The 57,132-nt window shown below is 72.3% G+C and carries 47 protein-coding genes and 2 pseudogenes (2 of these 49 running past the window's edge); 28 read left to right on the top strand and 21 right to left on the bottom strand.

Features of this window, described 5'->3' with window-relative positions:
- On the bottom strand, positions 1–261 hold the beginning of the coding sequence (locus tag IF54_RS0126990; RefSeq protein WP_030323196.1) for a cellulase family glycosylhydrolase. The gene continues 1,599 nt to the left of window position 1, outside the view; 261 of the gene's 1,860 nt are visible here — the first part of the coding sequence; it begins with the start codon at positions 259–261; its stop codon lies beyond the left edge, outside the window.
- A 53-nt stretch (positions 262–314) separates the two neighbouring features.
- Positions 315–2,231, bottom strand: coding sequence for an elongation factor G (locus IF54_RS0126985; RefSeq protein ID WP_030323194.1), 1,917 nt, complete (start codon positions 2,229–2,231; stop codon positions 315–317).
- Positions 2,232–2,464: 233 nt separating this feature from the next.
- Here IF54_RS0126985 and IF54_RS0126980 point away from each other — a divergent pair, with 233 nt between their 5' ends.
- The gene (locus tag IF54_RS0126980) at positions 2,465–3,577 is read left to right on the top strand and encodes an XdhC family protein (protein ID WP_030323192.1); all 1,113 of its coding nucleotides are present in this window, start codon (positions 2,465–2,467) and stop codon (positions 3,575–3,577) included.
- Between the two features lie 64 nt (positions 3,578–3,641).
- Here the strand turns inward: IF54_RS0126980 and IF54_RS0126975 are convergent, their stop codons facing one another.
- Both IF54_RS0126975 and IF54_RS0126970 read right to left on the bottom strand, forming a co-directional pair.
- Positions 3,642–4,154 (bottom strand): metallophosphoesterase family protein, encoded by a 513-nt coding sequence (locus IF54_RS0126975; RefSeq protein ID WP_030323191.1) that lies wholly within the window; start codon positions 4,152–4,154, stop codon positions 3,642–3,644.
- Positions 4,139–4,366 carry a hypothetical protein gene (locus IF54_RS0126970; RefSeq protein ID WP_159002210.1) on the bottom strand — a complete coding sequence of 76 codons (228 nt, stop codon included), beginning with the start codon at positions 4,364–4,366 and terminating at the stop codon, positions 4,139–4,141. Before IF54_RS0126970 ends, IF54_RS0126975 begins: the two co-directional genes overlap by 16 nt.
- A 102-nt stretch (positions 4,367–4,468) precedes the next feature.
- Between IF54_RS0126970 and IF54_RS0126965 the strand changes: the two genes are divergently transcribed.
- Positions 4,469–6,421: a glycosyltransferase family 2 protein gene (locus IF54_RS0126965; protein ID WP_030323189.1), complete on the top strand. Its 1,953-nt coding sequence runs from the start codon at positions 4,469–4,471 to the stop codon at positions 6,419–6,421.
- A gap of 76 nt (positions 6,422–6,497) precedes the next feature.
- On the opposite strand, the gene IF54_RS0126960 is transcribed toward IF54_RS0126965, so the two are convergent.
- From IF54_RS0126960 to IF54_RS0126945, 4 genes are all read right to left on the bottom strand, one after another.
- Positions 6,498–7,301 (bottom strand): class I SAM-dependent methyltransferase, encoded by an 804-nt coding sequence (locus tag IF54_RS0126960; RefSeq protein ID WP_020134766.1) that lies wholly within the window; start codon positions 7,299–7,301, stop codon positions 6,498–6,500.
- A gap of 496 nt (positions 7,302–7,797) precedes the next feature.
- Positions 7,798–7,974 carry a hypothetical protein gene (locus IF54_RS43080; RefSeq protein ID WP_199821250.1) on the bottom strand — a complete coding sequence of 59 codons (177 nt, stop codon included), beginning with the start codon at positions 7,972–7,974 and terminating at the stop codon, positions 7,798–7,800.
- Positions 7,975–8,131: 157 nt separating this feature from the next.
- Positions 8,132–8,551 (bottom strand): CBS domain-containing protein, encoded by a 420-nt coding sequence (locus IF54_RS0126950; protein ID WP_030323188.1) that lies wholly within the window; start codon positions 8,549–8,551, stop codon positions 8,132–8,134.
- Between the two features lie 46 nt (positions 8,552–8,597).
- Entirely contained in the window at positions 8,598–11,045 is a 2,448-nt protein-coding gene (locus IF54_RS0126945; RefSeq protein ID WP_030323187.1) for a SpoIIE family protein phosphatase, read from the bottom strand.
- Between the two features lie 195 nt (positions 11,046–11,240).
- Here IF54_RS0126945 and lanKC point away from each other — a divergent pair, with 195 nt between their 5' ends.
- The 4 genes from lanKC to IF54_RS43555 all read left to right on the top strand — a co-directional run bounded on the left by lanKC (position 11,241) and on the right by IF54_RS43555 (position 18,108).
- Positions 11,241–13,931: a class III lanthionine synthetase LanKC gene (gene lanKC / locus IF54_RS0126940; RefSeq protein ID WP_030323186.1), complete on the top strand. Its 2,691-nt coding sequence runs from the start codon at positions 11,241–11,243 to the stop codon at positions 13,929–13,931.
- A 59-nt stretch (positions 13,932–13,990) separates the two neighbouring features.
- Positions 13,991–14,107: a SapB/AmfS family lanthipeptide gene (locus IF54_RS0126935; RefSeq protein ID WP_020134771.1), complete on the top strand. Its 117-nt coding sequence runs from the start codon at positions 13,991–13,993 to the stop codon at positions 14,105–14,107.
- Between the two features lie 87 nt (positions 14,108–14,194).
- Positions 14,195–16,021: an ABC transporter ATP-binding protein gene (locus IF54_RS0126930; protein ID WP_234439067.1), complete on the top strand. Its 1,827-nt coding sequence runs from the start codon at positions 14,195–14,197 to the stop codon at positions 16,019–16,021.
- Positions 16,018–18,108, top strand: coding sequence for an ABC transporter ATP-binding protein (locus IF54_RS43555; RefSeq protein WP_030323182.1), 2,091 nt, complete (start codon positions 16,018–16,020; stop codon positions 18,106–18,108). The genes IF54_RS0126930 and IF54_RS43555 overlap by 4 nt, the downstream gene beginning before the upstream one ends.
- Here the strand turns inward: IF54_RS43555 and IF54_RS44220 are convergent.
- Positions 18,031–18,315, bottom strand: a pseudogene (locus tag IF54_RS44220) (LuxR C-terminal-related transcriptional regulator); the annotation flags it as partial. The gene IF54_RS43555 and the pseudogene IF54_RS44220 sit on opposite strands and share 78 nt — an antisense overlap.
- Positions 18,316–18,894: 579 nt before the next feature.
- On the opposite strand from IF54_RS44220, the gene IF54_RS0126915 reads away from it, so the two are divergent.
- The gene (locus tag IF54_RS0126915; protein WP_030323177.1) at positions 18,895–21,042 is read left to right on the top strand and encodes a SpoIIE family protein phosphatase; all 2,148 of its coding nucleotides are present in this window, start codon (positions 18,895–18,897) and stop codon (positions 21,040–21,042) included.
- 261 nt (positions 21,043–21,303) lie between these two features.
- Here IF54_RS0126915 and IF54_RS0126910 read toward each other — a convergent pair whose 3' ends face one another.
- Positions 21,304–22,731: a S1 family peptidase gene (locus tag IF54_RS0126910; RefSeq protein WP_030323175.1), complete on the bottom strand. Its 1,428-nt coding sequence runs from the start codon at positions 22,729–22,731 to the stop codon at positions 21,304–21,306.
- Positions 22,732–22,932: 201 nt separating this feature from the next.
- Here IF54_RS0126910 and IF54_RS0126905 point away from each other — a divergent pair, with 201 nt between their 5' ends.
- The 5 genes from IF54_RS0126905 to IF54_RS0126885 all read left to right on the top strand — a co-directional run bounded on the left by IF54_RS0126905 (position 22,933) and on the right by IF54_RS0126885 (position 29,967).
- Positions 22,933–23,346 (top strand): PaaI family thioesterase, encoded by a 414-nt coding sequence (locus IF54_RS0126905; protein WP_030323173.1) that lies wholly within the window; start codon positions 22,933–22,935, stop codon positions 23,344–23,346.
- Between the two features lie 451 nt (positions 23,347–23,797).
- Positions 23,798–24,013 (top strand): hypothetical protein, encoded by a 216-nt coding sequence (locus IF54_RS0126900; RefSeq protein ID WP_020134776.1) that lies wholly within the window; start codon positions 23,798–23,800, stop codon positions 24,011–24,013.
- Positions 24,014–24,126: 113 nt separating this feature from the next.
- Positions 24,127–24,933, top strand: a complete 807-nt coding sequence (locus tag IF54_RS0126895) for an HlyD family efflux transporter periplasmic adaptor subunit (protein ID WP_030323165.1) — start codon at positions 24,127–24,129, stop codon at positions 24,931–24,933.
- Positions 24,930–27,152, top strand: a complete 2,223-nt coding sequence (locus IF54_RS0126890) for an NHLP family bacteriocin export ABC transporter peptidase/permease/ATPase subunit (protein WP_030323163.1) — start codon at positions 24,930–24,932, stop codon at positions 27,150–27,152. Before IF54_RS0126895 ends, IF54_RS0126890 begins: the two co-directional genes overlap by 4 nt.
- Position 27,153: 1 nt before the next feature.
- Positions 27,154–29,967: an NHLP bacteriocin export ABC transporter permease/ATPase subunit gene (locus IF54_RS0126885; protein ID WP_030323161.1), complete on the top strand. Its 2,814-nt coding sequence runs from the start codon at positions 27,154–27,156 to the stop codon at positions 29,965–29,967.
- Positions 29,968–29,971: 4 nt separating this feature from the next.
- Here the strand turns inward: IF54_RS0126885 and IF54_RS0126880 are convergent, their stop codons facing one another.
- Together IF54_RS0126880 and IF54_RS0126875 are read right to left on the bottom strand one after the other, a co-directional pair.
- Positions 29,972–30,481, bottom strand: coding sequence for an SRPBCC family protein (locus IF54_RS0126880; RefSeq protein WP_030323158.1), 510 nt, complete (start codon positions 30,479–30,481; stop codon positions 29,972–29,974).
- Between the two features lie 6 nt (positions 30,482–30,487).
- Complete coding sequence (locus IF54_RS0126875) at positions 30,488–30,832, bottom strand: ArsR/SmtB family transcription factor (protein WP_030323156.1); 345 nt, start codon at positions 30,830–30,832, stop codon at positions 30,488–30,490.
- Positions 30,833–31,002: 170 nt separating this feature from the next.
- Here IF54_RS0126875 and IF54_RS0126870 point away from each other — a divergent pair, with 170 nt between their 5' ends.
- The 3 genes from IF54_RS0126870 (at position 31,003) to IF54_RS43075 (ending at position 33,899) form a co-directional block, all read left to right on the top strand.
- Positions 31,003–32,505: an MFS transporter gene (locus IF54_RS0126870; RefSeq protein ID WP_030323151.1), complete on the top strand. Its 1,503-nt coding sequence runs from the start codon at positions 31,003–31,005 to the stop codon at positions 32,503–32,505.
- Positions 32,506–32,694: 189 nt separating this feature from the next.
- Positions 32,695–33,702, top strand: a complete 1,008-nt coding sequence (locus IF54_RS0126865) for a hypothetical protein (RefSeq protein ID WP_030323150.1) — start codon at positions 32,695–32,697, stop codon at positions 33,700–33,702.
- 26 nt (positions 33,703–33,728) lie between these two features.
- Entirely contained in the window at positions 33,729–33,899 is a 171-nt protein-coding gene (locus tag IF54_RS43075) for a hypothetical protein (RefSeq protein WP_199821249.1), read from the top strand.
- A 7-nt stretch (positions 33,900–33,906) separates the two neighbouring features.
- Here the strand turns inward: IF54_RS43075 and IF54_RS43550 are convergent.
- Positions 33,907–34,115, bottom strand: a pseudogene (locus IF54_RS43550) (flavodoxin family protein); the annotation flags it as partial.
- Between the two features lie 103 nt (positions 34,116–34,218).
- Between IF54_RS43550 and IF54_RS0126850 the strand changes: the two are divergent.
- The 4 genes from IF54_RS0126850 (at position 34,219) to IF54_RS0126835 (ending at position 36,597) form a co-directional block, all read left to right on the top strand.
- On the top strand, positions 34,219–35,235 hold the full coding sequence (locus tag IF54_RS0126850; RefSeq protein WP_030323148.1) for an iron-containing redox enzyme family protein: 1,017 nt from the start codon (positions 34,219–34,221) through the stop codon (positions 35,233–35,235).
- A complete protein-coding gene (locus tag IF54_RS0126845; protein ID WP_030323146.1) occupies positions 35,236–35,940 on the top strand; it encodes a HemK2/MTQ2 family protein methyltransferase in 705 nt (234 codons plus the stop codon).
- Complete coding sequence (locus IF54_RS0126840; RefSeq protein WP_030323143.1) at positions 35,921–36,130, top strand: CDGSH iron-sulfur domain-containing protein; 210 nt, start codon at positions 35,921–35,923, stop codon at positions 36,128–36,130. The genes IF54_RS0126845 and IF54_RS0126840 overlap by 20 nt, the downstream gene beginning before the upstream one ends.
- Positions 36,131–36,198: 68 nt before the next feature.
- Complete coding sequence (locus tag IF54_RS0126835; protein ID WP_030323140.1) at positions 36,199–36,597, top strand: STAS domain-containing protein; 399 nt, start codon at positions 36,199–36,201, stop codon at positions 36,595–36,597.
- 134 nt (positions 36,598–36,731) lie between these two features.
- Here the strand turns inward: IF54_RS0126835 and IF54_RS0126830 are convergent, their stop codons facing one another.
- Positions 36,732–37,166: a protease inhibitor gene (locus IF54_RS0126830; RefSeq protein ID WP_030323138.1), complete on the bottom strand. Its 435-nt coding sequence runs from the start codon at positions 37,164–37,166 to the stop codon at positions 36,732–36,734.
- 323 nt (positions 37,167–37,489) lie between these two features.
- On the opposite strand from IF54_RS0126830, the gene IF54_RS0126825 reads away from it, so the two are divergent.
- The 3 genes from IF54_RS0126825 (at position 37,490) to IF54_RS0126815 (ending at position 40,018) form a co-directional block, all read left to right on the top strand.
- Positions 37,490–38,053, top strand: coding sequence for a hypothetical protein (locus IF54_RS0126825; protein ID WP_030323136.1), 564 nt, complete (start codon positions 37,490–37,492; stop codon positions 38,051–38,053).
- Between the two features lie 78 nt (positions 38,054–38,131).
- Positions 38,132–38,830 (top strand): alpha/beta fold hydrolase, encoded by a 699-nt coding sequence (locus IF54_RS0126820; RefSeq protein ID WP_030323133.1) that lies wholly within the window; start codon positions 38,132–38,134, stop codon positions 38,828–38,830.
- Positions 38,831–38,923: 93 nt separating this feature from the next.
- Positions 38,924–40,018, top strand: a complete 1,095-nt coding sequence (locus tag IF54_RS0126815) for a lactate 2-monooxygenase (RefSeq protein ID WP_030323132.1) — start codon at positions 38,924–38,926, stop codon at positions 40,016–40,018.
- 113 nt (positions 40,019–40,131) lie between these two features.
- On the opposite strand, the gene IF54_RS0126810 is transcribed toward IF54_RS0126815, so the two are convergent.
- From IF54_RS0126810 to IF54_RS0126800, 3 genes are all read right to left on the bottom strand, one after another.
- Positions 40,132–41,748, bottom strand: coding sequence for an RICIN domain-containing protein (locus IF54_RS0126810; protein WP_030323131.1), 1,617 nt, complete (start codon positions 41,746–41,748; stop codon positions 40,132–40,134).
- Between the two features lie 591 nt (positions 41,749–42,339).
- Positions 42,340–42,717: a hypothetical protein gene (locus IF54_RS0126805; protein ID WP_020134791.1), complete on the bottom strand. Its 378-nt coding sequence runs from the start codon at positions 42,715–42,717 to the stop codon at positions 42,340–42,342.
- Between the two features lie 3 nt (positions 42,718–42,720).
- Entirely contained in the window at positions 42,721–42,966 is a 246-nt protein-coding gene (locus IF54_RS0126800; RefSeq protein ID WP_030323130.1) for a hypothetical protein, read from the bottom strand.
- Between the two features lie 202 nt (positions 42,967–43,168).
- On the opposite strand from IF54_RS0126800, the gene sigJ reads away from it, so the two are divergent.
- Entirely contained in the window at positions 43,169–44,080 is a 912-nt protein-coding gene (gene sigJ, locus IF54_RS0126795; RefSeq protein WP_030323129.1) for an RNA polymerase sigma factor SigJ, read from the top strand.
- A complete protein-coding gene (locus IF54_RS0126790; RefSeq protein WP_030323128.1) occupies positions 44,077–45,606 on the top strand; it encodes a cytochrome b in 1,530 nt (509 codons plus the stop codon). The genes sigJ and IF54_RS0126790 overlap by 4 nt, the downstream gene beginning before the upstream one ends.
- On the opposite strand, the gene IF54_RS0126785 is transcribed toward IF54_RS0126790, so the two are convergent.
- Positions 45,551–47,794, bottom strand: coding sequence for a glycoside hydrolase family 9 protein (locus IF54_RS0126785; RefSeq protein WP_030323127.1), 2,244 nt, complete (start codon positions 47,792–47,794; stop codon positions 45,551–45,553). The genes IF54_RS0126790 and IF54_RS0126785 overlap by 56 nt on opposite strands.
- A 389-nt stretch (positions 47,795–48,183) precedes the next feature.
- Between IF54_RS0126785 and IF54_RS0126780 the strand changes: the two genes are divergently transcribed.
- From IF54_RS0126780 to IF54_RS0126770, 3 genes are all read left to right on the top strand, one after another.
- Positions 48,184–50,565 (top strand): SpoIIE family protein phosphatase, encoded by a 2,382-nt coding sequence (locus tag IF54_RS0126780; protein WP_030323125.1) that lies wholly within the window; start codon positions 48,184–48,186, stop codon positions 50,563–50,565.
- A 118-nt stretch (positions 50,566–50,683) separates the two neighbouring features.
- Positions 50,684–51,343 (top strand): DUF4232 domain-containing protein, encoded by a 660-nt coding sequence (locus tag IF54_RS0126775; RefSeq protein WP_030323122.1) that lies wholly within the window; start codon positions 50,684–50,686, stop codon positions 51,341–51,343.
- Positions 51,344–51,491: 148 nt separating this feature from the next.
- The gene (locus tag IF54_RS0126770; RefSeq protein WP_078852117.1) at positions 51,492–52,748 is read left to right on the top strand and encodes an arsenic transporter; all 1,257 of its coding nucleotides are present in this window, start codon (positions 51,492–51,494) and stop codon (positions 52,746–52,748) included.
- A gap of 60 nt (positions 52,749–52,808) precedes the next feature.
- Here the strand turns inward: IF54_RS0126770 and IF54_RS0126765 are convergent, their stop codons facing one another.
- On the bottom strand, positions 52,809–54,710 hold the full coding sequence (locus tag IF54_RS0126765) for an RICIN domain-containing protein (RefSeq protein ID WP_037820594.1): 1,902 nt from the start codon (positions 54,708–54,710) through the stop codon (positions 52,809–52,811).
- 334 nt (positions 54,711–55,044) lie between these two features.
- Positions 55,045–55,977, bottom strand: coding sequence for a helix-turn-helix domain-containing protein (locus IF54_RS0126760; RefSeq protein WP_037820591.1), 933 nt, complete (start codon positions 55,975–55,977; stop codon positions 55,045–55,047).
- A gap of 69 nt (positions 55,978–56,046) precedes the next feature.
- Here IF54_RS0126760 and IF54_RS0126755 point away from each other — a divergent pair, with 69 nt between their 5' ends.
- The gene (locus tag IF54_RS0126755) at positions 56,047–56,838 is read left to right on the top strand and encodes a phytanoyl-CoA dioxygenase family protein (RefSeq protein WP_030323113.1); all 792 of its coding nucleotides are present in this window, start codon (positions 56,047–56,049) and stop codon (positions 56,836–56,838) included.
- Positions 56,839–56,998: 160 nt separating this feature from the next.
- On the opposite strand, the gene IF54_RS0126750 is transcribed toward IF54_RS0126755, so the two are convergent.
- Positions 56,999–57,132 carry the end of an aldo/keto reductase gene (locus tag IF54_RS0126750; protein WP_030323111.1) on the bottom strand. The gene runs 838 nt beyond the window's last position, so 134 of the gene's 972 nt are visible here — the last part of the coding sequence; its start codon lies off the right edge, out of view — the gene reads right to left on this strand; its stop codon occupies positions 56,999–57,001.

Below are 57,132 nucleotides of genomic sequence, written 5' to 3'. Positions count from 1 at the left end.
GGCGTCGGCCACCGAGGCGAAGGGCAGGCCCTTGTTCTCGGCGAGCTTGGTCTCACCGGAGACGTTGTAGCCGCGCAGGACGACCTCGCGGCCGCTGCCGTCGACGAACCGGCCGTTGGCCACGGTGAGGGCGGTGCCGTCGAAGGCGAGGGAGTCGGCGATGGGGGCGGCGGTGGCGGACGGAGTGCCCGCGACCGTCAGGAATCCGCAGAGGACAACCAGAACAACGAGCAGACGCGCACGCATATTCGGCATGTCCATAACAGTCCGACTCATCCGGCACACCGTCAACACTTATGACTGATGAGTAAGTTTCAGCTTTTTCGGGTAGGGGTCGCCCGATACGGGACCGGCCCCTGCGTGACCGCCGCATAGTGCCCGAAGGCGCTCTCCATCTCGCCCTCGCCACGGGTGAGTCCGGGCAGCCGCTGCTCCAGCTCGTGCAGCCGGGCCGCGGGGACCACGCCCTCCACCCGGCAGGTCTCCCCACGGACCACGGTGTTCTCCGGTACCGCCCGCAGCGCGGCCAGTACCGGCAGCAGGGCGCCCAGGGTGTCGGCCGGAGCCTGGATGCGGAACCGGTGCAGGGGTTCGTGGACCCGGGTGCCCGCCCTGCGCAACGCCTCGGCGAGGACCACCGGGGTGACGCCCCGGAAGTCGGCGCCGGTACTGGACATGGCCTTGTTGAAGCCCTGGTGCGCGTGACTCTGCCGGGGTGAGTAACCGGAGTGGGTCATGGTGACCGCGCAGTCCGGGACAGGCCAGCCGTAGAGGCCCTCCCCGAGCGTCTCGCGCACGGTGTCCTCGACGGCCCGGAAGAAGGCGTACGGCATGGCGCCCAGCTCCACCTCCAGCCGGAACTCCACCCCGGAGCCGACCGGGGCGGGTTCGACGCGCAGTCCGACGGTGGCGAGGAACGGGTTGCCGCCCTGCTTGTTGAACCGGACCGCCGAGCCGGTGCCGACCAGCCGCTCCACGCACAGCGGGGTGGTCTCGCGGAAGGTGACGTCGAGCCCGAACTCCTCGGCGAGGGTGGCCTGGAGGACCTCCTTCTGCACCTCGCCGTAGAGCGAGACGGAGGTTTCCTGGCGGCTCTCGTCGTGCCGCAGGCCGATCAACGGGTCCTGCTCGGCGAGGTGGGTGAGGGCGAGGTGGAGGGACCTGGTGTCGGTGCCCGGGCCCGGCACGACGACCGTTTCGAGCGTGGGCGGGGCGAAGAACTGACCGTGCGTCTTCCGGGGTTCGCCGAGGGTGTCGCCGATGCGCACGCCGGACAGACCCCACAGCCGGGCGATCCGGCCCGCGGGGACCGTGTCCCGGCGGGTCTCGGAACCGCCGTCGAAGACACTGATCGCGGTGACGAGGCCCTCCGCGCGGGCCTCGCCGAACGGGACGCGGTCGCGCGTGCGGAGCGTCCCCGAGAACATCCGCGTGTAGGCGATCTTCTCCCCCGCCGGTCCCCGCTCGACCTTGAACACCGTGCCGGAGACCGGCCCTTCGGGATCCGCGTCGGCGGCGGGCAGCAACTCCTGGATGCCGGTGACCAGTTCGGGCACGCCCGCGCCGGTGGCCGCGGATCCGAAGTACACCGGGTGCACCAGGGACCGCCGGGTCTGCTCGACGAGAGCCCGGTGCAGCAGTCCTTCGTCGACCCGCTCCTCGACGTAGGCGGACAGCAGGTCGTCGTCGTGGTCCGCGAGGACGTCGTAGGGGCCGATCCCGGGGTTGAAGCGGGCCTGGCGCGTGCCGAGTCCGGCGACGGTTCCCATCGGCACGATCGCCGGGGTGAGCCGCTCGGCGAGGGAGCTCAGGAGGCCGTCGTACCGGGCACCCCGTCGGTCGATCTTGTTGACGAAGACGAGGGTCGGGATGCGCAGCCGCTGGAGGGTCCGCAGCAGGACCCGGGTCTGCGCCTGGACGCCCTCGACGGCCGAGACGACCAGGACCACCCCGTCGAGCACGCCGAGGACGCGCTCCACCTCGGCGATGAAGTCCGGGTGACCGGGGGTGTCGATGAGGTTGACGGTGACGTCGTCGACGGTGAAGGAGACGACGGCGGACTTGATGGTGATGCCGCGCCGGCGCTCCAGCGCGAGGGTGTCGGTCCGCGTACTGCCGGCATCGACGCTGCCGATCTCGTCGATGACTCCGACCGAGTGCAGCAGCCGCTCGGTCAGGCTGGTCTTACCGGCGTCGACGTGGGCGAGGATCCCGAGGTTGAGCAGGTGCACGAGGCGTCATGTCCTTGGAGAGAGGGGTCGTTCCTTCCTGGGGGGACATGGACGCAGTGCGCATTGCGGCTCCTGGATCGTGCGACGTCGAGTACGACGAGTACAGGGAGAGTCCAGCAGGTGCACGCCGGCGACGGCAACGGATTAACGCCCGACGCGTCGCCGAGCGGGGGTACCCGGGGTCGGTGGGCCGCCGTGGCAGTGTGGGGCGGTGGTGGTGAAAGGAGCCGACGATGCGTGACATCCTCCCGGTCCTGGCCGGCTGGTACCGGGCCGGCGTGCCGTTCGGGCTGGCCACCGTCGTCTCGACCAGTCGCAGCGCGCCGCGTGACCCCGGCGCGGCCATGGCCGTGGGCCCGGACGACGAGGTCGTCGGCAGTGTGTCCGGCGGCTGCGTCGAGGGGGCCGTCTTCGACCTGGCCCAGGAGGTCGTGGCGAGCGGCGAGGCCCGCCTGACGACCTTCGGCTACAGCGACGAGGACGCGTTCGCGGTGGGGCTGACCTGCGGTGGGGAGATCACCGTGCTGGTACGGCCCGTGACGGCCGCCCTCGATCCCGTGTTCGGCGAGCTCGCGCAGGCCGTCACGGAGGACCGCCCGGTGACCTTGGCGACCGTGACCGAGGGCCCCGCACCGCTCGGCGCCACCCTCGCGGTGTGGCCGGACCGGGTCGCGGGGACCCTGGGCGCAAGCGGCCTGGACGCGGCGGTCACCGCCGACGCGCGCGGCGAACTGGCCCAGGGCGCGACGGGGACGAGGCGCTACGGCCCGCACGGCGAGCGGCGCGAGGACGCGGTCGGCGTCTTCCTGCACTCCTTCGCCCCGCCGCCGCGCATGCTGGTCTTCGGCGCGATCGACTACGCGGCCTCCGTCGCCCGGATCGGCGCCTTCCTCGGCTACCGGGTCACCGTGTGCGACGCCCGCCCGGTCTTCGCCACCCCGAAGCGCTTCCCGGAGGGCGTCGAGGTCGTCGTGGACTGGCCGCACCGCTATCTGCGCGGCACCGACACCGACGAGCGCACGGTGATCTGCGTCCTGACCCACGACCCGAAGTTCGACGTACCGCTGCTGGAGGAGGCGCTGCGCCGGCCGGCGGCGTACATCGGGGCGATGGGCAGCCGCCGAACGCACGACGACCGGATGAAACGGCTCACCGAGTCGGGACTGACCGAGGCCGAGCTGGCCCGGCTGCGCTCGCCGGTCGGCCTGGACCTCGGGGCCCGCACCCCGGAGGAGGTCGCGGTGTCCGTGGCCGCCGAGATCGTCGCGCTGCGCTGGGGCGGCAGCGGGGTCCCGCTGACGGCGACGGCGGGGGCGATCCACCCGCCCGGGAAGCCAGACGTGTGAGGCCCGTCCGGGGCCCGCACCGAACCAGCCGAGCGGTCCGAAGCCCGCACCCGGGCCCGCAGGCTCAGCGCGCGGCCGGGCGGGGCGGCAGGCGGTGCAGGCGTACGTCCGTGAGGCGGGCGTCGGTCACGGTCGCGGTCATGTAGGTGCAGTGCGGCTGACGGCGGCGGTCGGTGGGCGAGCCGGGGTTGAGAAGTCGCAGTCCGCCCGGGGCCGTGGTGTCCCACGGGATGTGACTGTGGCCGAAGACCAGGACGTCGGTGCCGGGATAGCGCGCGGCGCAGCGGGCCTCGCGGCCCTGGGCGGCGCCGGTCTCGTGGACGACGGCGAAGCGCAGGCCGCCGAGTTCGGCGTACGCCACCTCGGGCAGCCGCGCGCGCAGCTCCGGCCCGTCGTTGTTGCCGTACACGGCGACGAGGCGGGCGCTGCGGCTCTCCAGCAGGTCGAGGGTGGCCGTGTCGACCCAGTCCCCGGCGTGGAACACGACGTCGGCGCGCGGGAGTTCGTCGAGCAGCGGGCCGGGGAGCTGCTTGGCACGCCTGGGGAGGTGGGTGTCGGACATCAGCAGCAGGCGCACGGGGTCAGCCTAGAGGGCTCGGCCCGCAGGAAGGCCGCGCCCGTGCCGGCCTCGAAGTTGATGTCGATATCGAGGAACCGACGACGCCCTCGGGTCATCTTCATCCACGCGGTACGACGATCGCGGCGTCGCCCGATGCCGACGTCGGCCGTCGGCGTCGCCGCCGCGGGTCCGCCGCACGCCTCACCGTCGCCGAAGGCACCGACGGCCAAGACCGCCTGCTGCCCCGGCACTTGCCCGGCGGCGTTAACATCGGCGCACAACGCGTCGATCCGTGACGCAAGCCACAAGCCACTCAAGGAGTCCGGACACCGATGCCGGTCAAGGTCAGCGTCGTCATCCCCGTCTACAACCCGGGGGCCTACATCGAGGACTGCATCGCCTCGCTGCGCAGGCAGTCCCTGCCCCCGGACGAGTTCGAGGCGATCTTCGTCGACGACGGTTCGACCGACGACACGCCGGCCCGGCTGGACGCGGTGGCCGCCGAGGTCGAGAACATCAAGGTCATCCACCAGGAGGCCTCGGGCTGGTCCGGCAAGCCCCGCAACGTCGGGATCGCCGCCTCCGAGGGCGAGTTCGTCATGTTCGTCGACAACGACGACTACCTCGGCGACGAGGCCCTGGAGCGGATGTACGACTACGCGGTCGCCAACGGCGCCGACGTGGTCGTGGGCAAGATGGCCGGCAAGGGCCGGGGCGTGCCGGTGGAGCTGTTCCGCCGCAACCACCCCCGCGCCACCGTCGACAACGCCCCGCTGATCGACAGCCTGACCCCGCACAAGATGTTCCGGCGGGCCTTCCTCGACCGGATCGGTCTGCGCTTCCCCGAGGGCAGGCGCCGGCTGGAGGACCACGTCTTCGTCACGGAGGCGTATCTGCGCGCGGACAACGTCTCCGTGCTCAGCGACTACGTCTGCTACTACCACCTCAAGCGCGACGACGCCTCCAACGCGGGCTTCCAGCGCTTCGACCCGGTGGGCTACTTCGCGAACCTGCGCGAGGCGCTCGACGTCGTCGAGAAGTACACCGAGCCGGGGAAGACCCGCGACCGGCTGTTCCGTCGCTGGCTGCGCAACGAGATGGTCGAGCGGATGCGCGGCAAGCGGCTGCTCTCCGCTCCCGAGGACTACCGCCAGGAGCTCTTCAACGAGATCCGCTCCGTCGTCGTCGAACGCTTCGGGCCGGGTGTCGCGGCCGGTCTCCAGCCCACCCAGCAGGTCGTCGCGGCGCTGATCGCCGACGGCCGGCTCGACGACCTGGTGGCGTTCGCCGAGTGGGAGGTCTCCGTCACGCCCACGGCGGTGCCCGACGGCGTCGAGTGGGACGGCGGGGTGCTGCGGATCGGGCTCTCCGCCGAACTCGCGTCGGACGGCGCGCCGATGACGTTCCCCGCCCAGGGCAGCAAGGAGCCGCTCGCGGGGCCGCCGGCCTCCGTGCGGGAGGCGGTGGACTGGGTGGGTGCCCACAGCGTCGCCGGCTTCGGCCGCGCCACCGTCGAAGTGCTGCTGACCGAACGCACCAGCTCCGCGCAGTTCTTCCAGCCGGTGGAGTTCACCCGGGAGACCGTCCCGGCGGACGGGGACGACCGGGTGCGGCTCGTGCTGCGGGGCACCACGACCGTGGACCCGGCCACCGCCGCCGACGGCGGTCCGCTGGACGCCGGGCTGTACGACGTGTTCGTGCGCGTCAAGCTCGGCGGCTGGACCAAGCAGAGCCGGCTGGGTCCGGTCGCGCTCAAGGGCCGTACCGCGGCGGACGCCGGGGTCGCCGGCGGCCGGGTGGTGCTGCCGTACTGGACCGCGAAGCAGGGCACGCTCGCCCTGGACGTCGACACCGCGGGCAAGCGCCTGGAGCTCGGCCGTCTGACGCCCGGCGAGGTCACCGTCTCCGGCGACCGGGTCGAGGTGCCGGTGCCGTTCCACGTGCCCGGTGACACGCCGGTCCTGCTGAAGCTCACGGCGGGCTCCGGCACCTCGCCCAGGCAGGTGCCCGGCACTCTGCGCCCCAAGGGCTCCGCCGCCCTCCTGGAGGCCGTGCTGCCGCTCGGCGACCTCGGGGGGACGCCCTGGCAGGTGGCGCTGAGCCCGGCGCCCGACGCCCCGGAGCCGCGCTTCCACCCCCTGCCGTTCGCCCTGCGGGTGAAGGACGGCCGGGTCCAGGTCACGGCCGTACGTCCGCCCCGGCCCGGTGTCGGACAGCGACTGGTCCGCAGGGCCAGGCCGCTCGCCCGGAAGGTGCTCGCCCGGATCAGGGCCCGGCGCAAGTAGCGCCAAGGGCACACCACAGCAGTGAGGGGAGGACGCCGGAAGCGTCCTCCCCTTGCTCATGCCATGGGTGCAGCGGTCAGCCCGCGTTGTTGAGCTGCGTGAGGCTCGTGCGCAGGTGCTCCCAGCTGCGGTCCCGCTTGCTGCCCCGGTTGCGGGCGTTGACCAGCGCCTTCCAGAAGGGCGCCTCGATCAGCGCCTCCGGCTTGATCGCCGAGGTACGCTCCAGGACCGTCTCGGGCACCTTCTGCGGGTCCGGGACCACGTACTCCGCGATGATCTCGTCGTACTTGTCCTTGAGGACGGTGTTGGTCGGGTCCGCGCCGAACACCACGAGCTGGCCGGTGGGCTCGGTGTCGACCAGGACCGTCACCAGGTCGGGCCGGTAGCGGTTCAGGACCTCGATCACCTTGTAGACGTCGCCCGTCCACGCGTTGGTGTGGCGGTCGCGGGCCGCCTCGTCCACGTTGCGCGGGAGCATGTCGTCGAAGACGATCACGCTGGCCCAGTCCGCGTACTTCTCCACGTTGATGAAGTCGCGCAGCGCGAACTCGAACAGGTGCATGCCGTCGATGAACGCCAGGTCGAGCGTGACGTCCTTCCAGTACCCGAACGGGCTGCGGTTGCGGATGATGTTCCGCAGCGGGTGGCGGCCGCCCTTGAGGTGCTGGAGCGGGTTCTCGCGCGCGAAGAAGTCGTCGCTGGTGGCCTTCGCCAGGTGGACGTCGCAGCGGATCTCGGAGACCACCTTGAACGCCGGGTCGATCGCGATGCTCGGTACCCGGGAGAACGTCAGGCTGCGGCCGTCGTTGACGCCGATCTCCAGGTAGTTGCGGTTCGCGCTGGCTTGGTGGAGCCCCCGCAGGAACTCGTGACGTTTCACTGGGAAATCTCCTTGCGGATGTGTGGCAGTGCTTCGTGCAGGGCGGACCGCCGGTCCCGGTGCGAGTCCGGCGCGGCCCCCGTCCTCCGGCCGCACCCGAGGGCGCCGGCGGCAGGGCGTCGTGCGGGCCCGGCTGCCCCGGCCAAGACCGGTTCCGTGGAACATACCTGCTGTGAGCTTCCCATGACAGGACTTCGCGGCGAGGAGCACGAACCCGAGGGAAAGGGCTTGGTAAGGACGGGAAGCCGGAAGGTGAACCTCCGGGCGGACGAACTCATGACGCGGTCCGCACCTTGCCGTCGATCAGGTGCGGGAGAACACGCGATGAGGTGGCCGACGGGGGCATGCACGGCCATGACCGGGTGCCGGCTCCGTCGGACAGCACGAGAGCCTTCATCTGCGTCACCCTAGCCCGCATCCGGAAGGACCGGCCGAGTCAGGGGGTGACGTGATGGTGGAGCGTCGGTGACGGGGACGAGGAGGGCTCGGGGAGCGCTCAGTCCTCGCCGCGGACGATGTGGTCCTCCGCGGTGTGCGCGGTGGTGGATCCGCCCTGCTCCTCGACCGCGGGCAGGCACGTCCGCAGGTCTCCCTTGCCGTGCAGGCGGCGGGCCCTGGACCAGCCCGTCTCGGGCCGGCGTACGACGGATATCTGTGCGGTCTGCGGGGTCACGGCGGTTCACCGTCCTTCCATGCTGCTCCTCCGGGTCCCCGGGGCCGGCCGTGTCAAACGGGTCCGGTCCGGCCGTCAGGGCACCGGTGCCGCACACCTGTTCACCGGTGAGCGGCCACCCGGCCGCTTGACGGCCGGTCGAACTCTCCTTCCCGGCTCAGGTGTTGGGGCGGGCCACGCTGATGTCGCCCAGGGCCGACTCCGGGTCGCGTTCCATGGCCGCGTCGCCGAGGGCGACGACGCCGACGGGGTGGCCGCCCTCGACGACCGGGATCCGGCGTACGGCGTGTTCGCGCATGAGCTCGATGGCGTGGTCAAGGTCGTCCGCGGGGGCCACGGTCACCAGGTCCGCGCTGCACGCGCCGGCCACGGTGACCTGTTCGGGGTCGCCGCCGTCGGCGAGACACCGCACGACGAGGTCACGGTCGGTGACCAAGCCGCGCAGCTCGTCGCCGTCGGTGACGAGGACGGCCCCGAGGTCCTGGTCGCGCATGATCCGGGCGACGGCGGTCACGGAGGTCTGCGGTTCCACGGTGACCGGAGCGCTGGTCATGATGTCGCTGACGTGCTGGGTCATGACGTACCCCTCTGTTCGCGGGTTGGTGCGCCCCGGGTACCCCTCCTCAGGAGTCCACCGCGATCTCGCTCCACACCTGCTTGCCGCCGCTGACGGGGAGTGTGCCCCAGGTCGCGGAGACGTTCTCGACGAGGAGGAGGCCGCGGCCCCCGGTGGCCTCCCAGCCGATGCTGGTGGGCTTGGCGGGGGTACGGGGCGAGGCGTCGGTGACGGAGATCCGCAGCCGGTGGCCGACCAGGGTCAGGTCGAGGCGGACCCGGCCGTCGGTGTGCACGAGGGCGTTGGTGACGAGTTCGGAGACGACCAGCAGGGCGGTCTCCAGGGGCTCGCCGCGCACTCCCCAGCCGCGCAGCACGCGCCGGGTGAAGCGGCGGGCGTGCCCGGCGGCCTGGGGGACGCGCCACACCGTCCAGCCGTCCCGCAGCGGGATGGTGGCCATGCCGTCGTAGCGCAGCAGGAGCAGGGCGACGTCGTCGCTGCGGCGGGCTCCGCCGAGCAGGGCGTCGGCGACGAGTCCGAGGTCGGTGGGGTCGGCGAGGGACAGTTCGCGGGCGAAGCGTTCCATGCCCTCGTCGATGTCGGCCTCGGTGGACTCCACGAGTCCGTCGGTGGTCAGGGCCATCAGGGTGCCGGGCCGCAGCCGCAGCGGGGTCATCGGGAAGTCGGCCTGGGCGATCACGCCCAGCGGGGGGCCGCCGTCGGACTCCGCGATGTCGGTGCTCGCGTCGGGGTGGCGCAGGACCGGCGGGAGGTGGCCGGCGCGGACGCACCAGGCGGTGCCCTCCTCCATGTCGAGGTCGACGTAGGTGCAGGTGGCGAAGAGGTCGGTCTCCAGGTCCATGAGGAGCCGGTTGGCGTGGGCGACGACGACGTCGGGCGGGTGGCCCTCGACGGCGTAGGCGCGCAGGGCCGTGCGCATCTGACCCATGAGGGTGGCGGCGGCCGCGCTGTGCCCCTGGACGTCGCCGATGACCAGGGCGACGTGGTTGTCGGGCAGCGGGATCACGTCGTACCAGTCGCCGCCCAGCTCAAGACCGGCGGTGCTGGGCAGATAGCGGGCGACGGCGGTCGCTCCGGGCAGGTCCGGCAGCCTGCGGGGCAGCAGCTGGCGCTGGAGCATGCCGACGAGTTCGTGCTCGGCGTCCAGGGCGTGGGCGCGCATCAGGGCCTGTCCGGCGAGGCCCGCGGAGGCGGTCAGCAGGGCGCGCTCGTCGGGGCCGAAGTGGTGGGGGGTGTCCCAGCCGATGAGGCAGGCGCCCGCCATGCGGCCCGCGGCGGGCAGCGGCAGCACGGCGAGGCCGCCTGGCCCGACGTCGGCGAGGGCGGGTTCGAGGAGGGTGCCGGCGGGCCAGATCTGCGCGCGGCCCTCGCGCAGGGCGCCGGCCAGGGTGGGCATGGCCCGTACGGGCGCCTCGGGCCACTCGCCGCGCCACTCCAGGCGCCACAGCTCGGGCCAGGACTCCGCCTCGGGCGGGTCGAGGACGGTGACGACGAGCCGGTCGTTCTCCAGCTCGGCGAGGGCGATGCGGTCGGCCCGGAGCGGGGCCCGCAGGGCGGAGACGACGGCCTGGCTGACGTCGCGTACGGTGCCGGCGGTGGAGAGGGCGGCGGCCAGCCGCTGGACCCGGGCCACGTCGGTGACGTCGGAGCGCAGGGTGGAGGCGTCGGCGACGGTGCCCACGAGCAGGGCGGGCCGGCCCTCGCCGCCGGGCAGCATGCGGCCTCGCAGCCTCAGCCACCTGGGCGGTCCCGAGGGCTGGAGGACCCGGAACTCCAGCTCGCGGTCGCCGAGGGACATGTGACCGGCCTCGAACAGGGACATCAACGAGGGCAGGTCCTCGGGGACCGTACGCCCGAGCAGGGTCTCGACCTTGCCGTCGAAGTCGGCCCGGTTCATGCCGAAGAGGTCCAGGATCTCGTCGCCGACCTCGATGTGGCCGGTGTCCATGGCGAGGCTGAACGCGTCTGCGAGCGGTTCGCCGCCCTCGGGGGCTGCGGCGGGGGGTGGGCAGACCATCGCGTCGGCGATGAGTTCGAGGCACTTGCGGTCCTCGTCGTCGAAGCCGCGCGGGGCCTCGCTGACGGCGAGCAGACAGGCCCGGCCGTCGCTGCCGTGCGCGGGCAGCACGGCCAGGTGGACCTCCCGTGCCGGAACTCCGCCGGACTCGGCGCCCGCGGCGAGCTCCTCGGGGCCGAGGAAGAGGGGCCGCCCGGAGCGGTGCGCCTCGGCGAGCGGTGAGCCGCCGGAGCCGTCGTAACTGTCGCGCAGCCCGTAGACCGTCCGGGGGACGCCCGCCGACTCCACGAGGAACAACAGGTCCGGGTCGTCGCCGGGCGTGTACGCGGCGGCGAAGGACGCCCCGGCGAAGACCAGCGCCTGTTCGAGGACACGGTGCAGGCGTTCGGGCGCGCCGGGACTGTGCGTGAGGGAGGCCAGGGCGTTCTCGGCACGCAGCGTTCTCGCTCCGCGTCCCGCAGCGCCCTCACTCACCACTTCGCCATTACAGCGCTAATACGGCACGTGCGCAGCCCCTGTGGGCGTTCCGAGGGGCATCCGGCGGGGGTCGCGCCGGTACCCCTCCTGACACTTCCAAACCCGTGCGTTCCGCACGGCGATCTCGTGACAGCCGTGACTGTCCGTGGCCGTGCCGCGCTGGAAAGCTCTGTGGCGGGCCAAGGAGGGGGACACATGGACAAGCGCTACGAGGTGTACGCGCTCGCCGACAGACACTTCTACGAGACGCCCGACCGGATCTCGGCGGGCACGGCGGGCGAGGCCGGCACGGCGCCCGTCCACGAGACGGCGCGCCGAGCGGTGCCCGACGGCTGGGACGCGGCACGGATCGGTGACTGGCTGACGCTGACGCCGCTCGGTCCGGACGGAAGGCCGGCGCCCGGCCCCTCGCAGGGCTGGAAGATCCACGCCTCGGCCACCCGGGAGAACGCGGACCGGATCGCCGCGATCGTGTGGGACTACTGCGTGCCCCGGCGCATCTCGTTCAAGTTCGTCCCGGCCCCCCACCTGCTGCACCTGCGCAACACCAAGTACGCGGCCCGCGACACCAGCGGCAAGTTCGTGACGATCTACCCGGCCGACGAGGAGCAGCTGCACGAGGTGCTCCGCGAGCTCGGCAAACTCCTGGAGGGCTTCGAGGGGCCGTACATCCTCACCGACCTGCGCTGGCACGAGGGCCCGCTGTACGTCCGCTACGGCGCGTTCGCGCGGACCTTCGTCGTCGACGAGCGGGGCTCGCTGGTGCCGGCGGTGCGGAACGGCGAGGGCGCTCTGGTGCCGGACCGGCGGGAGCCGTCCTTCCAGGTGCCCGAGTGGGTGACGCTGCCGGACTTCCTGGCGCCGCATCTGGAGGCCCGCAACACCACGACGGTCGGCGAGCTGCCGTACCGGATCGAGAAGGCACTGCACTTCTCCAACGGCGGCGGGGTCTACAGCGGCACCGACACCCGCGACGGGCGCAAGGTCGTCCTCAAGGAGGGCCGGCCGCACGCCGGGCTCGCCGCGGACGGGGCGGACGCGATCGCCCGGCTGGTGCGGGAGAAGGACGCCCTGGAGCGGGTGGCGGGCACCGGCGTGGTGCCCGAGGTGCGGGACTGGTTCACTCTCGGCGACCACCGCTTCCTGGTCATGGACTTCCTGGAGGGGCGCCCCCTCAACTCGTTCTTCGCCGAGCGGCATCCGCTGCTCGGTCCGGACCCCGATCCGAAGGCCGTGGCCGACTACACGGCGTGGGCGGTGCGCATCCACGGGGCGGTGGAGCGGGCCGTGGACGCGGTGCACGCCCGTGGGATCGTCTTCAACGACCTGCACGTCTTCAACATCATGGTCGGCCCCGACGAGGAGTCGGTGTCCCTGCTCGACTTCGAGGCGGCGGCGCCGGTCGAGGAGAACGGCCGCCAGGTCGTCGCCCACCCCGGGTTCTTCGCCCCGCCGGACCGCAAGGGCGTGGACGTCGACCGCTACGCGCTGGCCTGTCTCAGGATCGCCCTGTTCCTGCCGGTCACCACGCTGTTCGTGGTGGACCGGGGCAAGGCGGCCCACCTGGCCGAGGTGATTCTGCGTCAGTTCCCGGACGTGCCGAAGGAGTTCCTCGACGAGGCGGTCGCGGAGATCACCCGGGACATCGCTCCCCCGGACCCTGCGAGGACCGGAACCTCCCTGGCCGCGACGGCCTTCGTCGAGCCGGGCGACTGGCCCCACAGCCGCGACTCCATGGTCAAGGCGATCCTCGCCTCGGCGACCCCCGAGCGCACGGACCGGCTCTTCCCCGGCGACATCACCCAGTTCAACGACGGCGGCGGCCTCGGACTCGCGCACGGCGCGGCCGGCGTGCTGTACACGCTGGAGGCGATCGGCGCCGAGCGGTACGAGGAGGGCGAGCGCTGGCTCCTGGAGCGCACCGCGCCCCCGCCCACGGGCACGCCGCTCGGGCTCTACGACGGCCTCGCGGGCGTGGCCCACGTCCTGGACCGGCTCGGCCACCGGCAGCGTGCCCTCGATCTGGTCGGGCGGATCCTCGCGGAACGCTGGCAGAACCTCTCCGCCGACCTGCACGGCGGCCTCGCGGGCCTCGGCCTGGTCCTCGGCGAACTCGCCGACACCACGGGCGAGTCGGAGCTGCGGGACCGCGCGACCGAGGCGGCAGACGTCCTCGTACGGCGGCTCACGCAGCCCCTGCCGGACTCGCCCAGGAAGCGCCGGGCGGGGCTGCTGCGGGGCTGGACCGGGCCCGCGCTGTTCCTGCTGCGGCAGTACGAACGCACCGGTGAGCCGCTGCTGCTGAGGGCGGCGGAGGTGGCGCTGCGCCGGGACCTGGAGTGCTGTGTGACGCATCCGAGCGGCTCGCTCGAGGTCGACGAGGGCTGGCGGACGCTGCCCTACCTCGGGGAGGGGAGCGCGGGCATCGGGATGGTGCTGGACGACTTCCTCGCCCACGGGGCCGACACCGAGGGGGAGTTCGAGAGGGCGCGGGCCGGGATCCTGACCGCCGCCACCAGCCGCTTCTATGTGCAGCCCGGTCTCTTCCAGGGCCGCGCCGGGATGATCCTGCATCTCGCGCGCACGGACACGCCGGGCGCGAGCCCGGAGCGGCTCGCCGAACAGATCGACGGTCTCGGCTGGCTCGCCATGGACTACCAGGGCCAACTGGCCTTCCCCGGCCACCAGATGATGCGTCTGTCGATGGACCTGGGCACCGGAACGGCAGGGTGCCTGCTCGCGCTCGGCGCGGCCCAGGAGGTCCAAAGGGTCCATGGAGTCCAAGGGAGCCGACAGGATCCCGCGGCCCCCGGTGCCCCCACCACCGCACACCTGCCGTTCCTGCCGCCGCTCGGGCGGCCCCCGATACGCGGTTCCGCGACCTGACGGAGCCGTGACCCAACCCCGTCCCCACGGGTGGACGACACCGAGGAAAGGAAACCGAGATGGCACTTCTCGACCTGCAGACGATGGAGTCCGACGAGCACACCGGCGGCGGCGCCAACAGCACGCTGAGCCTGCTGTCCTGCGTCAGCGCCGCGAGCGTCACGCTCTGTCTCTGACAGACACCGTGCGCCCATGACTCCGGGCGGTCACTCCCACGTGGGAGGGGCCGCCCGGGGTCCTGCCCACCTCGGGAAGGCCGCCGTATGACGACCAGCACCGCGCCCCCGGCCCCGCACGGCCGCCTGGCTCAGCACGGCCGCGTGGGCCCGCACGGCCTCCTGGGTCCGGCACCCGCCCGCTGCCTGGCCCTGTGTCTGGTGAGCACGGCCTCCACGGGCGCCGCGCTGCTGCTGCCCACCGCACTCGGCCGCACCCTCGACCTGCTGCTCGCCCGGGAACCGGCGACCCGCTGGGTGCTGGCCTGCGCCGCCCTCGTCCTGCTGCTCGCCCTGCTCGACGCGGCGGAGACCGTCCTCGGCGGCACCGTCACCGCCCGCACCACCTCCTGGCTGCGCCGCCGTCTCACCGGCCACGTCCTCGCCGTCGGCCCGCGCGCCACAGCCCGCTTCGGGCCCGGGGACCTCGTCGCGCGTCTCGTCGGCAACGCGGCCCAGGCCGGCACGGCACCGGCCGCGCGCGCCGCGCTGCTGGCCGCACTCGCCGGCCCGGTCGGCGCCGTGGTGGCCCTGGGACTCATCTCCCCCTGGCTCGCGGCCGTGTTCCTGACCGGAGCACCGGTCCTCGCCCTGCTGCTGCGCGCCTTCGCCCGCGACACCCGGGAGTGCGTGACGCGCTACCAGGAGGTGCAGGGGCGGATCGCGCAGGCGCTGTCGGAGGCCGTCGGCGGACACCGCACGATCCGGGCCGCCGGGACGGAGGACCGCGAGACCGCGCGCGTCCTGCGCCCGCTGCCCGAGCTGTCCGCGACCGGTCACCGCATGTGGAGGGTGCAGGGCCGGGCCTCGGGGCAGTCCGTGGCGATCGCCCCGCTGCTCCAGCTCGGCGTCGTGGCCGTCGCCGGCGTCCTGCTCGCCCGGCACCGGGTCACCGTGGGCGAGGTCCTCGCCGCCTCCCGGTACGCCGTCCTCGCGAGCGGCGTCGGCGTCCTGGTGGGACAGCTCGCGGGTCTCGCCCGGGCCCGGGCCGCGACCGGCCGTCTGGACGAGGTCCTCGCCGAACCACCCGTCGGCTACGGCGCCCGCAGGCTGCCGCCGGGCCCGGGACGGCTGGAACTGCGGGGCGTCACAGCCGTGCGCGGCGGACGGGCCGTGCTCGACGGCGTCGACCTCGTCGTGCCCGGCGGCACCAGCCTCGCCGTGGTGGGCCGGTCCGGGGCGGGCAAGTCGCTGCTCGCCGCGATCGCCGGGCGGCTCGCCGACCCCGACTCCGGCGAAGTCCTGCTGGACGGGGTGCCGTTGCGCGAGCTCACCCACGACGAGGTGCGCGGTGCGATCGGCTACGCCTTCGAGCGGCCCGCCCTGCTCGGCGGCACCCTGGAGGAGGAGATCGGGCTCGGCCTGCCCTCCCCCTCCCCCGCCCGGGTCCGCCGGGCGGCCCGCACGGCCCGTGCGGACGACTTCGTCCGCCGCCTGCCGCACGGTTACGACACCCTCGTCGCCGACGCCCCGCGCTCGGGCGGGGAGTCCCAACGGCTCGGTCTCGCCCGGGCGTTCGCCCACGGCGGCCGCCTGCTCGTGCTCGACGACGCCCTCTCCAGCCTCGACACGGTGACCGAGGCCCGCATCGCCGAGGCCCTCGTGGGCGACGGGACGCACGGCACCCGGCTTCTGGTCGCCCACCGCGCCGCGACGGCGGCCCGCGCGGACGCGGTGGCCTGGCTGGACGGGGGGCGGGTGCGGGCGGTGGGGCCGCACGCGGAGCTGTGGCGGGCGGCGGAGTACCGGGCGGTGTTCGGGGAGGGCGGGGAGGCAGCCGGCACGGACGCCTCGAACGCAGGCACGGACGCCTCGAACGCAGGCACGGACGCCGCGAGCGCCGGCACGGACGCCGCGAGCGGGGGGTCGGCATGACCACGGCGAGGGGTGCGGCGGTGAGCGGCGGTGTCCCCGCCCGCGGGCTGCGGTATCTGCGGGCCCGGTGGCGGGTGATGGCGCGGCTCGGCGGATGGTCGGTGCTGGAGACCGCGCAGACCTTCCTCACCGGGTACGCGCCCGCCCGCGCGCTCGACGAGGGGTTCCTGGCCGGACGGCCCGCCGTGGGCCTGGGGTGGCTCGGGGTGGCCGGGCTCGGCGTGCTGGTCGGGGCGTTCGGGACGGTGCGGGTGTACGCCGCCGTCGCCGCGTTGGTCGAGCCGCTGCGGGACGCGCTGGTCAGGCGGGTCGTCGGGCGGGGAGTGCGGGAGGCGGATCCGGGGGCACTGTCCGGGCTGACCCAGCAGGTGGAGATCGCGCGGGACACCTTCGCGGGGCTGGTGATGGTGTCGCGCTCGTTCGTGTTCACCGCGGTCGGTGCGGTCGTCGGCCTGGCCTCGCTGGACCCGCTGCTCCTGCTGGTGGTCGGCCCGCCGCTGGCCGCCGGACTGGGCCTGTTCGCGGCCACGCTGCGGCCGCTGGCCCGGCGCCAGGAGGACTTCCTGGTCGCCGACGAGGCGCTGGCCGACGGTCTCGGGAGGGTCTGCCCGGGCTTGCGGGACATCACGGCGTCGGGCGCCGAGGAGCGGGTCGCCGAGGACACCGGGCGGCTCGTCGAGGCGGAACAGCGGGCCGCGTACTCCCTCGCCCACTGGTCCGTCCTGCGCGTGGCCTCCCTCACCCTCGGCGGCCAGCTTCCGATCGTGCTCCTGCTGGTCTGCACCCCCTGGCTCCTGTCCCGGGGCGTCACCACGGGCGCCCTGGTCGGCGCCCTCGCCTACGTCACCCAGTCCCTCCTGCCTGCCCTGCACAACCTGGTCCACGGCCTGGGCACGAGCGGGTCGAGGCTGGTGGTGGTACTGCGCCGCCTGATCCGCGAGCCGGCGCGGGAGGACGAACCGGGCCCGGTCCCCCACGCCCCGCAGAGCGCGAGCGACTCCGGCTCCACGCCCGAGCCGGACGCCGTCTCACCGGTGAACCCGCCTCCCGCCGACCGCGACTCCGGCGCCGCCGTTCCCGGCGCGGCGGCCAAGGCACGCGCGTTGCCCGCCCCGTCGTCCGCCGGGACACCCGCCCTGGAGCTCACCTCCCTCACCTTCGCCTACGGCCCCGCCGCCACCCCCGTCGTCGACGGGCTCGACCTCACCCTGACGTCGGGGGCCCACCTGGCCGTCGTGGGGCCGAGCGGGATCGGGAAGTCCACGCTCACCGCTCTCGTCGCCGGGCTGCTGCGGCCCTCGGGTGGGCGGATCCGGCTGCTCGGGCATCCCGTGCCCTCCCCCGGTGCCGCCGCCGGGCGGGTACTCATCCCGCAGGAGGCGTACGTCCACACCGGCACCCTCGCCGAGAACCTCACCCACCTCCGAACGGAGCCGGTGCCCGAGTCCGAGCTGCTCGCGGCGGCCAGGGCGGTCGGGCTGGCCCCGCTGATGGAAGCGCTCGGTGGACCGGGGGCGTGCGTGGACCCGGCCGCCCTGTCCGCGGGTGAGCGCCAGCTCGTCGCGCTGGCCAGGGCCTATCTCTCACCCGCCCCGCTGGTCCTGCTCGACGAGGCGACCTGCCACCTCGACCCGGGGAGCGAGGAGCGCGCCGAGCGGGCCTTCGCCGAGCGGCCGGGGACGACGCTGGTCGTCGTCGCCCACCGCATCAGCTCGGCCCGCCGCGCCGGGCACGTGCTGCTGATGGACGGCCCGCGCACGGCGTACGGCACGCACGACGAGCTGGTGCGCGACTCCCCGGCGTACCGCGAACTCGTGGGCGGCCGGCCGGCCGTACCACCCGAGCGGCCCACGTCACCGGCCCCGGCCCCCTCGCCTGGCCGTCCCGCCCCCTCGAAGCCTGGCCACCCCGCCCCCTCGAACGGGTCAGAGCCAGCCCTGCCCCTGCGAGATCCGGATCGCGTCGATGCGGTTGCGGGCCCCGGTCTTGCGGGTGATCGCGGCCATGTAGTTGCGCACGGTCCCGTGGGACAGGTGCAGGCTTCCCGCGATCTCCGCGATGGAGGCCCCCTCGGCCGCGAGGGATAACACGCTCAGCTCCCGCCTGGTCAGCGGCATCTCCGCGGCCTGGAGGAATCCGAAGCCGAGCGAGTCATCGACGAAACGTTTCCCCTCGGCGACCCGGCGGATCCCCCGCACCAGCCGCTCCGGCGCCGCCCCCTCTTTGTCCACGTATCCGAGTGCCCCCGCCTCGACGGCCCGCTTGAGCAGACCGGGGCGGTTGGCGCTGGCCATCACGAGCAGGCGCGGCGGACTCCGGTCCGGCTCGCGCATGGATAACTCCCCCAGGGGCGGGATGCCGTACGCGTCCGAGCATTCGAGGTCGGCCGCGCAGACGTCCGGACGCACGGACCGCAGGCGGCTCGGCGCGGTGTGCCACGGGGTGTCGAAGACCCCGAGGTCGGGTTCCCGGCGGAGCCACTCCGCCAGTACCGATCTCTCCAGACACGCGTCGTGCACCAGAAGCACCTGGATCACTGCTCGTCCCCTTTGACTCGCCCGCTCGGTTCCGTGGTCATGAACGCGTGCCCCATTGTTCGTGTCCCTGACCGCCGTCGGGCGCGAGGAATCGGCCATCAGGATGCGCGGGGGCGCACAGAGGGCGCCCGTGTGCTGTCGCGCGCTTCGACTGAGGGGGCATGGCCAGAGGCGAAGCGGGTACGCGGGCCTCCTCGCCGTCGCACGGGCACCCGTGTGCCCGCACGCCTGCGGGCTCGCCGTGCGGGACGTGCCGGGAGGGGGGAGATTTGATCCTTGGGAGCCCGGCTCGCGACAGCGGCCCGCGCCCCCTCGGGACGCGCCCCGTGCGAGGAGGTGGTCGGCGTGTCCGACGGACATACGTCGGCCCCGGCGCCGGCGAGCGCCCGGACCCGCGTGGGACGCCCCCTGCTCTCCCTGGCGCTCGCGTCGATGATGGACGAGGTCCACGCCCACTCCGGCGCGGTCTATCTGCTGTCCGCCGACCAACCGGTGCTGGAGATGGCGGTGATGGCGGGCCTGCCCCGGGCGTTCGCGGCCCCCTGGGAGCGGGTGGGGCTGAGCGCGCCGATCCCGGTGGCCGAGGCGGCGCGGGAGCGGCGGCTGGTGTGGGTCGGCGGCGAAGAGGAGATGGCCCGCCGCTTCCCCCGGATCGCGGTGGTGCTGCCGTATCCCTTCGCGCTGGCCGCGGTGCCGGTGGCGACCTCGTCCAAGGTGTACGGCGCGGTCTTCGTGACCTGGCCCGGTGCGCACCCGCCGGACCTGTCCGACCGGGAGCGGGACCATCTGATCGCGGCCTGCGGGCGGCTCGCGGTGCGGCTGGAGCGGGCGGTGGAGGACAGTGTGCCGCCGCACACCGAACCGGATCTGCTGGGCGCGGCACCGGTCGGCGGCCCGGCCGGGACGCTGGGCACGGTGGAGGCCGCACGGATGGTGGCCCGGTTGCCGTACGGGCTGTGCTCACTCGATCTGCACGGGCGGGTGTCCTTCGCCACCGCGGCGGCGGCCGAGCTGATCGGTGTGCCGGTCTCCCAGTTGCTGGGCTCGCAGCTGTGGGCGGCGGTGCCCTGGCTCAACGACCCGGTCTACGAGGACCGTTACCGGGCCGCGCTGATCAGTCAGCACAGCACGTCGTTCGTGGCGCTGCGGCCGCCCGGGGACTGGCTGTCGTTCCGGCTGTACCCGAGCACGACCGGGCTGAGCGTGCGGATCACCCGGGCCAGGGCGGTGGCGGAGATGAACCGGTCCGGCCCGCGGCCAGGCGACCCGCCGGCCCGGCTGGTGACGATCTCGCAGGTGCTGAGCCTGGCCGGGGCGCTGACCGAGGCGGTGGGCGTGCAGGACGTGGTGCAGCTGGTGGCGGACGAGATCGCTCCGGCGGTGGGCAGCCAGGCGCTGGTCGTGCTCGGCTCCCGGGCCGGGCGGCTGCATGTGCTGGGGCACCGCGGATACTCCGACCCGCGGATCGTGGAACGGTTCGACGGGTTGCCGCTGACCGAACCGACACCGGGCACCCAGGCCCTGACCACCGGCGTACCCGCGTTCTTCGACTCCCGTGAGCAGCTGGAGCGCCTGTACCCGCGGCGGCAGGCCACCCCCGACGGGTTCGCCGCCTGGGCGTATCTGCCGCTGATCGCCTCCGGACGGCCCGTGGGCACCTGTGTGCTGGCCTACGCGGAACGGCACCCCTTCCCCGCGGACGAGCGGGCGGTGCTGACCAGTCTGGGCGGGCTGATCGCCCAGGCCCTGGAGCGGGCCCTGCTGTACGACGCCAAGCACCAGCTGGCGCACGGCCTCCAGGCGGCCCTGCTGCCGCACACCCTGCCCGTGCTGCCCGGCATCGAGGCGGCGGCCCGCTATCTGCCGGCGACCCAGGGCATGGACATCGGCGGCGATTTCTACGACCTCGTGCCGGTGCACGGCAAGGCCGCCGCGGTGATCGGGGACGTGCAGGGCCACAACGTGACGGCGGCCGGGCTGATGGGGCAGATCCGGACCGCGGTACGGGCGTACACGACCGTCGGCCAGACGCCGGAGGAGGTCATGCGCTCCACCAACAGCCTGCTCATCGACCTCGGTGCGGACCTCTTCGCCAGCTGTCTGTACCTGCGGCTGGATCCGGAGCGGGGGCGGGCGGTCATGGCGCGGGCGGGGCATCCGCCGCCGCTGCTCCGGCGGCCGGACGGCCGGGTGCGGGTGCTGGACCTGGCCGGTGGGCCACTGCTGGGCGTCGACGGTGCGGCGGGCTATCCGACGACCGAGGTGGAGCTGACCCCGGGCTGTGTCCTCGCCCTCTACACCGACGGCCTGATCGAGTCGCCCGGCGTCGACATCGAGGACGCGCTCGCGGAGCTGGGCGGACAGCTCGCCGAAATGGGTGACCGTCCGCTCGACGAACTCGCCGACGAACTGGTCCACCGTGGCGCTGCGGCGCGGGAGCGGAGCGACGACGTGGCACTGCTGTTGCTGCGGGCGGACGGCTGAGGGGCCGCCCTCCTCGCGGACGGTTGACGGGCCCTCACCCCACCGGACAGCTGACGGGCCCTCACCCCACGGGGGGCGGTCCGCGGAACAACGCGACGGTCCGGCCCTCCCGCCGGAGGGCCGGACCGTCGCACATCCCGGGCCGCGAACCGCGGTGTGGCCGGGAGGTGTTCGTTCTGGCCGGCGTCGGCAGCGGACAGGTGGGTGTGGGGGGACCGCTGCCGACGCGGCCGGTTCGGGGTGTGGTGCGGTGAGGTGGGATCAGTTGTGGGACTGGCCCGCATCGCCGGTGCCGTTACCGGCGTCCTGACCGTTACCGGCGTCCTGACCGTTACCGGCGTCCTGACCATTGCCGGCGTCCTGACCGTTGCCCGTGTCCTGGCCGCCGATCACGTCACCGCCGGCCTGCTCGCCGCCGACTTCCTGGCCCGCGCCGGCCTCGTCACCCGGGCTCGCGCTCGCGTCGCCGCCGGCACCGGCCTCCTGGCCCGCACCCGCCTGGTCGCCGGCACCGGCCCCGGCTTCCCCGCCGCCGGCCTGGTCGCCGCCCGCGCCGCCGGCCGCGTCACCGGCGCCGAGCGTGGCGCCGACCGCCTGGAGAGCGGTGGTCACCGGCTGGAAGAAGGTCTCGCCGCCGACCGTGCAGTCGCCGCTGCCGCCGGAGGTCAGACCGATCGCGGAGCCGTCCTGCGTGAACAGCGAGCCGCCGCTGTCGCCGGGTTCGGCGCAGACGTCGGTCTGTATGAGGCCGGTGACGGTGCCCTCGGGGTAGTTCACGGTGGCGTCGAGTGCGAGGACCTGGCCGTCGGCGAGTCCGGTGGTGGAGCCCATCCGGAAGACCTGGGAGCCGACCTCGGCGTCCGCGGCCTGCTGGATCGCGACGGTCTGGCCGCCGCCGACGTTGACCTCGCTGGGCGCCTGCGTCGCCGGGTCGTCGTACTTGACGAGCGCGAAGTCGCCGTTGCCGGGGAAGGTGGCCTGGTCGACGGTGGCGATCGGCTGGCCGGTCTCGGAGTCCGACCACTGCTCGGCCGCGACCCCGCAGTGACCGGCGGTCAGGAAGGCGGGGCTGCCGTCGCCCGCGGTGACGTTGAAGCCGAGCGAGCAGCGGGCGCCGCCGCCGAAGATCGCGTCACCGCCGGAGACGAAGGTCTTGAAGGTGCCGGCCGACTTCTTGATGGTGGCCATGTCGGAGCCGAGGCTCTTCACGGTCGACTCGAGGGTGTTCCACTTGGCGCCGGTGACCGTGCTGTCGGCGGTGACCAGGATCTTGTTCGTCCTGGGGTCGACGGCCCAGGACGTGCCCGGGATGGTCGCCCTGTCCTTCAGGGTCTTCGCGCCCGCCGCCAGTTCGGTGAGGCTGTTGTCGACCACGCGGACCTTGGCGCCGGCCTGCTTCGCCTGGACGACGACACTGGTGTTGCCGGCGGTGACGTTCACGACGAGCTGCCGGCTGCCGGCGTCGTAGTAGGACCCGGCGAAGGCGTCGCCCAGCATCTTCTCGAGTTGCGAGGCGAGGTCCGAGGCGTCCGTCGCCTTCAGCGGCTTCGGCGCGACGGCCGCCGCGTCGTTCGACGAGCCGTCCTGGGACGCGTTGGCGTTGGGCAGCAGAATCGCGGCCGCGCCGAGCGCCACGACGGTGCCTGCCGCGAACGCGGCCTTGCGCTTCGGAATTCGCTTGTGACTCAAACTTCTCGACCTCCTGGGGGACCGGAGTCTGTACCGCCGTACGGCAGTTGTTCTGTTCGGGACGCCTGGATAGCCATGGGTACGGGCGGTGCGCGCGGTGCGTTCAATGCCGTTTCTTTGCATCTGGATTGCCATGCCGATTCAGCCAGGGGCGAGAGCGCGCGAGTTGTGCGTGGGCCGTGAGCGGGAAGAATCCCCCATATGACGATGACGCCCGCTCAAGCCGACAAAGTCCTCGCCGACAATTTCGCCCCGTGGGTCCTCGATCTCGGCCTGACGGTCGAGTCGCTCGGAGACGACCGCGCGGTTCTGCGACTTCCCTGGTCACAGAGACTGGCCCGGGAGGACGGCGGGCTCAGTGGCCAGGCGCTGATGGCGGCCGCGGACACCGCGACCGTGATCGCGGTGTCCGCGGCGCGCGGCGCCTTCGTGCCGATGACGACGGTGCAGCAGTCCACGAGCTTCCAACGGGCGGTGACCGGTTCGGATGTCCTGATCACGGCGGTCCTGACCAAACTGGGCCGCCGTATGGCGTTCGCCGACATCACGCTGACGGATTCCGCGTCCGGTGACCTGGCGGCCCGGGCCAGCACGGTCTACGCACTGACGGGCTGACACGCTCAGCGAGCGGGCGACTGCGGTCCGTTGTGCGGAGCACCCCGAATCCCCTCTTCAGGGAATCTGCACATCGAATGCGCAACCGGCCCACCGGAGGCGGAAGTTCTGCACAATCGCGGGGCGCCGCTCATGACATTGGCGAGGAGTGTCGCATTCGCCTCGCGGGCGACAAGAGCCCGTACACACGACCGCAACATCACATGTGAAGAAGTGGGCACCAAGGCGTGCGCAATTCTGCACGGATGAAGGCTTCTGTGACTCAAGTTCCCTGGTGAGGCGGGTGGTTGATTGGAAGGGCACAGCTGCGGCGTGCTTTGATCCATCGCACCGCAAGGCAGTCGGGGCTCCCGGAAACGGGATTCGGCGCCATGCGAATGCGGCCGTCATCTGTCCCCCAGAGGGGGCCGCTCCCCCCTTGTGACATACCCATACGAAGGGAAGTTCCATCATGAACTCCACCCCCCAGGTTGAGACCGTCGAGATCTCCGACGCGGACCTCGACAACGTCTCCGGCGGCCTCCAGCTGAACGCCCTCGGCACCGTCACCAGCCTGGTGGACGGCGTCGCCCCGGTTTCCGGCCTGGTCAACACGGCCGTCGGCACCGTCGAGGGTGTGACCGGCCTGAACACCGCCCCGGTCACCGGCCTGGTCGCCGGCCTCTGATCGCACTTCCTGCGATCTGATCACACTCTTGTGGTCGACCCGTCCCGGACCGCAAACCGGCGGTTCCGGGACTTTCGGGTGCTCGGAAACATCTCGAGGTGAGGGATAGTCGCGTGCAGTTCCGCCAACAGGCCCTCGCCAAGCTCCAGTCGCCGGAGGAGCTCGACCTTCCGGTGCGTTTCGCCCGTCCGCAGGGCTGGCTCGTGATGGCCGTGACGGTGGTGGTGATCGCCGCCGCGTCCGTGTGGGCCGTGACCGGCTCGGTCGCCTCCACGGTGAGCGCGCCCGCCATCCTCACGCACGGACAGGGCAGTTACATCCTCCAGAGCCCTGTGGCCGGGCAGGTCACCCAGGTGATCGCCAAGGAGGGCGTCCGGCTCCCGGCCGGCTCCCCGGTGCTCAAGGTCCGTACCGCCGACGGGGACACCGTCGTGCGCACGGTCGCCGCCGGCCGGATCACCGCGCTCGCGGCCACCATCGGGCAGATCATCTCGACCGGCGCGAACGTCGCCGCCGTGGAGAAGGTCGCCCACGCCGACGACCCGATGTACGCCACGGTGTACGTGCCCGCGGAGAACGCGGCCTCCATACCCGAGGACGCGGCCGTGGACCTGACCGTGGCCTCGGTGCCCACCCAGGAGTACGGCGTGCTGCGCGGCCATGTGAAGTCGGTGGACCGCTCGGCCCAGTCGGCGCAGCAGATCGCCGCGTTCCTCGGGGACAGTCAGCTCGGCGAGCAGTTCACCAAGGACGGCCGCCCCGTCGCGGTCCTGGTGAAACTGGACAAGTCGAAGGGCACCAAGAGCGGTTACCGGTGGTCGTCCGCGGACGGTCCCCCCTTCGCGCTGACCTCCATGACCGTGGCCTCGGGTTCGATCCGGCTGGCCGATCAGCGCCCCGTCGATTGGCTGCTGCCGTGAGCACCGCACAGGAGACCCGCGGCAGGCGCCGCTCCGCCCCGCCCAAACGCCCGGTCCCCACGGGGAAGTCGAAGACGGTCCGTACGCCCACCGTTCTCCAGATGGAGGCCGTGGAGTGCGGCGCCGCCTCCCTCGCGATGGTCCTCGGCCACTACGGCAAGCACGTCCCGCTGGAGGAGCTGCGGATCGCCTGCGGAGTCTCCCGGGACGGCTCGCGCGCCAGCAACCTCCTCAAGGCGGCCCGCAGTTACGGCCTGACGGCCAAGGGCATGCAGATGGACACGGCCGCCCTCGCCGAGGTGAAGACCCCGGCCGTGCTGTTCTGGGAGTTCAACCACTACGTCGTCTATGACGGCATGGGGCGCCGGTTCGGCCGCCGCGGGGTCTACATCAACGACCCCGGCAAGGGCCGCCGCTTCGTCCCCATGGAGGACTTCGACGGCAGCTTCACCGGTGTCGTCCTGGTGATGGAGCCCGGCGAGGGCTTCACCAAGGGCGGCCGCAAGCCCGGTGTGCTGGGCGCGATGCCGGCCCGTCTGCGCGGCACCGCGGGCACCATGCCGGCCGCGGTCCTCGCGAGCCTGCTGCTGGTGCTGGTCGGCGCGGCCACCCCCGCGCTCTCCCGCACCTACATCGACATGTTCCTGATCGGCGGGCAGACCTCGCTGCTCGGCGTGCTGTTCGCGTCGATGGGTGCCTGCGTGGCCCTCACCCTCGCCCTGACCTGGCTCCAGCAGGCGAACCTGCTGCACGGCCGGATCATCTCCTCGACCCTGTCCAGCGCCCGCTTCCTGCGCCACCTGCTGCGCCTGCCGGTGACGTTCTTCTCCCAGCGCAGCCCCGCCGACCTGGTGCAGCGGCTCCAGTCCAACGACCAGGTGGCCGAGACCCTGGCCCGCGACCTCGCGGCGGCGGGCGTGGACGCGGTGGTCGTCGTCCTGTACGCGCTCCTCCTCTACACCTATGACCCGCAGCTCACCTTCGTCGGCATCGGCGTGGCCCTGCTGAACGTGGTGGCGATGCGGATCGTGATCCGGCTGCGGGCCACGCGTACCGCCAAGCTCCGTGCCGACAGCGCCCGGCTCACCAACACCGCCTACACCGGCCTCCAGTTGATCGAGACGATGAAGGCGACCGGCGGCGAGGACGGCTACTTCCGCAAGTGGGCCGGACAGCACGCCACGACCCTGGAGGAGCAGCAGAAGCTCGGGGTGCCGAGCGCCTGGCTGGGGGTGGTCGCGCCGATGCTGGCCACCTTCAACAGCGCGCTCATCCTGTGGATCGGCGGCATGCGGGCCGTGGAGGGCGGCATCTCGGTCGGCCTGCTGGTCGCCTTCCAGGCCCTGGTCACGCGGTTCACCGCGCCGATCACCCGCCTCAACGGCGTGGCGGGCCGCATCCAGGACTTCGCGGCGGACGTGGCCCGGCTGAAGGACGTGGAGAACTTCAAGGCCGATCCGCTCTACGGCCGCCCCGGCGCCGGCGAGTCGACGCGCCGCCTGCACGGTCACGTCGAGCTCCAGAACATCACCTTCGGCTACAACCCGCTCGACAAGCCGCTGCTGACCGGCTTCGACCTGACCGTCGGTCCGGGACAGCAGGTGGCTCTGGTGGGCGGCTCGGGCAGCGGCAAGTCGACCGTGTCGCGGCTGATCTCCGGCCTGTACGCACCTTGGGAGGGCGTGATCCGCATCGACGGGCAGCGCCTGGACGACATCCCGCGCGGCGCCCTCGCCTCGTCGGTGTCCTTCGTCGACCAGGACGTGTTCCTCTTCGAGGGGTCGGTGCGCGACAACGTGGCGCTGTGGGACCCGTCGATCCCGGACGACGCCGTGGTGGACGCGCTCAAGGACGCGGCCCTGTACGACGTGGTGGTGCGGCGGCCCGGGGGCATCCACAGCAGGGTCGAGCAGGACGGGCGCAACTTCTCCGGCGGCCAGCGCCAACGCCTCGAGATCGCCCGGGCGTTGGTGCGCCGGCCCAGCATCCTGGTCCTCGACGAGGTGACCAGCGCGCTGGACGCGGAGACCGAGCTGGTCGTCATGGACAACCTGCGCAGGCGCGGCTGCGCCTGTGTGGTGATCGCGCACCGGCTCAGCACCGTGCGCGACAGCGACGAGATCGTCGTGCTCCAGCACGGCACGATCGTGGAGCGCGGGCGGCACGAGGAGCTGGTGGCGCGCGGCGGCGCGTACGCGGCGCTGGTCAAGGAACGGTGAGATGACGACCGCACACGAAGGGGACGTGGTCCTCGGCGCCCTCGGCGGGATGGGCACGCGCATCGACTGCGCCGGCTTCAGCCGTATCGACCTCGAGGGTCCGCAGGTGCTGTGGCTGGTCGTGTCGGGCGCGGTGGACCTGTTCGCGGTGGACGCCGAGCAGCAGGGCCACTGGCACCACCTGGGCCGTCTGGAGCCGGGCGCGCTGCTGCTCGGGCCGGTGCCGGGCCCGCAGCACACTCTGGTCGCGCGCCCGCTGCGGGACTGCGTGGTGCACCGCATCGGCCTGCGCGAGCTGTACGAGCCCGCGCACACCCAGACCTGGTCGTACGACGAGTACGGCAACCCGCAGTACGTGCCGCCGACGACGAGCCCGCTGGAGTACGCCCTCGCGCTCGGCGTCGGCCGGAGTCTGTCCATCCTCTTCCAGGCGCCGCTGGCAAACGAGCGGGCAGCCGCCCCGACCGACGACGACGTGTTCTGGATGCAGGTCCCGCCGGGCAGCGTCCAGTACGGCTCGCTCTACGGCGCCGACGCGGCCGCCGACCTGCTGATGGACCCGGCGGTCTGGCAGTCCATGGTCGACCAGCAGTACCGGCTGCTGACCACGCTGGACCGCTGGATCGAGCAGCTGGAGCGCACCCACGAGACCCGGACGGCCGCCGGTATCAAGGCCGGTGAGGCGGTCCGCGCGCAGGCCGACCGGACCCTGCTGGCGTCCATCGGCCGGTCCAAGCGGCGGGCGACGGCCGCCGACGCGGACGCGAGTTACGCGGCGTGCAGGCTGGTCGCCGACGCGGCCGGGATCACGCTCGCGGAGAACGGCCACAGCGGCACCGAGAGCGACCGGCTCGACCCGGTCGAGCGGATCGCCCTCGCCTCCCGTGTCCGTATCAGATCCGTGCGTCTGGACGGCAGTTGGTGGCGGGACGACGTGGGGCCGCTGGTGGGTCACCGGGCTCTGTCGGGTGCGCCGGTGGCGCTGCTGTGGCGGCGCGGCGGCTATGTGGCCGTGCATCCGGCGACCGGGCGTGAGACACCGATCGAGAAGGACAACGCCGAGGAGTTCGAGCCGCGCGCGGTGATGTTCTACCGCCCGCTGCCCGACCGGAAGCTCAGTCCGCTCGGGCTGATGCGGTTCAGCATGCGCGGCACCGGCGGCGATGTGACGAACCTGCTGCTCAGCGGTCTGGTGACGGTGGCGATCGGCGCGCTGGTGCCGATCGCCACCGGCAAGGTGCTGGGCGAGTTCGTACCGAAGGCGCAGACCGGGCTGATCGTGCAGGTGTGTCTGGCCGTGATGGTCAGCGGTGTGGTGACGGCTGCCTTCATGCTGCTCCAGAACCTCACCATGCTCCGCCTGGAGGGCCGTATCGAGGCGACCCTCCAGCCGGCCGTGTGGGACCGGCTGCTGCGGCTGCCCACGAAGTTCTTCACCGAGCGCTCGACCGGCGAACTGGCCAGTCAGGCCATGGGAATCAGCTCGATCCGCCGGATGATGGCGGGCATCGGCCCGACAGTCGCCCAGTCGGTGACGATCGGCGCGATGAACCTGGGTCTGCTGTTCTGGTACAGCGTCCCGATGGCGATGGCGGCGATCGTCATGCTCGTCGTGATCGCGGCCGGCTTCCTCGGTCTCGGGCTGTGGCAGGTGCGCTGGCAGCGGCGGCTGGTCGTGCTCGGCAACAAGCTCAACAACCAGGCCTTCCAGACCCTGCGCGGGCTGCCCAAGCTCCGGGTGGCGGCGGCCGAGAACTACGCCTATGCCGCATGGGCCTCGGAGTTCGCCCGCAGCCGTGAGCTCCAGCAGAAGGTCGGCCGGATCAAGAACCTGACCACGGTGCTGGGTTCGGTGTATCTGCCGCTGTGCACCCTGCTGATGTTCATGCTGCTGGCGGGCCCGGCACGGGGCTCGATGTCGGCGGCCGCGTTCCTCACCTTCAACACCTCGGTGACCATGCTGCTGACCGCGGTCACCTCGCTCACCGGCGCCTTCGTCTCGGCGGTGGCCGCGCTCCCGCTGTTCGAGGAGATCAAGCCGGTCCTGGAGGCGCAGCCTGAGGTGCGCACCGCGAGCACCCGGCCGGGTCCGCTCACCGGAGCGCTGGAGGCCCGCAGGCTCTCCTTCCGCTACTCCGACGACGGCCCGCTGATCCTCGACGACGTGTCCTTCGAGATCCGGCCGGGCGAGTTCGTGGCGGTCGTCGGCCCGAGCGGCTGCGGCAAGTCGACCCTGCTCCGGCTGCTGATCGGCTTCGACCGCCCGGTCTCCGGGAGTGTGCTGTACGACGGCCAGGACCTGGCTGCCCTCGACCAGTCTGCGGTGCGCCGGCAGTGCGGGGTCGTCCTCCAGCACGCCCAGCCGTTCACCGGGTCGATCCTGGACGTCATCTGCGGCACAGAGCCGTACACGCCGGAGGAGGCGATGGCGGCGGCCGCGATGGCGGGGCTCGCGGAGGACATCCAGCGGATGCCGATGGGACTGCACACCATCGTCTCGGGCAGCGGGGCCATCTCCGGCGGCCAGCGCCAACGGCTCATGATCGCCCAGGCGTTGATCCGGCGGCCCCGGATCCTCTTCTTCGACGAGGCGACCAGCGCCCTCGACAACGACACCCAGCGCACGGTCATCGAGTCCACGAAGGCCCTCAACGCGACCCGGATCGTCATCGCCCACCGCCTGTCCACGGTGCTGGACGCGGACCGCGTGATCGTGATGGAGAACGGCAAGGTCGCCCAGCAGGGCCCACCGGCGCAGCTCCTCGCGGACACGGGCGGTCGTCTGCACGAGCTGGTGCGGCGGCAGATGGCCTGAGGGGTCAGTCCGTCCCGGGCACCGGGGCGCCGGAGGGGATCCCGGCGTCGACGTACGCCTCGTAGAGGTCCTTCCACGGCCGGCTCTCGGGGTGTTCGCCGCGGGCATGGGCGTCGAGGGCGGCCAGGCAGACCTCCCAGCCGGCGCCGTTGCGGGCGGCGGTGTCGGCTGCGAGGAGGACATTGGTGAGCGTGAAGCGGGTCCGCTTGTCGTCGAGTTCCTCCAGGTCGAAGTGGAGTTCGTCGCCGCCCCACTCGAAGGAGAGGTGCCGGGGCTCGTCGACGGCGAGGACGCGGCCGGTGGAGTCCGGCATGTGCGGATCGCCGCTGAAGCGGATGGCGCCGCCGGGGCGCAGCTCGATCTCGGCGCGGGACGGGAACCAGTGGGCGAGTTCGTCGGCGTCGGTGACGAACCGCCAGACGCGGTCGGCAGGGTGGTCGTACGTGCGGCTGAAGCGGACGGCAGGGCGGCCGTCGTCCAGGGTCAGGTAGGTGCCGGTGAGGTCTGCGGCCATGGTGGATCAGTCCTTCGGGGCGGGGTCCTCGGGGGTGTCCGACGCCGTCTCGTCCAGACGGCTGCCGAGCGCGTCCAGGCTGCGGTTCCAGAGCTCGCGGTAAGGGGCGAGCCAGGTGTCCAGCCGGGCGATGGGGGCCGGGTCCAGGGCGTAGACACGCCGTTGCGCTTCCTGGCGTACCCGGACCAGACCCGCGTCCCTGAGCACCTTCAGATGCTTCGAGGTGCTCGGCTGGCTCAGTCCGCAGGCCTCCACGATCTCCCCGACGGGCCGGGGCCGCTCCAGGAGCAGCGCGACGATGGCCCGCCGGTGGGGGTCGGCGAGGGCGGTCCAGAGCGCGGGGTCGGACATGCCCCCAATATGCCTCGCCAGTTATATGCCAGTCAAGGAATACACGTGACCGCCATCACTCTCAGCGAAACGTTGCCGTTTCGCTGAGAGTGGACTAATCTCGATGTGTACGAAACCGTTTCGTTTACGGATCGGTAACGCCCCGTCGACTCTCCCTGGAGTGCTGTCCCATGTCCGAGAAGACCCTGACCGAGAGCAGCAGGGAGAGCGCCGTCGACGCGCAGCCCGAAGCCTCGGCCAAGCGATGGTGGATTCTCGCCGTCATCGCCCTCGCCCAGCTGATGGTGGTCCTCGACGCGACCATCGTGAACATCGCACTGCCCTCGGCACAGGCCGACCTCGGCTTCTCCGACGGGAACCGGCAATGGATCGTCACCGCCTACGCGCTGGCGTTCGCCTCCCTGCTGCTGCTCGGCGGCCGGATCGCCGACCTCTTCGGCCGTAAGACGGCCTTCCTCATAGGTGTCGTCGGATTCGCCGCCGTCTCCGCGCTCGGCGGTGCCGCCACCAACTTCGAGATGCTGGTCACCGCCCGTGCCCTCCAGGGTGCCTTCGGCGCGCTCCTCGCACCGGCCGCGCTCTCCCTGCTCAACACGACGTTCACCGACGCCCGCGAGAAGGCCAGGGCGTTCAGCGTCTACGGCGCCATCGCCGGCGCCGGCGGCGCCGTGGGCCTGCTGCTCGGCGGCCTGCTCACCGACGCCCTGGACTGGCGCTGGACCCTGTACGTCAACGTCGTCATCGCCGTGGTCGCCTTCGCGGGCGGCTGGATCCTGCTGCACAACCACCGTGACGCCGCCAACTCCAAGCTCGACGTCCCCGGCACCCTGCTGGTCGCGGCCGGACTGTTCTCCCTGGTCTACGGCTTCTCCAACGCCGAGACACACGACTGGGACTCGCCCGAGACCTGGGGCTTCCTGATCGCGGGCGGTGTGCTGCTGGCCGCCTTCACCTGGTGGCAGACCCGCGCCGCGCACCCGCTGCTGCCGCTGCGCATCCTGCTCGACCGCAACCGCGCCGCCTCCTTCCTGGCCGTGCTGATCTCCGGCGGCGGCATGTTCGGTGTCTTCCTCTTCCTCACCTACTACCTCCAGCTGAACCTGGGCTTCAGCCCGACCAAGACCGGCGTGGCGTTCCTGCCGATGGTGGCCGCACTGATGGTCGCGGCCCAGGTCAGCACCACCAAGCTGGTCCCCCGGATCGGTCCCAAGGCGATCATCCCGCTCGGCTTCGCGATCGCCGCGGTCGGCATGGCCTGGCTCACCGGCATCGGCGTCGGCTCCAGCTATGTGTCCGACGTGCTGCCGCAGCTGATCGTCACCGGTTTCGGCCTCGGTCTGGTCATGCCGCCCGCCATGCAGCTGGCCACCGGCGGGGTCGCCGCCGAGGACGCGGGAGTCGCCTCCGCCACGGTCAACGCCATGCAGCAGGTGGGCGGTTCGATCGGCACGGCGCTGCTGAACACGCTGGCCGCGAGCGCCGCCACCGACTACCTCGTCGGCAAGGACCCGAGGAACAAGCTGGTCCAGGCCCAGGCCACGATCGAGAGCTACACCACCGCCTTCTGGTGGTCGGCGGGTCTGTTCGCCGCCGGTGCGGTGATCGCCTTCCTGCTCTTCCGGCGCGGGGCGCCGGAGCAGGACGCGAACGCCGCTCCCGTCGTACACATGTAGCCGCGCACACATAAGTCGCTCCGCACGGAGCCGCTCGGAGGGCCGCCGTCAGCAGGGAGACGGCGGCCTTCCTATTGCCGCGGCGGTTGACCGGGCCCGGCGCACGCACCGTAGGGTCCCTGTGGCTCACAGCGACGAGGAATCGGCACCGAGCGTTGGAGCAGGCCCGCGATGGGTACCCACAGGGCCATGCGAATAAGCGTGATGGATGTGGGTTCCAATACGGTCCGTCTGGTGGTGGCGGACGCCCAGGACGGCGTGCCGCTTCCGGTGCACACGGCGAAGTGGCGGCTGAGGCTGTCCGACGACGTGCGGCCGGGCGGGCCGGTACCGGAGGAAGCCGTGGAACGGCTGGTGGGGGCGGTCGAGGAGGCGGACCGGACCGCGGCGAGATGGGGCGCGGCCGGGCCGCTGGCCTTCGCGACCGCCGTGGTGCGGGCGGCGCCCAACCGTCAGGAGGTGCTGCGTACGGTACGGCAGCGCACCGGCGTCGGCCTGTACACCCTGCCCGGCGAGGTGGAGGCCGAGCTCACCTTCCTCGGGGCGCGGCGCTGGATGGGCTGGCGGGCCGGGCCGCTCGCCCTGATGGACATCGGCGGCGGCTCGTTCGAGGTCGCCTTCGGGCGCGGCCGGATGCCGGACTTCGTGGCCTCGCTCCCGCTGGGCGCGGGACGGCTGACCCATGAGTTCTTCGAGGGCCAGGACCCGCCGCCCGCCGAACTGGTGCGGGCGCTGCGCCGCAAGGTCCGCCATCAGCTGCGGGACGTGGCGGCCCGGATCCGCTGGGAGGGTCCGCGCACCGCGGTGGCCACCTCTCGGACCTTCCAGCAGCTGGGACGGCTGTGCGGGGCGCCGGCAGGACGCCACGGACCCTTCATGGAGCGTCAGTTGCGCCGCTCCGACCTGCGCGAGGCCGTAGCCGCTCTGGCCGCGCTGCCCTCCTCGCAGCGGGCCGAACTGCCCGGCATCTCCGCCCCACGGGCCCTCCAGAGCCTGGCGGGCGCGGTGATCGGGCACACGGCGATGAAGCTCACCGGCCTCGAGACCGTCACGATCTGCCCCTGGGCGATCCGTGAGGGAGTGCTGCTGCGGCACATCGAGGACGGCCCGGCATGGTGGGCCGAGATCGCCCGCCGCAACGAGGAGACCGCTGTGCCGGACCCGGTGCCGCTGCGCATCGCGGCCGCCGCCCGCTGAACGGGAACCACAGGAAGGAGACACCCGTGGCCGAGAAGAAGCAGAAGCCGGACACCGCCCTCGACGAGGTCGTCCGCGAGGTCGAGGACGCCGAGAAGCGCACCCACGAGCCCGACGGCAAGCGGGCCCACCGGGGAGAGGCCGGGGACGCCCTGACCCCCAACACCCGCGCCCAGGAGGAGTCCGAGGGCGAGTGACCTGCTCCGGCGGCGCGGCCGGCGGGCGCGCCGCCGGCGCGTTCGCCACGCCGTACAGGTGGCGTCCATGGCCCGGCCCGTCCGGTGCGACCAGGCACGGCCGCGTTCGTTGTCCAGGCAGTCGGGGCCCGGCCCCGGGCCGAGGTGCCAGTACGTCCACGCCTGGCCGGGCACGGTGCAGCCGATGTCGGCGAGCGCCCCCGAGATCTCGCTGATCCCCTGAAAAGGTCGTCCGTCCCCCCAGCACCGAGCGCCGACGGGCGCGGTCAGCGAGCCCGTGCGGGCGGGTGACGCACCCCGTCCCGGGTACTCGGCGCGCATGCCACACGATCGTCATCAGGAACCAGCAGTGCCGTCGGCCCGGGGCCCGGTCTCCGCGGCCGTCCAGGAGTATCTGCTCGGCACCGGAGCGCTGCCCCGCCACGCGTCCGTCGCGGGCGCGGACGTGTACGGCGACGACCTCCAGCTCGCCCTGTACCTCTGCTACGAACTGCACTACCGCGGTTTCGCGGGCGTGCCGGCCGACCGCGAGTGGGATCCGGACCTGCTGCGCACCCGCGCGGCGCTTGAGCACCGTTTCCTGTCCGCGCTGCGCACCGACACCCCGGCGCACGACAGCGTCGAGGACGCGGTCGACGACCTGCTCGTGGAACCGGTCGAGGGCTCCGGGGTCAGTCACTTCCTGAGCAAGGAGGGCGAGCTGTGGCAGGTCCGCGAGTACGCGGCCCAGCGCTCGCTGTACCACCTCAAGGAGGCCGACCCGCACGCATGGGTGCTGCCCAGACTGTGGGGCCGGGCCAAGGCGGGGATGGCGGCGGTGGAGTTCGACGAGTTCGGCGGCGGTCGCCCCGAGCGCGTCCACGCCCGCCTCTTCGCCGACCTGATGACGGACCTGGGCCTGGACACGACGTACGGGCACTATCTGGACGCGGCCTGCGCGGAGATGCTCGCGACGGTGAACCTCATGTCGCTGCTCGGCCTGCACCGCAGCCTGCGCGGGGCCCTGGTGGGTCACTTCGCGGCGGTCGAGATCACCTCCTCCCCCGGTTCCCGGCGCCTCGCCGACGCCATGCGCCGCACGGGCGCGGGACCGGCCGCCGAGCACTTCTACGACGAGCACGTCGAGGCGGACGCGGTCCACGAGCAGGTCGTGCGCCACGACGTCATCGACGGTCTGCTGGCCGAGGAACCGCATCTCGCCCCCGACGTCGCCTTCGGCATCGACGCCACCGGATTCGTCGAGGACCGCCTCGGGGAGCGCCTGCTCGACGACTGGCGCGCCGGGCGCTCGTCCCTGCGCACACTCCAGACGTCCGAAATATCCCATATTTCCTGAATGCCGGGGTACTTGGCCGACGTGAGATCACTGATTCCGCCTTTGGCCCTCCCCGGTGTCTACACACCGCAGGAGGACACCGCGCTCCTGGCAGGGGCTCTGTCCGAGGAACCGCTGCACCCGGGCGCCCATGTCCTCGACGTGGGCACCGGGACCGGCGCACTGGCGCTCCAGGCCGCCCGCCGGGGCAGCCGGGTGACCGCGGTGGACGTGTCCTGGCGTGCCGTGTGCACCACCAAGGCGAACGCCTGGCTGACCGGGGCGACGGTCCGGGTCCACCGCGGGAACCTCTTCACACCCGTGCGGCACCAGTCGTTCGACCTCATCCTGACCAACCCGCCGTACGTCCCCGCCCCCGTGCGGGACGGACGGCCGCCGCGCGGACGGGCCCGGGCCTGGGACGCGGGCCACGACGGGCGCTCGGTGCTGGACCGGGTCTGCCGGGAGGCACCCGGGCTGCTGCGTCCCGGCGGTGTGCTGCTGATCGTGCACTCCGCGCTGAGCGATCCCGGGCGGACCGTACGGCATCTGCGCGGGGCGGGCCTCAAGGCCGCGGTGACCCGCCGTCACAGGATCGCTTTCGGACCGGTGCTGCGGGAGCGGGTGGACTGGCTGCGGGAACGCGGCCTGCTGTCCGCGGACGCCGGCGGCGCCGCCGAGGAGAAGGAAGAGCTGGTGGTCGTCCGTGCCGAACTCCCCGTCTGACGACGAGCGTCCGTGCCGTGTCCGGATCCAGCACCGGGGCCCGCTGCTGGTGGAGGGCCCTGTGGAGGTGGAGCTGGAGGACGGCACCACGGTCGCCTCCGACCGCTTCCGGGTGGCTCTGTGCACCTGCCGGCGCAGTAAGCGCTACCCCTGGTGCGACACCAGCCATCGGGAACGCAAGCGACTATAGACAGAAAGTCAATGCGGTTGACGGAGATTCACCGGGTCGAGTGAACCAGCTCTTGCAGACCTCACGGGATGGATGGCCCCGGCCGCTCCGGGGTAACTACGGAGCCCGAACGCGTCCCTGCTCCCGAACCGCCCGCGGCGAACCCGTATGCCCGCACCCGCGCGGACGGCGGTTTCACGGTCGTGGAGGCGGCCGGCGAACTCGACCTCGCGACGGCGGGCTTCCTCGCCGAGCACCTCGACGCGGCGACCGCGACCGCCCGACCCGATGTACTGGTCGACCTGCGGGGCGTGGAGTTCTTCGACTGCTCGGGGCTGCGCGTGCTCTGCCGCGCCGAGTCCCGGGCCAGGGAGCACGGCGGGCGCCTGCGCGTGGTCGCCGACGATCCCCGGCTGCACCGGCTGCTGCGCGCCTCGGGCCTGTGGGCCCGCTTCACGCCGCTGCCGGCGATCCCCCGGGCGCAGTGACCGAGAGGCCGGCGGACGGCCCCACTCCGTCCGCCGGCCCTCGAAGCGGGATCGCCGGGTTCCGTGAGAGAGGGGTAGCACTCCCCAGTTACAGGCCCCTCGGGCAGATCACGGCACCCCACGATCCCGGTCTCTCAGAACGCGAAGACGCTCGTCCCGAAGGAGTTCTTCACGCACTCGTTGGCGAAGGTGCGCTCGTAGGAGACGCGCTTGCCCCGCCAGACGCCGTCGACCGTGACCACCACGGGGTTGTACTCCCGGGTGCACTGGACGTCGGAGCCGGCCCCCAGGGCGTCGAAGTCCCCGCCGGTGGCCCGCAGTTCGGCGCAGGCCGGGCCGGCGGCCGGGTGGGTGCCCGAAGGCCTCGGGGCACAGGTGAGGGTCACGGCCCGTTCCGGGGTGACGGTGGCGGCGCTGTCGCCGTGGCCGAGGGTGAGCACGAGAGCCGAGGGGGCGTAGAGGCTCTGGGGGGCGGCGGCCGGCTCGGCGAGCGCGGCCCCGGTGAGGGGCCCGCAGACGGCGGTGGCCGTGAGGCCGAGGGTCGCTGCCCAGCGCGCGGTGTTCCGCATTGTGTGCATCCTTCCGCTGGATTCGAGGGTGTCGCCGCCCGACTCGGTCGGTGCCGGAGCGGCGAGCGCGAGTCTGCCGAGTCCTGGCCCGAACTTCACATCAGCCCCACAGTTTTCAGTAACCTTGCGTGTTGAATCAGTGGCGCGAAGTCACATCATCCGAACAGTCGAGCCCTTCAACCGCACGGACCTCGATCATTCGTTCCGGCCGGATGGCCTGTTTACCCCGCCTCTGCAATAGGCCTGAAACATTCCGCTTCCGCTCTCGGCGCACCCCGCCGCGACCCCTTGCGTTCATGGAACAGTGGAGTAATCGTCATTACATGATTACTCAGGAACAGCGAGAGAAGCTGCGTGGCTGGTTCACCGGCCGTCTGCCCGACGAGCTCTTCGAGGCGCTGGTCGAGGTGACCGTCGACCGCGAGGAGATCACCGTGATCGGCCGCATCCCCGGGCCTCGGCTCACGGAGGGCGCCTCGGCCGCCGAGCGGGAAGCCGCCGTGCAGGGCCGGATCCAGGAGTTCCGGGAGCGCACCCGTGAGGAGCGCGTGGAGGTCGCCCGCGAGGCCGAGCACGCCTTCCGCCGCAAGGTGTCGTGGGGCGTGGAGTGCGACGGCGAGCGCGCCCTGTTCACGCATGTGGCGGCCCCCGTCATGACCCGGCTGCGGCAGCCCGAGCGGCAGGTCCTGGACACCCTCATCGCCGGCGGGGTCGCCCGCAGCCGCAGCGACGCGCTCGCCTGGTGCGTACGGCTGGTGCAGCGCCACACCGACGACTGGCTGGCCGAACTGCGGGAGTCCCTGGAGCACGTCCAACGGGTGCGGGACCAGGGGCCGGATGCCGAGGAGGCGGGCTACTCCTCCGGCGGGAGCACCGAGAGCGGGTGAAACGGTCGGACCGTGCCGCCCGGGTACCGGACCTGACGGCAGGCCGTGCGGTCAGTGCCTTCGGCTACATTGCGGCGCATGACCAACTACGTACTGGTGGCGGGCGCGAGGCTCGGGGCGTCCGCGTGGGACGAGGTCGCGGCGGAGCTGCGCGCGGCCGGGCACGCACCGCATCCGCTGACCTTGTCGGGGCTCGCGGAGAAGCAGGGCGTCCCGGCGGGACAGCGGACTCATGTGCGGGACATCGTCGACGAGGTCGAACGGCTGGATCTGCGGGAGGTGGTGCTGGTCGGGCACAGCTACTCGGGCGTCCCGGTCGGACAGGCGGCCCAGCTGATCGGTGACAGGCTGCGGCGTGTGGTGTTCGTCGACGCGAGCGTCCCCGTCGACGGGGAGTCCTTCCTGGACGGCTGGCCCAGCGACGACGTCCGCAGGACCATCGAGGAGAGCGGCGGCTTCTGGCTCCCGGTGGGTCCGGAGCACTACGCCGACCAGGGTCTGACGGACGCACAGATATCCCGGCTCATCAACCGCGCGTCCCCGCACCCGGGCGCCACCCTCACCGAACCCGCCGTCCTCACCGGCCCGTTGGACGAGCTCCCGGCCACCTACGTCAAGTGCCTCCTCGACGGCGAGGAACCGATGCCGGTCGTGGCCGAGCTGCTGAAGAACGACAGCTGGGAACTGGTCGAGATGGACACCGGTCACTGGCCGATGTTCTCCCAGCCCCGCGAACTGGCCCGCGTCCTCGCGGAGCTCGGCACGACCGCCTCCTGAGCGGCTGTCGCGTCCGAGCGGCCGCCGCTCCCCGGGCGGCGGCCACCCCCGGATATCGTCGGCGCACCCGACGAGGAGAGGCGGCAGGGACCGATGGCCAAGCACTGGGCGGACTTCCAGTACGAGATCTACCTGAACGGGATGTCCGGCGCGGTGCCCCGGCTGCCCACGGACCTGACCCGCCTCGAAGAACTCACCGAACAGCGGCTGGGCCCCGGGCCGGTGGGCTATGTGGCGGGCAGCGCGGGTGACGGCAGTACCGCGCGGGCGAACCGGGCGGCTCTCCAACGGCGCCGGATCGTCCCGCGCATGCTGCGGGACGTGCACGAACGCGACCTGTCCGTCGAGGTGTTGGGCCGTACCCTGCCCGCACCCCTGGCGCTTGCGCCGGTCGGCGTACTGTCGATCATGCACCCCGAGGCGGAGTCCGCCGCCGCCCGCGCCGGGGACGCCGAGCGCTGGTTCCAGCTGTACTGGCCGAAGGACCCGGAGGTCGCCCTCAGCTTCCTCGGCCGGGCGAGGGCGGCCGGGTTCACCGCGCTGGTCGTCACCCTGGACACCCCGCTGCTGTCCTGGCGGCCACGCGATCTCGACCAGGCGTACCTGCCGTTCCTGCACGGCGTGGGCACCGCCAACTACTTCTCCGACCCGGCCTTCCGGGCGGGTCTGGCCAAGCCGGTGCACGAGGACCCGAACGCGGCCGTGCTGCACTTCGTCGGCATGTTCGCGGACCCGGGCAAGACGTGGCCCGATCTCGCGTTGCTCCGGGAGCACTGGGACGGCCCGATCGTCCTCAAGGGCATCCTGCACCCGGACGACGCCCGCCTCGCCGCCGACGCCGGGATGGACGGGGTCGTGGTCTCCAACCACGGCGGCCGGCAGGTGGCCGGGTCCGTCGCGGCGGCCGATGCGCTGCCCCGGGTGGTGGAGGCGGTGGGCGACCGGCTGACGGTGCTCTTCGACAGCGGTGTCCGCACCGGCGACGACGTCTTCAAGGCCCTCGCCCTCGGCGCCCGCGCGGTGCTGCTCGGACGGCCGTACGTCTACGGTCTCGGGCTCGACGGGCAGCCGGGCGTCGAGCATGTGATCCGCTGTCTGCTCGCCGAACTGGACCTCACCCTCGCCCTGTCGGGGCACGCGACACCGGCCACGATCAGCCCCGAGGACCTCGTGGAGGACCCTGCCTGAGGGGAGGACCCCGCCTGAGGGGAGGACCCCGCCTGAGGGGAGGCCCCCGCCTGAGGGAGGCCCCCGCGGACGGAGACCTCCCTGTCGTGGCCCGGTTCGTGGCCGGCCCGCCGCTACAACCGGCTCCTGAGCGTCGCCGGCCGGGCCTGCGGGGCCTCGCTCCCGGTGACCGACAGCGATCCGGGGCTCGCAACCGAGGACGGGTCGGTCAGCCAGCGCTGCTCCTGCGAGCCGTCGCGGACCTTGACGACGATGTCCGCGCCCGCCTCCCCGGTGGTGGCGGCGAGGGCCAGCTGCTCGTCCCAGCGGGGGATCAACTCCCCCTGCACGGTGAGGTCGTAGCGCACGTCCTGGGCCCGCTTCGCCTTGTCCTCGGCGCACTCGCCGAGGATGACCACACCCGCGTCCACGTGCGAGTCCAGGCACAGCTCCGGGTTGGCCTCGCTGCGCAGCAGCCCGTCGGCCTCGTACGACCACTGCTGGGTCACATCGGTCGAGCAGGCCGCCAGTTCGGTGCCGGCGCCCTCCTTCACCGTGCCCCGGATGTCGAGGCAGAGGTCGGAGGCGGCGTTGCGCAGCCGGGTCAGCGCCGGCGCGGTGGGCAGCTGGGCGGGGCCCGGGGTGCGGGGGCTCGCACTCGGGACGGTGTCGTTGCCGGTGGCGCTGGTCGAGGCGGCCGGGTCGGCGCCGTCGTCGTGCGACCACAGGCCGGTGGCGAGCATCGCCGCGAGGATCCCGGCGGAGGTCAGGCCCACTCCGGTGAGCACCGTGCGCGAGGAGCGCAGACCGCTGCCGGTGCCGGGGGCCCAGCGGCCTGGAGCCGGGATGCGCGCCAGGATGCGGCGGCGTTCCGCACCGTGCCGGCCGCTTCCCTTGCCGCGTGCCGAGTCCGGGGGCGTACGCCCGGCGCGCAGTTCGAGATAGCGCCGGGCACCCCAGCCGAGCACCGCCTCCGCGAGGAGGAGACCGAGACCGCCCTCGAAATGGCTCAGTTGTTCCGCGGCGGAACGGCAGTAAGGGCACTCCGAGAGATGCTGCTCGACATCCGGCAGCAGGGCGCCGCCGCGTCGAATCGGAACATCGAGGAGACGGTTGTAGAAGCGGCAATCCTTGGTCGGCGCGAGTTCCCGATGGGCATGTACACATCCTTCCCGGAATTTTTCACGCGCCTGTTCGAGCGCTGCCGACGCGGTGTCGGTGTCCATGCCGAGCAGTGCGGCGGGCACCGCAATCGAGTCGGCCTCGACCTCGGTGTGCCACAGCAAGCAGCGGGCGAGTCCGGGAAGGGACTGGAATGACCGCTCGGCGAGCTTGCGGTTTTCCGGCGTCATGGACTTCGCGGCCCGCATCCCGCGGCCGCCGTTCGGTTTCACCAAGTCCGGCAGCACACCCGTTATCCGGTCCTGCGCCGTCCACTCCTTGACCGTGTCCCGCACGGCCACGAGGGTTCTCGGGCGCAGGGCGAGGGCCGGTTCGCCGAGTGCGAGGCGGTCCAGGACCTGGTGGAAGGCGGCGGCGGCCACCATGGAGGCGGTCTCGGACGGGGACGCCAGACAGATCACCGCGTATTCGTGGGCCGGTTTCCAGTGGCGGGCCATGAGCAGGGCGACGGACTGGGCGGCCTCACCGTCGGGACGCCCCCTGAGCCGGGTTGCGAGATCCTCGTCGGATTCTCCGGACGCGCCGCCCGGCGGCGGGTAAGGCGGAAGCGGGGGGTGGGGGGTGGGCACTGAGCGGATTCCTTCCCAGGGGCATGGGACTCACAGAAGTTCTCCTTGCCGAAAAGAAGTGCCGGACGGGGCATCCCTTTTGGGCGCGGCGTGGGAAGCACGAATTCGCCGACGCCTCTTCGACCCGGTTCCCCACGAGACGAATACGACCCGGCCCTTGCCCCCCACTCAGGTGGTTCACCCTTGCACAAGTCACTCACGACCAACAAGGCACCTGGGCAACATCGACGTCAGGTGAAAGTCAGCCGGAAGCCGCTGCAACTGCGCCTTCCCACAGTGGCTTTCGACATTCCATGCGCCCCGTGTGAACCCCGCGCACGCGCCGGAGCGCCGCGCACGCTCCCGTGGCGGGGCGGGCGGTAGTGCACTGGTAGCGGCCCTTCTCGGAGGCCCCGCGCGGAACGGCGGCTCTCCCGCGCGAAACCCCGGCCGCCGACCCCGTTCCTCCCGCCCTCGGTCGGCGGCCCCGGGGCCGGGACGACCGGCGGGAGCGGCTCGACCCGGGTCCCTTCCCCACGTCCACGGCACCCGGGTCGTACGCCATCACTTCGCACGGGCCCCGTGCCCCAGTGCCCCAGTGCCCCGGGAGCTTCAGATCTGCCAAGAGCGCAGTCGGTCCGCCGCGCCGTACACGTCGGTCTTGCCGGAGATCAGGTCGCGGGCGAGGTCGACCAAGGCGCCGTAGGGCGGGTCGATGCCCACGCCGCTGACGAACATGTAGGCCACAGCGGTGGCGCAGGCGAAGCGGGCGTTGGCGGACGGTAAGGGCTTGAGCAGGGCCAGGGTGTGCAGCAGGGCGGCGGCTCGCCAGGCCGGGTCGGAGTCGACGCCGAGACGCGGCGGATCGACCCGGTGCCGGGCGACGGCGGCGACGAGCGCCGAGAAGTCGTTGATGGTGGGCTGCTCGGGCAGGACCTCTTCGTGCCGCTGGAGCAGCCAGGGCACGTCGATGTGGACGACGGAAGCCATGGGTCAGGCGACCCGCCCCGCGCCCTTGCCCGCCGGTTCGTCCTCGGGGAAGGCGGCGGCGAACTCGTCGGCGTGGGCGGAGAAGAACCGCCGGAACGCCTCCGCGCCTTCCTGGAGGGCCCGGTGCCGCGCGATGTCCGCCGCGGCGGCCTCCCGCACGAGGGCCTTCATCGACGTACCGCGCTCCTTGGCGATCTGCCGCAGGTCCTCCAGCTCGCGATCGCTGAACTCCACATTGAGAGCAGGCATGCCCTCACGGTACCGCGCGGGGTACTCCACCGTAAATACTCCCAGGTCAAGGCCATATCACGGCGGTACCGCAGGCACCCCCGACCTCGCCGGCGCGGCACCCACGGGCGTGAGGCGTGGGTCACACTCCATCCCCTCCATGTCACATTCCGGGTCCCGGAAGGCCTCACAGGAGTGAGCGCGCTACTGGGAGGCCCACCCGATGACCGAGATCCCCGTGCCCGTCGGCACCGAAGACCCGACCGGCGTCTTCGTCGAGCACCGTGAGCTGCTGTTCGGCGTCGTCTACAACATCCTGGGCAGCGTCACCGACACCGAGGACGTCCTCCAGGACACCTGGCTGTCGTGGTCGCGCCGGGGCACCGGCGGAGTCGACAACCCGCGTGCCTACCTGGTCCGGATCGCCGTCAACCACGCCCTGAAGCGGCGGGCCGTGGTCGACCGCCGCCGGGAGACGTACATCGGCCCGTGGCTGCCCGAGCCCCTGTTCACCGAGGAGCCGGGCGCGGACGACCCGGCGCTGCGGACCGAGTCCGTGTCGCTGGCGATGCTGGTGGTCCTGGAGTCGCTGTCCCCGCTGGAGCGCGCGGTGTTCGTGCTTCACGAGGTGTTCGGGTACGCCCACCCCGAGATCGCGGAGATCATCGACCGGAAACCGTCCGCCGTACGGCAGTTGGCGCATCGCGCGCGGGACCACGTGCAGGCCCGCCGGCCGCTGTACGAGGCGCATCCGCGGGTGCGCCGGGAGGCGACCGAGCGGTTCGTACGGGCCGCCGTCGGCGGGGACATCGCGGAGCTGATGGAGATCCTCGCCCCGGACGTGACGGTGTGGACCGACGGCGGCGGGATGCGCAAGCAGGCCCTGCGGCCGGTGCACGGGCGCGACAAGGCCGCCCGCCTCCTCAACGGGTACGCCAGGCGGGGCGGCGCCCACCTGGACCTGGAGCTGCGCCACCGGCGGGTCAACGGCGACGACGCCGCCGTGCTGTTCTCCCACGACTCGCCGTACGCGGTGATCGTCCTGGACCTCACTCCGGAGGGCGACCGGGTTGCGAACCTCTTCGTCGTCACCAACCCCGACAAGCTCACGCACGTCGGCAAGGAGGAGGCGTGACCACCACGGAACAGCGGGCGGAGCACGGCAGGGGCGAGCGGCTGTCCGGCTGGCTCGACGGCCGGCTCGGCACCAGGACCCTCGGCGCGAAGTACCTGCGCAAGGTCTTCCCGGACCACTGGTCCTTCCTGCTCGGCGAGATCTGCCTGTACAGCTTCGTCGTGCTGGTCCTGACCGGGGTGTGGCTCACCCTGTTCTTCCATCCGTCGATGAACGAGGTGACGTACCACGGCAGTTACACACCCCTGAACGGCGTGCGCATGTCGGAGGCGTACGCCTCTACGCTGGACATCAGCTTCGACGTGCGCGGCGGACTGCTGATCCGCCAGCTGCACCACTGGTCGGCGCTGATCTTCGTCGCCGCGATGCTCACGCACATGATGCGGCACTTCTTCACCGGCTCGTTCCGCAAGCCGCGTGAGGTCAACTGGCTGTTCGGCTGGGCCCTGTTGTTCCTGGGCCTGTTCGAGGGCCTCTTCGGCTACTCGCTGCCTGACGACCTGCTGTCGGGCACGGGCCTCAGGTTCGTCTACGGCGCCACGCTGTCCGTACCGGTCGTCGGGACGTATCTCGCGCTGTTCCTGTTCGGCGGCGAGTTCCCCGGCCATGACATCGTGGCGCGCTTCTACTCGCTGCACATCCTGGTCATCCCCGGCATCATGGCGGCCCTGGTGGTGGCCCACCTGATCCTGGTCGTGTACCACAAGCACACCCAGTTCGCCGGCCCCGGAAAGACCGAACGCAACGTGGTCGGCACGCCGTTCTTCCCGGTGTACCTGGCGAAGGCGGGCGGCTTCTTCTTCCTGGTCTTCGGGGCGCTCACCGTCATCGCGGCCGTGGCGTCCGTCAACCCCGTCTGGTCGTACGGCCCTTACCGTGCCGACCAGGTCTCCACGGGCGCCCAGCCGGACTGGTACCTCGGTTTCGCCGAGGGACTGGTGCGGGTGATGCCGGGCTGGGAGGTCACCCTGGGGGGCCACACGCTGATCCTCGGGGTACTGATCCCCGTCCTGGTCTTCCCGCTGCTGCTGGTCTTCATCGGCGTCTACCCGTTCCTGGAGGCCCGGTTCACCAAGGACCGGCGGGAGCACCACCTGCTGGACCGCCCGCGCAACAGGCCGGTCCGTACCGCGATCGGTGCCTCCTGGATCAGCCTGTACCTGATCCTGCTGGCGGGCGGCGGCAACGACATCGTGGCGACCCGGCTCCACCTGTCGATCAACACGGTCACCTGGGCCGTACGGATCGGCGTCTTCGTCGTCCCCACGGTCGTCTTCGCAGTCACCCGGCGGATCTGTCTCGGTCTCCAACTCCGGGACAGGGAACTGGTGTTGCACGGACGGGAGACGGGTGTGATCAAGCGGCTGGCGCACGGTGAGTACGTCGAGGTGCACCAGCCGCTCGATCAGGCCCGGCTCCACACGCTCACCGCGCACGAACGGCCCGGTGAGCTGGTGGAACATCCGAAGGTCAGCCTTGATCCGCCACGAAGGACGCCATCCGGGTCAGGGCCGAGTTCCAGTTGATGGTGTGCTCGTTGGTCGACCAGGACTGGATGTCGTCGATGTAGCAGAACTGGCCGACGCAGCCCTGGAGTTTGCTCTGTGCGTAGGGGTCCTGGATGCCCGAGTTCGGCCCGCCGGCGAGGGTGCCCTTCGGCGGGTTCGGCATGTTCGGGTCCAGCTGGTGGGCGTACCAACGGGCGTGCTGGTTGTGGGAGTTGACCTCGCCGTAGCCGGTCACGTACGACATGTTGAGGGCGTTGCGGCCGAAGATGTAGTCGATGCCCTGGAGGGCGCCGTCCCGGTACTTCGAGGCGCCGGTGATGTCGTAGGCGGTGGCGATCACGATCCCGTTGTGCAGGATCTGGTGGTTGGAGCCCCAGTCGTAGAGGTTGCCCTCCGGGGCGTACGGCAGGCCGTACGGCTGGGCCTTCAGGGTGGCCAGGTAGCGGTCGGCGCCCTTGACGACCGACTGGCGGACCTTGTCGCGGCCGGGCAGCTTGCTGGGCACGGTCGCCAGGTCCAGCCGGGCCGCGGCGGCCGTACGGGCCCAGTCGTAGCCGACGGGGACGAAGATGTCGGCGGTGTGGACGGGTGAGGCGAGGACGTAGTCCTGGAAGGTCTTCTCGCCCGTGGTGAGGTACAGCTCGGCCGCCGCCCAGTAGAACTCGTCGGTGACGTTGTTGTCGGCGTAGGTGCCGCCTCCGGTGCCGTCGCTCTCCGAGGCGTACACGTCGGGGTGGGCGAGCGCGGCGGCCCAGGCCTTTCGGGCGGCCGTCAGGGCCTTGGCCGCGAACGCCTTGTCGTACGGCTTGTACAGGCGGGCGGCCTGCGCGGCCGCCGCGGCGAGGTTCAGGGTCGCCGCGGTGGACGGCGGGTGCAGTTCACGCTTCTGCGGGTCGTCGCTCGGCAGCAGCGGCAGGCCGGTCCACTGCTCGTCGTGGATCTTGTGGTGGGCCATCCCGGCCAGCGGCTTCCCGTCCGGCACCTGCATCTTCAGCAGGAACTCCAGCTCCCAGCGGGCCTCGTCGAGGATGTCCGGGACCTTGTTGCCGCTCTCGGGGATGGCGAGGCTGCCGTCGCCGAGCTTCCCCGGCTCCCCGGTACGGGCCAGCAGTTCACGCTCGTACGTGCTGAGCAGCTCCCACGTGGAGATGCCGCCGTTGACGACGTACTTGCCGTGGTCGCCGGCGTCGTACCAGCCGCCGGAGACGTCGAGGGTGTAGTCGCACACGCCGGGCTGGCAGGGCACGTTCTTGTCGCCCTGGTTGGGCGCCACGTTCACGTGACCGGCGGGGCGGCCGTAGCCCGGGCGCAGGTCGTCGCTGATCGCGATGCCGCTGCGCTGGGTGTAGTAGTACTTGGCCGCGTCCAGGCGGAGCTGCTCGTAGGCCGCGGTACCGATGTCGAAGGGCCGGCTGGTCTCGCCGTCGGCGACCAGGGTGAACCCGGTGCCCTTCTTCCGGTAGGCGCCGAAGTCGATCGAGTGGACGTTCTGTCCGGAGGAGGCGTCGACACCGCGCGGCACGGTCGAGCCGTGGGCGACGACGGCGCCGGAGGCGTTCCTGAGCTGCCAGGGCAGCTTGGTCGTGGCGTCGGTGACCAGGGTGGCGTTCTTCGGCCCGGCGGGCAGATAGGCGACCTGGTTGACCCGCACCCGCGGTCCGGTGTCGGGCACGTACACCTCGGGCGGGACCCCGCCCAGCAGGGACGCGTCGTCCATGCAGAAGCGGAACGGGTCGGTGCTGCCGCCGAGCTGGAAGCCGACCTGGCCCTGCGCGGTGTCGACGGGCGAGGTGAAGGTGTAGGAGTAGGAGTTCCCGGAGACGCTCAGCTGCGGGCTCACCTCGAAGTAGGTGTCGTAGGGGGCCACTTGCAGCCCCACGATCGCGCGCACGACGTGCCCCTCGGGCGAACCCTTCGCGGTGAAGGAGAACTTGTACGACTCCCCCTTCACCAGGGTCACGTCGTTCTGGCCGACGGCCGCGTCCCAGCGGTTGGCGGTGCCGCCGGGCACGTCCGCGCAGAGCTGTCCGTCGGACACGCCTGCGGTGACGTTGCTGGTCGTCCACCAGGGCGCGGTGGTGGAGTCGAAGGTGCCGTTCTTGAGCTGTTCGACCTCCTCGGCGGCGGCTCCGGATGCGGGGAGGCCGACAAGTGCCGTTCCCGCGAGGGCCGCCAGGGCCAACAGGGCGGTTCTGCGTCGTTTCACGTCTGGGCTCCTCTGAGAGGTGCGGGCGACGCTCGTGATGGGAGCGCTCCCAGAAGCGGACGCCCGCCATGCTTGTTGCAGGCATGACACGGCGTCAACCACCGGGCAGCGCCAACTTGTCTCGCGCTCTCATGACGCCCTCACTCATCAAGGCCCAAAAGCACCCACAACTGATCGTGACCGCACACGACCTGACGGTGAGCCACACAGGGTCGTCGAGGATGCGGTGAGCCGCTTCCGCCCGCCGCGCCCTCCTCGCCGCATTTCCCCTTTGACCGGCATCTCCCGGCCGGCAGGGGTTCGCCGTCCGCGCGCGAGCGCGACGCACTAGTCTTGGAGCCCAAGTGACCGGTTTGTTCACTGAGAGTGCCCGCAATGGAGTGGCGACGATGACCCTCGTGTACCCGTTCGACGATACGGCGACGGCACGGGCCGTCGTCGGCGAGGACGGCACGCTGGTCGCGTGGAACGCCGGAGCGCAAAGCCTGCTGGGCTGGTCGCCCGCCGAGGTGGTGGGCAGACCCGCGGGGAACCTCCTGGTCAGCGGAGGCCAGGAGCTGCCCGCCGGCCCCGTGGGCGCCCGCTGGGACGGTGTCCTCACCCTGTGCCACCGGGACGGCACCGCCGTGTCGGCCTGGCTGCTCGCCCACCACCAGCACTCCTCGGACGGCGGCCCCGGGCACTGGCTCGTGGTGACCCCGCTGGACCCCGGCGGCCCCCGTTCCCCCGACGACCCGCTGGGCACGGCCGTGCTCACCCAGGCGCCCTGCGCCGTCGCCGTCTACGACGACCAGCTGCGGCTGCGCCGGATCAACGACGCCATGGCCGAGGTGATCGGCCTGCCCGAGAAGCGGATCCAGGGCCTCAGACTGTCCGAGATCGGCGGCAAGCGGCAGAGCGAGGAGCTGGAGGAGCATCTGCTCCACGTGCTCAGCAGCGGCGAGGCCAAGGACGTGCAGACGTACATGCGGACCGGTGGCGAGGACAGCGCGCACGCCTGGCTGGCCCGGATGGCACCGATCACCGACCCGTCGGGGCGGGTGCGGGGCGTGTGTCTGGCCGCCCACGACTTCACCGACAACTTCCTCGCCCGGGAGCGGCTCCAGCTGGTCAACGAGGCCAGTGTGCGCATCGGCACCACCCTCGACGTCACACGGACGGCCCAGGAGCTGGCCGACGTCTGCATTCCCGCGCTCGCCGATTTCGTCAGCGTCGACCTGCTGGATACTCAGGAGCACGGCGAGACCCCGCCGGTGCTCAGCGCGCCGGTCGAGCTGCGCCGCGCGGCCCACCAGTCGGTGGACCCCGGGAACCCGATGGCCGTGGTCAAGCCGGGCCACACCGAGGTGTACCCGGCCAGCTCTCCGCAGGCCGACTCCCTGATCGCGGGCTCCACGATCGTGGCCACGGTGGCGTCCGGACGCCTTGACCAGTGGCTCAACTGGAACACGACCCGCGCCGAGCGGGTCAAGGAGTTCGGCATCCACTCCACGATGTCCGTGCCGATCCAGGCCCGCGGCCAGACCCTCGGGGTCGCGGTCCTCACCCGGTACCGGCGACCGGACCCCTTCACCCCGGACGACGTCCTGCTGGCCGAGGAGATCACCGCGCGGGCCGGGATCTGCGTCGACAACGCCCGCCGCTTCTCCCGTGAGCGCGAGACCGCCCTCGCCCTCCAGCGCAGTCTGCTGCCCCGCTCCCTGCCCCGCACCGCCGCCGTGGACGCCGCCTCGCGCTATCTCCCGGCCGCGCGGGCCGGGGTCGGCGGCGACTGGTTCGACGTGATCCCGCTGTCGGGGATGCGGGTCGCGATGGTCGTCGGGGACGTGGTCGGCCAGGGCATCCAGGCCTCCGCGACGATGGGCCGGCTGCGCACCGCCGTCCGCACCCTCGCCGACATCGACCTGGCCCCGGACGAACTCCTCACCCACCTCGACGACCTGGTCGTACGGCTGTCCGCGGAGGCCGGCGGCGACGGCAACCCCGGAGAGGTCGGGGCCACCTGCCTCTACGCGGTCTACGACCCGGTGTCCCGGCGCTGCACGCTGGCCCGGGCCGGGCATCCGGCGCCCGTGCGGCTGACCCCGGGCGGAGTCGCCCGCGAGGTGGACCTGCCCGCGGGACCGCCGCTGGGGCTGGGCGGGCTGCCGTTCGAGTCCACCGAGCTGGATCTGCCCGAGGGGAGCGTGCTGGCCCTGTACACGGACGGGCTGGTCGAGTCCCGGGAGCGGGACGTGGACTCGGGCCACGCGCTGCTGTGCGAGGCCCTCGCCGTGCCCGCCGACTCCCTGGAGGAGACCTGCGACCGGGTGCTGCACACCCTGCTCCCGGCGACCGGCTCCGCCGACGACGTGGCCCTCCTGCTGGCCCGCACCCGGGGGCTGCCCGCCTCCCAGGTGGCGACCTGGGACATCCCGGCGGACCCCGCACTGGTCGGACCCGTGCGCAAGCAGGTCGTGGAACAGCTGGCCCGCTGGGAACTGGCCGAGGCGTCGTTCACGGCCGAGCTGGTGACGAGCGAGCTGGTGACGAACGCGATCCGCTACGGCGCCCGTCCCATCCGGCTGCGGCTCATCCATGACGCGACCACGCTGATCTGCGAGGTCTCCGACAGCAGCCACACCGCCCCGCACCTCAGGCGCGCCAAGACCTGGGACGAGGGCGGCCGGGGGCTGCTCCTGGTCGCGCAGCTCACCCAGCGCTGGGGCAGCCGGCACACGGCCGACGGCAAGACCATCTGGGCGGAGATCGGCCTCCTCGACGGGGAATGAGGCGTGGTCTGAGCGAACTTTTCCGGCCCGGGCCGCGTCGGACCCTGATGACGACCCTAGTGACGGGGCACGAGACGCCGTACGCGCGCGTGCGGGAGATCTCCGGGAGTGTGGAGACATGACGAACAGGTTCCTGGGTGTACGGCGGGCCGTGCTGGCCGCGGGTTCGGTCGCGGTGCTCGGTCTGGTGGCGGGTTGCGGCAGCGGCGGCGGCAGTGAGGGAACGTCGAGCGCCCCGCGTACGGAGTCCGGCAGCGCCACGTCGTCCGCCGGCGGTGCGCCGACCGGGGCGAGCAGCGTCCCGACCGACGCGGTGAGCAATTCCCTCACCCCGTCCGCGCCCCCGGCGTCCGCGTCCGTCACCCGCTGCCACACCTCCGAGCTGAGCGCCTCCGCCGGCCGCAACAACCCCGGCGCCGGCCAGGAGAACTTCCCGGTGGTGCTGACGAACGAGTCCCACCGCACCTGCACGCTGTACGGGTATCCGGGCACTGCCTTCGTCGACGCGTCCGGCAAGCAGCTGGGCCCGGACCCCGAGCGGTCCGCCGCGAAGCCGGAGACCGTGAAGCTGGCGCCGGGCGGCAGCGCCTGGGCCGGACTGTCCTTCGCCAACCCGGAGATCAGCGGGGCCGGCACCGCCACCCCGGCCGCGCTCGTGGTGACCCCGCCGGACGAGGAGGACCCGCTGAAGGTGGCCTGGAAGGGCGGCGCGGTCCCGGTCTCCGGCGACGAGTCGTCGGTGCGGCTCATCCCGTTCAGCCCGGGCACGGGGGCCTGAGCGGTCGAGACGGGCGTCCGGGAAGAGGTCGGACGTGTCGGGCCCAAGACCGGGGGTATCGGGGTCGGGGTCGGGGGAATCGGGAAGTTCTTACCCTCGCCTGGTTTGATGACCGGGCACGATCTGCTCACCTCACGAAGGACCCGCCCTGAACACCCCGCTCGCCGAAGCCCTGTCCATCGCCCTGCTCGTAGCCGTACTCGCATGGGCGGTCCTGCGTCCCTTCGGCTGGCCGGAGGCGGTCGTCGCCGTCCCCGCGGCCGGACTGGTGATCCTGACCGGGGCCATCTCCCCCGAGCACGCCTGGGCGGAGGCCGAACGGCTCGGGCCCGTCGTCGGGTTCCTGGCGGCGGTCCTGGTGCTCGCCCACTTCTGTGACGTCGAAGGGCTGTTCCACGCCTGCGGGGCCTGGCTGGCGCGACGCGCGGCCGGCTCGCCCGGACGGCTGCTGACCGGGGTGTTCCTGCTGGCGTCGGCGATCACGGCGGTGCTGAGCCTGGACGCCACCGTCGTGCTGCTGACGCCCGTGGTGCTGGCCACCGCCTCCCGGATGGGGGCCCGCGCCAAACCGCACGTCTACGCCTGCGCCCACCTGTCGAACACGGCCTCGCTGCTGCTGCCGGTGTCCAACCTCACCAACCTGCTGGCCTTCGAGGCGAGCGGGGTCAGCTTCACCCGCTTCGCACTGCTGATGACGTTGCCCTGGATCGCCGCGATCGCCGTCGAGTACGTGGTCTTCCGGCGCTTCTTCGCGGCCGACCTCACGGTGGTCGACCACTCCCCCGGGTCGGCCGAGGAACCCCCGCTGCCGCTGTTCGCCCTGGTCACCGTCGGCTGCACACTGGCCGGGTTCGTGGTGGCGTCGGCCTTCGGCGTCGACCCCGCCTGGGTCGCGTGCGCGGGAGCGCTGGTGCTGGCGGGCCGTGCCCTGGTCCGGCGCAAGGCCACCCCGGCCACGGTGGTGCGGGCCGCGGCACCGGCGTTCCTGGCGTTCGTGCTGGCGCTGGGCGTCGTGGTGCGCGCGGTCGTGGACAACGGCCTCGCTGACGCCCTGCACCAGGTGCTGCCGGACGGGACGGGGCTCGTCGCGCTGCTGGGGATCGCCGCGCTGGCCGCCGTCCTGGCGAACCTGATCAACAACCTGCCCGCGGTCCTGGTGCTGCTGCCGCTCACCGCCGCGGCCGGCCCCGGCGCGGTCCTCGCCGTGCTGCTCGGGGTGAACATCGGCCCGAACCTCACCTACGCCGGGTCCCTGGCCACCCTGCTGTGGCGGCGCATCCTGCACCGGCAGGACCACGAGGTCGGCCTCGGCGAGTTCACCCGGCTCGGCCTGCTGACCGTACCGGCCGCGCTCGCCGCGGCCGTGGTGGCGCTGTGGGGCTCGCTCCAGCTCGTGGGGGCCTGAGCGGCTCGCCGTGCCGGTCGCACCTCGCCGCGCTCGACGAGCGGGAGGACCGGTCAGGGCTCAGTGCCTGCCGCCGTATCCACCGCCGTAGCCGCCGCCCCCGTACCCACCGCCGTAGCCGCCTCCGGGCGGGCCGCCCCAGGAACAGGCGTACGGGTTGGTGGAGCAGTCCTGGCCCGGCGAGGCGCTGCTCGACACGGTCGGCGTGGTCTGCGGGGTGGGCGGTGCGGAGGTCGGTGTCGGGGCCGCCGTCGGTGTCTTCGTGGGCGCCGGGGCGGACTTCGGGGTCGGAGTGGGGCTGCCCTCCGCGTCCCAGTTGACCGCCTGCATCTGCGGCTCGGTCTTGGAGGTGTCGAACATCCAGCGCTGGGCGGGGCCCTCGTCGCGGTTCTTCAGGACCAGCGCGCCGGAGCCGTCGGTCGCGGCCGGTGTCAGGGCGAGGTCCTGGTTCCAGCGCGGTACGAGGGTGCCCTGGAGCGTGAAGTCGTAGCGGATGTTCTTGCCGCCGGGGCTGGTCTCGCCCGTGCAGAGCGCAAGGCGCACCGAATAGCCGAGGTGGGAGTCCAGGCACAGCTGGGGGTCGGCCGCGCTGCGCAGCAGTCCGTCCGTCTCGTACGTCCACTGCTGGCCCTCGGCGCCGGAGCACTCGGCGAGTCCGGTCTCGACGCCCTGGGCGATCTCCTTGCCGACGACACCGACGCACAGCCCCGACTCGACGTTGTGCAGACGGCCGCGCAGGTCTCCCTTGCGGGCCTCGCCCGCGCCCGCCTGGGACGGATCGCCGGTCGAGGAGGCCGTGTCGGTGCCGGGCGCCTCGGAGGGGCCCGCGGCGGACGCGTGGTCGCCGTCGGACGAACCGAGCGCGGACCACATCACCAGGGGCAGGACTATGAGCCCGCTCACCGTCAGGACGGCGGCGGTGAGATTGCGGCGGGAGGTGCGCCGGGCGGCACCCCGGTGGGCCGAGCGGCGGGCGGCCGCGCGGGCCCTGGAGCGCGGGCCGGGTACGGCGGGGTCGCCGGGGTGGGTGCCGTCGGGCGGGGTGGTGGGCGGCAGCGGGGTTCCGAAGGCCTCCGCCACGAACGGCCTGGCCGGTGCGTGCTGTCGGGCCTCCTGAGCGGCCCCCGTGTCGTCGACGCTCATCCGGGAGGTCACGTAGGCGCCGGCGCCCCAGCCGAGCACCGCCTCGGCGAGGGCCAGGCCGAGGCCGCCGTTGAACTGGTGAAGCTGGTCGGCGGTGTGCATGCAGTGCCTGCACTGCTCCAGGTGCGCCCGCAGATCGGGGTCGAGTTCGAAGCCGCCGCGCCGGTAGGTCACGTCGAGCAGTCGCAGGTAGTGCCGGCACTCCTGCTCGGGGGCGAGTTCGCGGTGCACCTGGAGGCACTCCTCGCGCAGCCGGTCGCGGGCGCGGCGGAGTTCGATGCCGGCGGCCTCCTCGTCCAGGCCGAGGAGGGCCGCGGGCACGCCGATGGGTTCCGCCTCGACCTCGGTGTGCCACAGCAGGCAGCGGGCGGACTGCTGCAAGCGCTGGAAGGCGCCGGACAGCAGCCGGCGGTCGTCGGGCGGCAGCAGACGGGCCGCGACGCGCTCGCCGTCCTGCTCGGAGCGCAGCGCGGGGTTGAGCATCTCGCGCCGGCCGTCGGATTCCCACTCGGCCGCGATACGGCGGACGGTGACGAGCAGATGAGGCCGCCAGGCGGCGCTCGGACCCGTCTGGCGCAGCGACTCCCCGAACAGGCGGGTGAACGCGGCCGTGGTCAGCATTCCTGCGGGGCGGGGACCGTCGGTGCACAGCCGGGCGTAGGCGAACGCGGCTTCCCAGTGCCGGTCGAGGAGTTCACCGACGGGTTGCAGGGCGGGAGTCGTGCCGCTCCACTTCTTGAGCTCTGCGCTCAGCTGCTCGTCCGTGACGTCGTACGGACGAACCGGAGACGGGGAATTCGACAGGCCTGCGTCCTTCACGACGGCATTTCCTCCCGAGGGCATGCTGCGTTGCATTAAGTCCATACCAATGGGTGCGTCCGCCGTTGTCCGCTCTTTTGAAGCATGAGGCGTACGGAGGGGGGTCTTGAGCACACAGGGAGAAATGTGCATTGTCTGTGTGCTGACAACGCACACCTTTGCACAGGTCAGGGACGCCCAACAAGTGATCTCGCGGATTTTCAGATTCCGCGTGCCGCGCGTAGATAGACGGTTCGTCAATACCCGTTGGAAACAGGATTCAGTTAACTCCGCGAAGCGATCCAGGAAACCATTGAAGCGCCACTCCACGGCAGGTCCGGACGGCTTCGCGACGTCAGGCACCAACCATTGACCCGGCGGCACGGTAGGCGCCGGGCGGGGTGCCGTAGCGTTCGCGGAAGACGCGGTTGAAGTGGAAGGGACTGGCGAAGCCGGAGGCGGCGGCGACGCGTCCCACCGACAGGTCGGTGCTCTCCAGCAGCCGGACGGCGTGCTGGAGCCGGGCCTCGCGCACCGCCCGCATCGGTGAGTGCCCCTGCTGCCCGGTGAAGAGGTGGGCGAACCGGGACGGTGAGAGCGCGACCTCGGCGGCGAGCGACCGGACGGTGTGCGGGGCGCCGGGGTCAGCCTCGATCAGCTCCTGGGCGCGCCGCACCCGGGGATCCCCGTCGGCCGCCGCCCCGGTCCGGGTCCGGTGGACGGCACCCGCGGCGAGGAGTACGACCTCCTCCAGCGCGTTCAGGGCGAGTTCGCGGGCGGTGGTGCCGTGGGCGACGGCCACGGTGGCACGGTCGCCGACGGGCACAGGCCCGGGCGGGATACCGGTGCCGGGTCTGCGGGCGTCGGCGAACATGCGGCGAAAGGCCGCCTCGACGCGGCCGCCCGGGTCCTCGCCGGTGGGATCCGGGGCGACGACGTACAGGCCGTCACCCCTGCCGTACGGTCCCAGCCAGGCGGTCCAGGAGGGTCTGGCTCCGCAGTGCGCCCACCAGAACTCCCAATGGTCGCAGCCCAGTTGGACGCCGTAGCGGTGCGGGACACCCGGGGCGAGCACCACGAGCTCCCCGGCGCCCGCCGCGGTCTCGGTCCGTCCCTGGCGCAGGGTTCCCCGGCCGCTCAGCGTCCATGTGAACAGCCAGCTGTCGGCGCCTTGCGGTCGCTGGACGGTGTAGCCGGGGAGTTCGCCGTAGCGGCCGACGACCACGAGGCCCGGCGGTGGGCCGGGGTCACCCGGTGCGACAGTCCCGGGCAATCCTTCGGCGCTCATGGACATCCTCCTCACCTGCGCTGCGGCCTAGCGTGACAAGTGGAACACAGGTGACGAAGGAGGGGACACATGACCGTCACGGGCATCGGGACAGGGGTCCGGCAGTTCGAGGAGGACGGCTTCACGGTCGTTCGCGGGCTCTTCGCACGTGAGGAGATCGACCGGCTGTGCGCGGAGTTCGCGGCACTGCACGCGGGCGGCCCGGTGCCGGGGCACTTCGAGCCGAGCGAGTCCACGGATCCGCTGCGCAGGTATCCGCGGGTGATGCAGCCGCACGAGATCAACGCCCTCGCGCTGGAGCTCCTGCTGGACGCGCGGCTGCGCAAGGTGCTGGAGTCGCTGCTCGGCGAGGAGGTGCTGGCCGCGCAGAGCATGTTCTACTTCAAGCCGCCGGGGGCGCGGGGGCAGGCGCTGCACCAGGACAACTTCTATCTGCGGGTCGAGCCGGGCACCTGTGTCGCCGCCTGGGTGGCCTGCGACGGGATCGACCGGGCCAACGGCGGTCTCGAAGTCGTCCCGGGCACGCACCGCATGGACCTGTTCTGTCCCGAACTGGCCGACTCCGAGGTGTCGTTCGCGAGGGAGTACGTGGCACCGCCTCCCGGGCTCGCCACGGTGCCCGTCGACATGGCGCCGGGGGACGTGCTGTTCTTCAACGGCAGCCTGGTGCACGGGTCGCAGCCCAACCGCACGGCCGACCGGTTCCGGCGCTCGTTCATCGGGCACTACGTGGGCGCGTCCACGGAGCGGATCGGGCACTACTACCGGACGCTGTCGATGAGCGGCGCGCGGGTGCCGCTGCCGGAGAGCGAGGGGGCGGGTCCGTGCGGGACGGAGTTCGCACCGCACGGACCGCATTGACCGGGCGGGGCGGACCGCCGTCCCCACGGACCGACCCGCAGGGTGCGGCAGGCCGTAGCTCACGGACCGGCCCGCCGGGTGCGACGGACCGGCCCCCACGGACCGGTCGGCCGGGCGCGACGGTTCGCACACCGGGACCAGCCTGCCGGGTGGGCTCGCGTCAGCTGTGGCCGACGATCGGCCTGGCCGTGTACGGCGCCTCCAGCTCCTCGATCTCCTTGTCGCTGAGCTCGAGGTCCACGGCCGCCACGGCGTCCTCGATGTGGTGCGGCTTGCCCGCGCCCACGATCGGGG

This window comes from Streptomyces sp. NRRL B-3229, assembly GCF_000719505.1.
GTDB lineage: Bacteria > Actinomycetota > Actinomycetes > Streptomycetales > Streptomycetaceae > Streptomyces > Streptomyces griseorubiginosus.
The sequence above is the reverse complement of the archived record's forward strand: the minus strand, read 5'-3'. Positions and strand labels throughout refer to the sequence as shown.

What these genes read in the sequence shown, in the direction of transcription:
- IF54_RS0126900 (WP_020134776.1), top strand. Translation starts at nt 23,798, where the DNA reads ATGAACTCCACCCCCCAGGTTGAGACCGTCGAGATCTCCGACGCGGAC.
- IF54_RS0126825 (WP_030323136.1), top strand. Translation starts at nt 37,490, where the DNA reads ATGATTACTCAGGAACAGCGAGAGAAGCTGCGTGGCTGGTTCACCGGC.
- IF54_RS0126760 (WP_037820591.1), bottom strand. Translation starts at nt 55,977, where the DNA reads ATGAGCGCCGAAGGATTGCCCGGGACTGTCGCACCGGGTGACCCCGGC.
- IF54_RS43555 (WP_030323182.1), top strand. Translation starts at nt 16,018, where the DNA reads ATGACCACGGCGAGGGGTGCGGCGGTGAGCGGCGGTGTCCCCGCCCGC.
- IF54_RS0126965 (WP_030323189.1), top strand. Translation starts at nt 4,469, where the DNA reads ATGCCGGTCAAGGTCAGCGTCGTCATCCCCGTCTACAACCCGGGGGCC.
- IF54_RS0126850 (WP_030323148.1), top strand. Translation starts at nt 34,219, where the DNA reads ATGCCACACGATCGTCATCAGGAACCAGCAGTGCCGTCGGCCCGGGGC.
- IF54_RS0126775 (WP_030323122.1), top strand. Translation starts at nt 50,684, where the DNA reads ATGACGAACAGGTTCCTGGGTGTACGGCGGGCCGTGCTGGCCGCGGGT.
- IF54_RS0126780 (WP_030323125.1), top strand. Translation starts at nt 48,184, where the DNA reads ATGACCCTCGTGTACCCGTTCGACGATACGGCGACGGCACGGGCCGTC.
- IF54_RS0126755 (WP_030323113.1), top strand. Translation starts at nt 56,047, where the DNA reads ATGACCGTCACGGGCATCGGGACAGGGGTCCGGCAGTTCGAGGAGGAC.
- IF54_RS0126830 (WP_030323138.1), bottom strand. Translation starts at nt 37,166, where the DNA reads ATGCGGAACACCGCGCGCTGGGCAGCGACCCTCGGCCTCACGGCCACC.
- IF54_RS0126845 (WP_030323146.1), top strand. Translation starts at nt 35,236, where the DNA reads ATGCCGGGGTACTTGGCCGACGTGAGATCACTGATTCCGCCTTTGGCC.
- IF54_RS0126980 (WP_030323192.1), top strand. Translation starts at nt 2,465, where the DNA reads ATGCGTGACATCCTCCCGGTCCTGGCCGGCTGGTACCGGGCCGGCGTG.
- IF54_RS0126800 (WP_030323130.1), bottom strand. Translation starts at nt 42,966, where the DNA reads ATGCCTGCTCTCAATGTGGAGTTCAGCGATCGCGAGCTGGAGGACCTG.
- lanKC (WP_030323186.1), top strand. Translation starts at nt 11,241, where the DNA reads ATGGACAAGCGCTACGAGGTGTACGCGCTCGCCGACAGACACTTCTAC.
- IF54_RS0126820 (WP_030323133.1), top strand. Translation starts at nt 38,132, where the DNA reads ATGACCAACTACGTACTGGTGGCGGGCGCGAGGCTCGGGGCGTCCGCG.
- IF54_RS0126815 (WP_030323132.1), top strand. Translation starts at nt 38,924, where the DNA reads ATGGCCAAGCACTGGGCGGACTTCCAGTACGAGATCTACCTGAACGGG.
- IF54_RS0126930 (WP_234439067.1), top strand. Translation starts at nt 14,195, where the DNA reads ATGACGACCAGCACCGCGCCCCCGGCCCCGCACGGCCGCCTGGCTCAG.
- IF54_RS0126835 (WP_030323140.1), top strand. Translation starts at nt 36,199, where the DNA reads ATGGATGGCCCCGGCCGCTCCGGGGTAACTACGGAGCCCGAACGCGTC.
- IF54_RS0126805 (WP_020134791.1), bottom strand. Translation starts at nt 42,717, where the DNA reads ATGGCTTCCGTCGTCCACATCGACGTGCCCTGGCTGCTCCAGCGGCAC.
- IF54_RS0126885 (WP_030323161.1), top strand. Translation starts at nt 27,154, where the DNA reads ATGACGACCGCACACGAAGGGGACGTGGTCCTCGGCGCCCTCGGCGGG.
- IF54_RS0126935 (WP_020134771.1), top strand. Translation starts at nt 13,991, where the DNA reads ATGGCACTTCTCGACCTGCAGACGATGGAGTCCGACGAGCACACCGGC.
- IF54_RS0126870 (WP_030323151.1), top strand. Translation starts at nt 31,003, where the DNA reads ATGTCCGAGAAGACCCTGACCGAGAGCAGCAGGGAGAGCGCCGTCGAC.
- IF54_RS0126905 (WP_030323173.1), top strand. Translation starts at nt 22,933, where the DNA reads ATGACGATGACGCCCGCTCAAGCCGACAAAGTCCTCGCCGACAATTTC.
- IF54_RS0126880 (WP_030323158.1), bottom strand. Translation starts at nt 30,481, where the DNA reads ATGGCCGCAGACCTCACCGGCACCTACCTGACCCTGGACGACGGCCGC.
- IF54_RS0126865 (WP_030323150.1), top strand. Translation starts at nt 32,695, where the DNA reads ATGCGAATAAGCGTGATGGATGTGGGTTCCAATACGGTCCGTCTGGTG.
- sigJ (WP_030323129.1), top strand. Translation starts at nt 43,169, where the DNA reads ATGACCGAGATCCCCGTGCCCGTCGGCACCGAAGACCCGACCGGCGTC.
- IF54_RS0126950 (WP_030323188.1), bottom strand. Translation starts at nt 8,551, where the DNA reads ATGACCCAGCACGTCAGCGACATCATGACCAGCGCTCCGGTCACCGTG.
- IF54_RS0126875 (WP_030323156.1), bottom strand. Translation starts at nt 30,832, where the DNA reads ATGTCCGACCCCGCGCTCTGGACCGCCCTCGCCGACCCCCACCGGCGG.